The 57671-nt window shown below is 70.8% G+C and carries 50 protein-coding genes and 1 pseudogene (1 of these 51 running past the window's edge); 5 read left to right on the plus strand and 46 right to left on the minus strand.

What is annotated here, in order from left to right:
- Positions 1-354: 354 nt before the first annotated feature.
- The 16 genes from tyrS to ABWV20_RS14105 form a co-directional block, all read right to left on the minus strand.
- Complete coding sequence (tyrS, locus tag ABWV20_RS14030) at positions 355-1614, minus strand: tyrosine--tRNA ligase (RefSeq protein WP_353356084.1); 1260 nt, start codon at positions 1612-1614, stop codon at positions 355-357.
- Between the two features lie 155 nt (positions 1615-1769).
- Positions 1770-2423 (minus strand): DNA-3-methyladenine glycosylase, encoded by a 654-nt coding sequence (locus tag ABWV20_RS14035; protein WP_353356086.1) that lies wholly within the window; start codon positions 2421-2423, stop codon positions 1770-1772.
- The gene (gene argH / locus ABWV20_RS14040; protein WP_353356088.1) at positions 2420-3865 is read right to left on the minus strand and encodes an argininosuccinate lyase; all 1446 of its coding nucleotides are present in this window, start codon (positions 3863-3865) and stop codon (positions 2420-2422) included. Before argH ends, ABWV20_RS14035 begins: the two co-directional genes overlap by 4 nt.
- A gap of 27 nt (positions 3866-3892) precedes the next feature.
- Complete coding sequence (gene argR, locus ABWV20_RS14045; protein WP_353356090.1) at positions 3893-4378, minus strand: arginine repressor; 486 nt, start codon at positions 4376-4378, stop codon at positions 3893-3895.
- Entirely contained in the window at positions 4375-5556 is a 1182-nt protein-coding gene (locus ABWV20_RS14050) for an acetylornithine transaminase (protein ID WP_353356092.1), read from the minus strand. Before ABWV20_RS14050 ends, argR begins: the two co-directional genes overlap by 4 nt.
- Positions 5553-6494 carry an acetylglutamate kinase gene (gene argB / locus ABWV20_RS14055; RefSeq protein ID WP_353356094.1) on the minus strand — a complete coding sequence of 314 codons (942 nt, stop codon included), beginning with the start codon at positions 6492-6494 and terminating at the stop codon, positions 5553-5555. The genes ABWV20_RS14050 and argB overlap by 4 nt, the downstream gene beginning before the upstream one ends.
- Positions 6491-7645, minus strand: a complete 1155-nt coding sequence (argJ, locus tag ABWV20_RS14060; protein ID WP_353356724.1) for a bifunctional glutamate N-acetyltransferase/amino-acid acetyltransferase ArgJ — start codon at positions 7643-7645, stop codon at positions 6491-6493. Before argJ ends, argB begins: the two co-directional genes overlap by 4 nt.
- A gap of 2 nt (positions 7646-7647) precedes the next feature.
- Entirely contained in the window at positions 7648-8700 is a 1053-nt protein-coding gene (argC, locus tag ABWV20_RS14065) for an N-acetyl-gamma-glutamyl-phosphate reductase (RefSeq protein ID WP_353356096.1), read from the minus strand.
- Positions 8701-8862: 162 nt separating this feature from the next.
- Positions 8863-11469: a phenylalanine--tRNA ligase subunit beta gene (pheT, locus tag ABWV20_RS14070; protein ID WP_353356098.1), complete on the minus strand. Its 2607-nt coding sequence runs from the start codon at positions 11467-11469 to the stop codon at positions 8863-8865.
- Position 11470: 1 nt separating this feature from the next.
- Complete coding sequence (pheS, locus tag ABWV20_RS14075) at positions 11471-12580, minus strand: phenylalanine--tRNA ligase subunit alpha (protein ID WP_353356100.1); 1110 nt, start codon at positions 12578-12580, stop codon at positions 11471-11473.
- Between the two features lie 121 nt (positions 12581-12701).
- The gene (locus ABWV20_RS14080; RefSeq protein WP_353356102.1) at positions 12702-13823 is read right to left on the minus strand and encodes a sensor histidine kinase; all 1122 of its coding nucleotides are present in this window, start codon (positions 13821-13823) and stop codon (positions 12702-12704) included.
- Between the two features lie 74 nt (positions 13824-13897).
- Positions 13898-14701, minus strand: a complete 804-nt coding sequence (locus ABWV20_RS14085; protein WP_353356104.1) for a TrmH family RNA methyltransferase — start codon at positions 14699-14701, stop codon at positions 13898-13900.
- A 32-nt stretch (positions 14702-14733) separates the two neighbouring features.
- Positions 14734-15120 carry a 50S ribosomal protein L20 gene (gene rplT, locus ABWV20_RS14090; RefSeq protein WP_353356106.1) on the minus strand — a complete coding sequence of 129 codons (387 nt, stop codon included), beginning with the start codon at positions 15118-15120 and terminating at the stop codon, positions 14734-14736.
- Between the two features lie 104 nt (positions 15121-15224).
- A complete protein-coding gene (gene rpmI, locus ABWV20_RS14095; RefSeq protein WP_034719222.1) occupies positions 15225-15419 on the minus strand; it encodes a 50S ribosomal protein L35 in 195 nt (64 codons plus the stop codon).
- Between the two features lie 109 nt (positions 15420-15528).
- Positions 15529-16113, minus strand: a complete 585-nt coding sequence (infC, locus tag ABWV20_RS14100; protein WP_502901790.1) for a translation initiation factor IF-3 — start codon at positions 16111-16113, stop codon at positions 15529-15531.
- 306 nt (positions 16114-16419) lie between these two features.
- Positions 16420-17706, minus strand: a complete 1287-nt coding sequence (locus tag ABWV20_RS14105) for an MFS transporter (protein WP_353356108.1) — start codon at positions 17704-17706, stop codon at positions 16420-16422.
- 152 nt (positions 17707-17858) lie between these two features.
- On the opposite strand from ABWV20_RS14105, the gene ABWV20_RS14110 reads away from it, so the two are divergent.
- Positions 17859-19925, plus strand: coding sequence for an elongation factor G-like protein EF-G2 (locus ABWV20_RS14110; protein ID WP_353356110.1), 2067 nt, complete (start codon positions 17859-17861; stop codon positions 19923-19925).
- A gap of 82 nt (positions 19926-20007) precedes the next feature.
- Here the strand turns inward: ABWV20_RS14110 and ABWV20_RS14115 are convergent, their stop codons facing one another.
- From ABWV20_RS14115 to ABWV20_RS14155, 9 genes are all read right to left on the minus strand, one after another.
- On the minus strand, positions 20008-21273 hold the full coding sequence (locus ABWV20_RS14115; RefSeq protein WP_353356112.1) for a DUF445 domain-containing protein: 1266 nt from the start codon (positions 21271-21273) through the stop codon (positions 20008-20010).
- 31 nt (positions 21274-21304) lie between these two features.
- Positions 21305-22123, minus strand: a complete 819-nt coding sequence (locus ABWV20_RS14120) for an SseB family protein (protein WP_353356114.1) — start codon at positions 22121-22123, stop codon at positions 21305-21307.
- Positions 22120-22863 (minus strand): bifunctional 1-(5-phosphoribosyl)-5-((5-phosphoribosylamino)methylideneamino)imidazole-4-carboxamide isomerase/phosphoribosylanthranilate isomerase PriA, encoded by a 744-nt coding sequence (priA, locus tag ABWV20_RS14125; RefSeq protein WP_353356116.1) that lies wholly within the window; start codon positions 22861-22863, stop codon positions 22120-22122. Before priA ends, ABWV20_RS14120 begins: the two co-directional genes overlap by 4 nt.
- Entirely contained in the window at positions 22856-23326 is a 471-nt protein-coding gene (locus ABWV20_RS14130; RefSeq protein WP_353356118.1) for a hypothetical protein, read from the minus strand. Before ABWV20_RS14130 ends, priA begins: the two co-directional genes overlap by 8 nt.
- The gene (hisH, locus tag ABWV20_RS14135) at positions 23323-23967 is read right to left on the minus strand and encodes an imidazole glycerol phosphate synthase subunit HisH (RefSeq protein WP_353356120.1); all 645 of its coding nucleotides are present in this window, start codon (positions 23965-23967) and stop codon (positions 23323-23325) included. Before hisH ends, ABWV20_RS14130 begins: the two co-directional genes overlap by 4 nt.
- 2 nt (positions 23968-23969) lie before the next feature.
- The gene (gene hisB / locus ABWV20_RS14140; protein ID WP_353356122.1) at positions 23970-24578 is read right to left on the minus strand and encodes an imidazoleglycerol-phosphate dehydratase HisB; all 609 of its coding nucleotides are present in this window, start codon (positions 24576-24578) and stop codon (positions 23970-23972) included.
- Positions 24575-25738, minus strand: coding sequence for a histidinol-phosphate transaminase (locus ABWV20_RS14145; protein WP_353356124.1), 1164 nt, complete (start codon positions 25736-25738; stop codon positions 24575-24577). Before ABWV20_RS14145 ends, hisB begins: the two co-directional genes overlap by 4 nt.
- Positions 25735-27093, minus strand: a complete 1359-nt coding sequence (hisD, locus tag ABWV20_RS14150) for a histidinol dehydrogenase (RefSeq protein ID WP_353356126.1) — start codon at positions 27091-27093, stop codon at positions 25735-25737. Before hisD ends, ABWV20_RS14145 begins: the two co-directional genes overlap by 4 nt.
- 181 nt (positions 27094-27274) lie before the next feature.
- Complete coding sequence (locus tag ABWV20_RS14155; protein WP_353356128.1) at positions 27275-29371, minus strand: S9 family peptidase; 2097 nt, start codon at positions 29369-29371, stop codon at positions 27275-27277.
- A gap of 220 nt (positions 29372-29591) precedes the next feature.
- On the opposite strand from ABWV20_RS14155, the pseudogene ABWV20_RS14160 reads away from it, so the two are divergent.
- From ABWV20_RS14160 to ABWV20_RS14170, 3 genes and pseudogenes are all read left to right on the plus strand, one after another.
- A pseudogene (locus tag ABWV20_RS14160) lies at positions 29592-30080 on the plus strand (GntP family permease); the annotation flags it as partial.
- Between the two features lie 314 nt (positions 30081-30394).
- On the plus strand, positions 30395-30916 hold the full coding sequence (locus ABWV20_RS14165) for a GntP family permease (RefSeq protein ID WP_353356728.1): 522 nt from the start codon (positions 30395-30397) through the stop codon (positions 30914-30916).
- Entirely contained in the window at positions 30917-31432 is a 516-nt protein-coding gene (locus tag ABWV20_RS14170) for a gluconokinase (RefSeq protein WP_353356130.1), read from the plus strand. It begins immediately after the preceding gene.
- Positions 31433-31548: 116 nt separating this feature from the next.
- On the opposite strand, the gene ABWV20_RS14175 is transcribed toward ABWV20_RS14170, so the two are convergent.
- The 7 genes from ABWV20_RS14175 to ABWV20_RS14205 all read right to left on the minus strand — a co-directional run bounded on the left by ABWV20_RS14175 (position 31549) and on the right by ABWV20_RS14205 (position 42102).
- On the minus strand, positions 31549-33957 hold the full coding sequence (locus ABWV20_RS14175) for an ExeM/NucH family extracellular endonuclease (RefSeq protein WP_353356133.1): 2409 nt from the start codon (positions 33955-33957) through the stop codon (positions 31549-31551).
- A gap of 213 nt (positions 33958-34170) precedes the next feature.
- Positions 34171-35091: a pseudouridine synthase gene (locus ABWV20_RS14180; RefSeq protein WP_353356135.1), complete on the minus strand. Its 921-nt coding sequence runs from the start codon at positions 35089-35091 to the stop codon at positions 34171-34173.
- Positions 35092-36195 (minus strand): winged helix DNA-binding domain-containing protein, encoded by a 1104-nt coding sequence (locus ABWV20_RS14185; RefSeq protein WP_353356137.1) that lies wholly within the window; start codon positions 36193-36195, stop codon positions 35092-35094.
- Between the two features lie 34 nt (positions 36196-36229).
- Entirely contained in the window at positions 36230-39823 is a 3594-nt protein-coding gene (dnaE, locus tag ABWV20_RS14190; RefSeq protein ID WP_353356139.1) for a DNA polymerase III subunit alpha, read from the minus strand.
- Positions 39824-39972: 149 nt separating this feature from the next.
- Positions 39973-40905 (minus strand): RluA family pseudouridine synthase, encoded by a 933-nt coding sequence (locus tag ABWV20_RS14195; protein ID WP_353356141.1) that lies wholly within the window; start codon positions 40903-40905, stop codon positions 39973-39975.
- Positions 40898-41467: a signal peptidase II gene (gene lspA, locus ABWV20_RS14200; protein WP_353356143.1), complete on the minus strand. Its 570-nt coding sequence runs from the start codon at positions 41465-41467 to the stop codon at positions 40898-40900. The genes ABWV20_RS14195 and lspA overlap by 8 nt, the downstream gene beginning before the upstream one ends.
- Positions 41468-41634: 167 nt before the next feature.
- Complete coding sequence (locus tag ABWV20_RS14205) at positions 41635-42102, minus strand: TraR/DksA family transcriptional regulator (protein ID WP_353356145.1); 468 nt, start codon at positions 42100-42102, stop codon at positions 41635-41637.
- A gap of 22 nt (positions 42103-42124) precedes the next feature.
- Here ABWV20_RS14205 and ABWV20_RS14210 point away from each other — a divergent pair, with 22 nt between their 5' ends.
- Positions 42125-42772 (plus strand): hypothetical protein, encoded by a 648-nt coding sequence (locus ABWV20_RS14210; RefSeq protein ID WP_353356147.1) that lies wholly within the window; start codon positions 42125-42127, stop codon positions 42770-42772.
- A gap of 174 nt (positions 42773-42946) precedes the next feature.
- Here ABWV20_RS14210 and ABWV20_RS14215 read toward each other — a convergent pair whose 3' ends face one another.
- From ABWV20_RS14215 to ABWV20_RS14280, 14 genes are all read right to left on the minus strand, one after another.
- On the minus strand, positions 42947-44098 hold the full coding sequence (locus ABWV20_RS14215) for a DivIVA domain-containing protein (RefSeq protein ID WP_353356149.1): 1152 nt from the start codon (positions 44096-44098) through the stop codon (positions 42947-42949).
- Positions 44099-44283: 185 nt separating this feature from the next.
- Complete coding sequence (locus tag ABWV20_RS14220; protein ID WP_353356151.1) at positions 44284-44568, minus strand: YggT family protein; 285 nt, start codon at positions 44566-44568, stop codon at positions 44284-44286.
- A gap of 99 nt (positions 44569-44667) precedes the next feature.
- Positions 44668-45150 carry a cell division protein SepF gene (locus ABWV20_RS14225; RefSeq protein ID WP_353356153.1) on the minus strand — a complete coding sequence of 161 codons (483 nt, stop codon included), beginning with the start codon at positions 45148-45150 and terminating at the stop codon, positions 44668-44670.
- Between the two features lie 38 nt (positions 45151-45188).
- Positions 45189-45914 (minus strand): YggS family pyridoxal phosphate-dependent enzyme, encoded by a 726-nt coding sequence (locus tag ABWV20_RS14230; protein ID WP_353356155.1) that lies wholly within the window; start codon positions 45912-45914, stop codon positions 45189-45191.
- Positions 45911-46657 carry a peptidoglycan editing factor PgeF gene (pgeF, locus tag ABWV20_RS14235; protein ID WP_353356157.1) on the minus strand — a complete coding sequence of 249 codons (747 nt, stop codon included), beginning with the start codon at positions 46655-46657 and terminating at the stop codon, positions 45911-45913. Before pgeF ends, ABWV20_RS14230 begins: the two co-directional genes overlap by 4 nt.
- 120 nt (positions 46658-46777) lie before the next feature.
- Positions 46778-48112: a cell division protein FtsZ gene (gene ftsZ, locus ABWV20_RS14240; RefSeq protein WP_353356159.1), complete on the minus strand. Its 1335-nt coding sequence runs from the start codon at positions 48110-48112 to the stop codon at positions 46778-46780.
- Between the two features lie 370 nt (positions 48113-48482).
- Positions 48483-49256: a cell division protein FtsQ/DivIB gene (locus ABWV20_RS14245; RefSeq protein WP_353356161.1), complete on the minus strand. Its 774-nt coding sequence runs from the start codon at positions 49254-49256 to the stop codon at positions 48483-48485.
- Positions 49253-50599: a UDP-N-acetylmuramate--L-alanine ligase gene (gene murC, locus ABWV20_RS14250; protein ID WP_353356163.1), complete on the minus strand. Its 1347-nt coding sequence runs from the start codon at positions 50597-50599 to the stop codon at positions 49253-49255. The genes ABWV20_RS14245 and murC overlap by 4 nt, the downstream gene beginning before the upstream one ends.
- A gap of 116 nt (positions 50600-50715) precedes the next feature.
- Positions 50716-51822 (minus strand): undecaprenyldiphospho-muramoylpentapeptide beta-N-acetylglucosaminyltransferase, encoded by a 1107-nt coding sequence (gene murG, locus ABWV20_RS14255; RefSeq protein ID WP_353356165.1) that lies wholly within the window; start codon positions 51820-51822, stop codon positions 50716-50718.
- Positions 51819-53183, minus strand: a complete 1365-nt coding sequence (gene ftsW / locus ABWV20_RS14260; RefSeq protein ID WP_353356167.1) for a putative lipid II flippase FtsW — start codon at positions 53181-53183, stop codon at positions 51819-51821. The genes murG and ftsW overlap by 4 nt, the downstream gene beginning before the upstream one ends.
- Positions 53180-54670, minus strand: a complete 1491-nt coding sequence (murD, locus tag ABWV20_RS14265) for a UDP-N-acetylmuramoyl-L-alanine--D-glutamate ligase (RefSeq protein WP_353356169.1) — start codon at positions 54668-54670, stop codon at positions 53180-53182. Before murD ends, ftsW begins: the two co-directional genes overlap by 4 nt.
- Positions 54667-55749 (minus strand): phospho-N-acetylmuramoyl-pentapeptide-transferase, encoded by a 1083-nt coding sequence (gene mraY / locus ABWV20_RS14270; protein WP_353356171.1) that lies wholly within the window; start codon positions 55747-55749, stop codon positions 54667-54669. Before mraY ends, murD begins: the two co-directional genes overlap by 4 nt.
- Positions 55746-57161: a UDP-N-acetylmuramoyl-tripeptide--D-alanyl-D-alanine ligase gene (locus tag ABWV20_RS14275; RefSeq protein ID WP_353356173.1), complete on the minus strand. Its 1416-nt coding sequence runs from the start codon at positions 57159-57161 to the stop codon at positions 55746-55748. Before ABWV20_RS14275 ends, mraY begins: the two co-directional genes overlap by 4 nt.
- Positions 57158-57671: the 3' end of a UDP-N-acetylmuramoyl-L-alanyl-D-glutamate--2,6-diaminopimelate ligase gene (locus ABWV20_RS14280; protein WP_353356175.1), read on the minus strand. It continues 1163 nt past the right edge of the window; the window shows 514 of its 1677 coding nt (coding positions 1164-1677); its start codon lies beyond the right edge, outside the window; the stop codon is at positions 57158-57160. The genes ABWV20_RS14275 and ABWV20_RS14280 overlap by 4 nt, the downstream gene beginning before the upstream one ends.

The raw sequence follows: 57671 nt of genomic DNA on the forward strand, positions 1-57671 counted from the left end.
ACCAGCCCAACCAGGCCAACCTCCGGGGCAACCCTTCAAATTTACCCGCCTCAAGCTTGGGAGTCAAACTCGTGACCCGCCTTGAGAGGCGACCGAGTTGACCCGCTTGGTATCCGCGGGACCCTACTTCCAAGTGCATCAGTCAGATGACTCGTTCGGGATCATCAGCCCCGGGACCGGCCTACTTCGCTGGGCGATACTCGCCGCGCTGTGGCGTCCGTTCCTCCCTGTCGGGCTGACGAAGAGAACATTAGCCCGACGCTCCCGCGATTGCCAAATCGCCTCCGGAAGGCACGCAAAAGGGGGCGATCCCGGCCTCTGCAGGCCGCGGACCGCCCCCGTGGATGTGTGCGGTCACGCTCTTCGGGCAGCCGCCAGGCTCTTGCGACCCCGCTTGAGGACAGCGACCTTGCCGTGGAGGAACGCCTCCTCGCCGAGCACCAGATCTGGATCGGTCACCTTCGCGTTGTTCAGTGCGGCTCCCCCATCGCTGATGGCCCTCCTGGCGGCGTTGCGGGAGTCGACGAGCCCCGAGGCGACCATGGCGTCCACGAACATGGTGCCGACCTCCACGTCCGCGCCGGGTAGCTCCGTGGTCGCGTCGACGAGCGTGCCCACGTCGAGCGCCTCCAGCTCCCCCTTGCCGAAGAGCGCTTCACTCGCTGCCTGCACCGACGCGGTCGCCTGTGGGCCGTGGACCAACGTCGTGACATCGGCCGCCAGGGCCTTCTGCGCCGCCCTGCGGAACGGCTCCTCCTTCACCCGCCGCTCCAGCTCCGCGATCTCGTCCCTGGTGCGATCGGTGAAGACCTTGAGCATCTGCACGACCGAGGCGTCCTCGATGTTGAGGAAGTACTGGTAGAAGGCGTACGGACTGGTCATGTCCGCGGACAGCCAGACGGCGTTCCCCTCCGACTTCCCGAACTTGGTGCCTCCCGAGTCGACGAGGAGCGGTGTCGTGAAGCAGTGGACCGACACCCCCTCGGATCGGTGGATGAGGTCCACGCCGGCGGTCAGGTTGCCCCACTGGTCGCTACCGCCCGTCTGGAGGGTGCAGCCGTACGTGCGGTAGAGGTGCCGGTAGTCGAGCGCCTGGAGCAGCTGGTAGCTGAACTCGGTGTACGAGATGCCCTCCTGGCTCTCGAGGCGGGCGGCGACGGCCTCCTTCCTCACCATCTGGTTGACCCGGAAGTGCTTGCCCACGTCACGGAGGAAGTCGAGCGCGGTGAGCGACGCGGTCCAGTCGAGGTTGTCCACGAGCAGCGCGGCGTTGTCTCCCTCGAAGTCGAGGAAGGGCTGGACGAGCGTCTTGATCCGCGCCACGTTGGCGGCCGTCTGCTCCTTCGTCTTGAGCACCCGTTCGGACGTCGGCCTCGGATCCCCGATCAGCCCCGTGGAGCCGCCGACGAGGCAGATCACCCGGTGCCCGGCGCGCTGGAAGCGCCGGAGGACGACGAGCTGGACGAGGTTGCCGAAGTGCAGTGACGGGGCGGTCGGGTCGAAGCCGCAATACAGCGTGACGGGCCTCTCTGCGAGTGCTTCGCGCAGCGCCGCCTCGTCGGTGGTCTGTGCCACCAGGCCGCGCCACTGCAGCTCGTCGACGATGTCCGTCACGGGTATCGGTCCTCTCGTTGTCCGTTCGCGGCACGGTCCGCTCGGTCACAGAGTGCCCTACCGGTCGCTCGACGGGCCAATGGGCCGGGTCTGGCGCCCACATCGCGGCCACTGTCGTATGCCGCTGGGCTGGGTGCGGACGCGGGTGACCAGGGCTAGGGCGGGCTTCGACGTCTGCGCAGCACGCCCGGGCGATACGCAGAAACCGTGGGATCACCCTCGATCCAGTAGCGCCAGGGGTAGACCGCACCGTCACCTCCGGGTCCCGTCACTCCGACCCGCGGGCCGGCGAGCACCGGAGCACCGGGCTCACCCAGGCGAGCGGTGACGCGGACCGGGCAGTCCGCGGCGACGGTGTCGAGGCCGTTGTGCGGTCGGGACAGGGCGAGGGTGACCGCGAGGCGCGCCGGCCCGCGGGCGAGGTCCCGCCACGGGACGGGCGGCCGTCCGGGGGTGTCGCGGCGGTCCCGAGCGAGGTCCTCCCCCTCGACGACCTCCCCTGCTCGCAGCAGGACCGCCGCCCCCTGACCGTGCGGGCCGGCCACGAGGTTGGAGCAGAAGTGCATGCCGTAGGTGAAGTAGACGTAGAGGGAACCGGGCCGGTCGAACAGCACGGCGTTGCGTGGCGTCTTCCCGCGGAACGCGTGCGCTCCCGGGTCACCGATGCCTCCGTAGGCCTCGACCTCGGTGAGTCGCACGGTCACTCCGAGGTGGGAGACGTGGGCGCCGAGCAGGTCGCGAGCCACCTCATGGACGTCGCGGTCGAAGAAGGCGCGAGAGAGCCTCGGTCTGCCGTGGGCGGTGGTCACGACTCGACGGTAACCGCTTGCGTCCAGAGCCGGGCGGTCGCCAACCGGTCGCGGGCGGCGACGAGCTGTTCGGCGACCCGCACAGGAGCGGTCCCACCCACCGCGTCGCGCGAGGCGAGAGATCCCTCGACGGACAGCACCGTGCGTACCTCGGGGGTGAGGTTCACGTCGATTCGGGTGAAGTCGTCGTCGCTGAGGTCCCACAGCTCGATGCCGCGCGCCTCGCACTCGCGGACGCAGGCCCCGGCCACCTCGTGCGCGGTGCGGAACGGCACCCCCTGGCGAACGAGCCACTCCGCGATGTCGGTCGCGAGGGCGAAGCCCTGCGGTGCCAGCGACTGCAGCCGCTCCGTGTTGAAGGCCATCGTGGCCAGCATTCCCGAGAAGGCCGGCAGGAGGACCTCGAGCGTGTCGACGGCGTCGAAGACCGGCTCCTTGTCCTCCTGCAGATCGCGGTTGTAGGCGAGCGGCAGCGCCTTGAGCGTGGTCAGCAGGCCCGCGAGGTCACCGACGAGGCGACCCGCCTTGCCACGGGCGAGCTCGGCGACGTCGGGGTTCTTTTTCTGCGGCATGATGCTCGAGCCGGTGGAGTACGCGTCGTCGAGCGTGATGAAGGAGAACTCCTTGGTGGCCCAGAGGACGACCTCCTCGGCGATCCTCGAGACGTCGACGGCCGTCATGGCGCAGACGAACGCGAACTCCGCGGCGAAGTCCCGCGACGCGGTGCCGTCGATCGAGTTGTCGACGGCCCTGGCGAAGCCGAGCTCCTTCGCGACGACCTGCGGGTCCAGCCCCAGCGAGGACCCGGCCAGGGCGCCGGAGCCGTAGGGGGACGCGTCGGTCCGCGCGTCCCAGTCCCGGAGTCGGTCGACATCTCGGAGCAGGGCCCAGGCGTGGGCGAGCAGGTGGTGCGAGAGCAGCACCGGCTGCGCGTGCTGAAGGTGCGTCCGCCCCGGCATCGCGACACCGAGGTGGGCGTCGGCCTGGCCGACGAGGGAGTCCACGACGTCGAGGACGAGGCCGCCGACGACACGTGCGTGCTCGCGAAGGTACATGCGGAAGAGCGTCGCCACCTGGTCGTTGCGGGACCGCCCGGCACGAAGTCGCCCCCCGAGGTCCGCCCCCACCCGGTCGATCAGCCCTCGCTCGAGCGCCGTGTGGACGTCCTCGTCGTCGTGCTCCGCCACGAAGACACCCGAGCGCACATCGTGCTCGAGGCGGTCCAACCCAGCCAGCATCCCGGCGAGGTCTGCATCGGAGAGGAGCCCAGCGGCATACAGCACTCGGGCATGGGCGCGGGAGCCGGCGATGTCCTGGGGAGCCAGCCGCCAGTCGAAGTGGGTGCTCTTCGACAGCGCGGCGAGCGCCTGGTCGGGTCCGCTCGCGAAGCGGCCGCCCCAGAGGCTCAGCCGCTCGGCGGGCTGCGGCGGTTCAGTGGTCATCGGGGTCTCCTTGCGATGCGTTGGCGGTCAGTCACGGGAGCCGACGAGGGCGTGGAGGCGGCTGGCGATCGCTGCAGCCGCGGCCGGTGAGGCGGCGACGAGCATGATCGTGTCATCGCCGGCGAGGGTCCCGACGACGGCGGGGTCCCGAGTCTGGTCGATCGCCGACGCCAGGTAGTTCGCCGCTCCAGGAGGGGTGCGGAGGACGACGAGGTTCTGGGCCGGCGTCGCGGAGACGAGCAGCTCCTCGCACGTCCGGCGCAGGCGCGCACTCGCGCTGTCGCCGATCGAGCCCGTCGCCGCCACCTCGCTGCCGTCGCCCGGCACGGAGTAGACGAGGGAGCGGCCGCGCCGCACCTTGACGGCACCGACCTCGACGAGGTCCCGGGACAAGGTCGCCTGGGTCACCTCGATGCCTTCGGCGACGAGGAGGTCCGACAGCTCGCCCTGGCTCCTCACCTCGTGCTCCTCGAGCAGCTCGAGGATGCGCGCTTGGCGCTGGGTGCGACTCACGGTGCGGTCCCGGCCGTGGCGAGGATCGCGGGGAGCGCGTCGATGAAGCCCTCCAGCTCGGCGTCGCTGAGGACCAGCGGCGGAGCCAGTCGCAGGGCAGTCGGCGTCACGGCGTTGACGATGAACCCGGCGTCCCTCGCGGCGGCCATCGCCGCAGGCGCAGGTATGCCGCTGAGCTCGATCGCGCGGAGCAGGCCCCGCCCGCGCGTGGCTGAGACTCCCGGGACGCCCAGGTCGTCGAGCAACGACCCGACCCTGCGGGCGTTCCCGAGCAGGTCCTCACGCTCGATGGTGTCGAGCACAGCGAGCCCCGCTGCACAGGCCAGGGGATTGCCGCCGAAGGTCGTGCCGTGCTGGCCCGCGGCGAGCAGACCGGTGACGTCGCCGCCGAAGGTGACCAGCGCGCCGATGGGGACTCCCCCTGCCAGCCCCTTGGCCAGGGTCATTGCATCGGGGACGATGTCGGCGATCTGGTGCGCGAACCAGTGCCCCGTGCGGCCGACACCGGTCTGGATCTCGTCGAGGACGAGGAGGGAGCCGTGCCGGGAGGTCAGCTCGCGAGCGAGGCGCAGGTAGTCCGCGGAGAGCTCGCGAACACCGGCTTCTCCCTGGATCGGCTCGACGAACAGGGCCGCGGTGGTGTCGTCGATCGCGGCACGCAGGGCCGCCTCGTCACCGGGGGGCACGAAGGTGACCTCAGGGATGAGTGGTTGGAACGGCTCGCGGTAGGCCGCCTTGTGGGTCAGCGCCAGGGCGCCCGTCGTCCGGCCGTGGAACGACCCCTCGAGGGCCACGAGGCGAGTCCTGCCCGTGCGCCGGGAGAGCTTGATCGCGGCCTCGATGGCCTCGGCGCCGGAGTTGGCGAAGAAGACCCCGGACCCGGCCGGCGCCATCGAGAGGGTGAGGAGCCGCTCGGCGAGGAGGATGGCCGGCTCCGACGTGAAGAAGTTGCTGATGTGGATGGCCTGCTCGGCCTGCTTGGCCACGGCCTGGACCAGCGCGGGGTGTCCGTGGCCCAAGGCGTTGACGGCGATCCCCGAGAGGAGGTCGAGGTAGCGCTTCCCGTCGACATCGGTGACCCAGCAACCGTGACCCGAGGCGAGGACGAGCTGGGGCTGGCCGAAGACCTGGACCATCGCCCCGGCGTACCGGTGCAGCAGCTCGCCGCCCGTGGTCACCCGGCACCTCCGCTGTCCGGCAGCACCATGGTGCCGATGCCCTCGTCGGTGAAGACCTCGAGGAGGATCGAATGTGGCTGGCGCCCGTCGACGACGTGACTCTGTGGCACCCCGCCCTCGACCGCACGGATGCAGGCCTCCAGCTTGGGCACCATGCCCTCGTCGACCCGGCCGAGCAGCTCCCTGGCGGCCGAGGCCTCGATGGACGACAGGAGCGAGGACCGGTCCGGCCAGTCGGCGTAGATGCCCTCGACATCGGTCAGCACGACGAGCTTCTCTGCCTCGAGGGCCACGGCAAGGGCCGCGGCAGCGGTGTCCGCGTTGACGTTGAGGACCTGACCGTCGACGTCGAGGTCCGGCGCGACCGTCGAGACGACCGGCACCCGCCCGGCATCGAGGATGTCGAGCACTGCCGACGGGTTGACGCTCTCGACGTCGCCGACGAGACCGATGTCGACAAGCTCGCCGTCGACCTCGGTGCCGCGACGACGCGCTCCGAGCAGCGCCGCGTCCTCGCCCGAGAGCCCGACGGCAATCGGTCCGTGCTGGTTGAGCAGTCCCACGAGCTCGCGGCCGACCTGGCCGGTGAGGACCATCCGGACGACGTCCATCACCTCGGGCGTCGTCACGCGCAGGCCCCCCTTGAACTCGCTCCGCAGGCCGAGGCGCCCGAGCATCGCCTTGATCTGGGGGCCGCCGCCATGGACGACGACGGGCCGCAGCCCCGCGTAGCGCAGGAACGCGATGTCCTGGGCGAACGCCTGCTTCAGGGCGTCGTCGACCATGGCGTTGCCGCCGTACTTGACGACGACGAGCGCCCCGCGGAAGCGCTCGAGCCAGGGCAGCGCCTCGACGAGCGTGGTCGCCTTGCCGGCGGCGACCCGGATCGCCGCGGCGTCGATGAGGCCCCTGAGGCTCTGGTGAGTGCCTGGTGTCATGTGCTGTAGGCCGAGTTCTCGTGGACGTAGTCGTGGGTCAGGTCGTTGGTCCAGATCGTGGCGGCCGCGTCCCCGGCGTGGAGGTCGACGAGGACGTGGACCTCCCGCGGAGCGAGGTCGACGAGGGACCGGTCCTCCCCCACCCCTCCCGCCCGGCACACCTGGACGCCGTTCATGGCGACGTCGAGCCGCGCCGGGTCGAAGATGGCGCGGGTCGTGCCCACCGCGGCGAGGACGCGTCCCCAGTTGGGGTCGTTGCCGAAGATCGCGCACTTGAAGAGGTTGTTGCGGGCCACGGCCCGGGCGACCTCCAGCGCGTCCTCGACCGACGCGGCCCCCCGGACCTCGATGGCGATGTCGTGCGCCGCGCCCTCGGCGTCGGCGATGAGCTGGCGGGCCAGGCTCGTGCAGACGTCGGTCAGCGCCGTGGTGAGAGCCGCCCGGCCCACGGGGACGCCCGAGGCGCCCGAGGCGAGGACGACGACCGTGTCGTTCGTCGACATGCAGGCGTCGGAGTCGATCCGGTCGAAGGACACGGCGGTGGCGGACCGGAGGGCGGCGTCGAGGTCGGCGCGGCTGACCACCGCATCCGTGGTCAGGACGACGAGCATCGTCGCCAGGGCCGGGGCGAGCATGCCGGCTCCCTTGGCCATGCCGGTCAGCGACCAGCCGTCCCCGCTGTGCGCGGCGACCTTGTGCACCGTGTCGGTGGTCATGATGGCCACGGCCGCCGCTTCGAGCCCGTCCGGCGAGAGGGCGTCGGCCGCGGCATCGACCCCGGGAAGGAGCCGGTCCATCGGAAGGAGCTCGCCGATCAGGCCGGTGGAGCACACGACGACGTCCCCGGGTGAGACCCCGAGCACCTCCGCGACGTGCTCGGCGGTGTGGTGGGTGTCCACGAAACCCTGCGGCCCCGTGCAGGCGTTCGCGCCGCCGGAGTTGAGCACCACCGCGTCGACCCGTCCGTCGGTGACCACCTGACGGGACCAGGTCACGGGGGCGGCCTCGACCCGGTTGGTGGTGAAGACAGCGGCGCCGACGTGGTCGGGGCCGTCGTTGACGAGGAGCGCGACGTCGGGCCGCCCGCTCGCCTTGAGGCCGGCAGTCACACCCGCAGCTCGGAAGCCACCCGGCAGCCGGATCGCCGACATGCTCACGGTGCGACCCCCGCCACCGGCAGACCCGTGCTCTCGTCGAGGCCGAGCGCGAGGTTCGCACACTGGAGCGCGGCCCCCGCGGTGCCCTTGGTGAGGTTGTCGACCGCGGAGACGACAACGACGCGGCCGACCCGCTCGTCGACGGCGAGCTGGAGGTGGACGTTGTTGCTGCCGACCACGTCCGCGGTCCGCGGCCACTGGCCCTCGGGAAGGAGGTGGACGAAGGGCTCGTCAGCGTAGGCCCGCTCCCACACGGCCCGGACGGCGGCCGCCTCGGTCCCCGGCACGAGCCGTGCCGTGCACGTCGCGAGGATCCCGCGGGCCATCGGTGCGAGGGTCGGGGTGAACGAGATCGTCACGGGGCCGTCTGCCGCGCGCGACAGGTTCTGCTCGATCTCCGGCGTGTGGCGGTGCACTCCTCCGACACCGTAGGGCGACATCGAGCCCATCACCTCGCTGCCGAGCAGGTGCGGCTTGAGGGCCTTGCCCGCGCCGGACGTGCCCGAGGCGGCGACGACGACGATGTCGTCAGGGAGGAGCACGCCCGCGCCGAGTCCGGGAGCGAGGGCCAGCGAGACCGCGGTGGGGTAGCACCCAGGCACCGCGATGCGGCGGGCGCCGCGGAGCGCTCCCCGTTGCTTCCCCCCCGGTTCGGTGCGGCCCGTCGTGAGCTCGGGCATCCCGTAGGGCCATGCTCCGGCGTGGGAGGTGTCGTAGAACTCCGTCCACGCGTCCGCGGACTCGAGCCGGAAGTCCGCCCCGCAGTCGATGACGGCGACGTCTGCCGGGAGCTGCTCGGCAAGCGCCGCCGAGTGCCCGTGCGGCAGCGCGAGGAAGACGAGGTCGTGCCCGGAGAGGACCTCGACCGTCGTGTCCTCGAGCCGGCGGTCGGCCAGGGGAGTCAGATGAGGATGGATCGCCCCGAGCAGCTCACCCGCGTTGCCCCCGGCGGTGACGGCGCCGATCTCGATCTGTGGGTGGGCGAGCAGGAGCCGGAGGATCTCCCCTCCGGCGTACCCGCTCGCACCCGCAACTGCTGCCCTGATCACGATGCATGACTATACACGCTCATGCATACATCTGCAGGACCCCCGACAACCGAAGGAGCGGTTCGCGACCGGACCGCGTCGCGAACTGCTCTTTCGATGTCGAGGCGCGTCGCGAACTGCTCTTTCGATGTCGAGGCGTGTCGCGAACTGCTCTTTCGATGGTCAGCGTTGGATCGCGCCCACGGCCTGCGCGGCCGAGGCGACCGCCGCATCCCGGAAGCCGTTGACCTCGTCGGTCGTCAGGGTCCGGTCGGCCGCCCGGAAGGTGAGCCGATAGGCCAGCGACCGGTGCCCGGCCTCGATCGGGTCGCCCGCATAGACGTCGAACAACGTCACGGACTCGAGCGACTCCCCCGCGCCGCGCCGGAGCGCTGCCTCGACGTCCCCGGCGGGCACGTCGGTCCGCACCAGCAGGGCGATGTCGGTCAGGGCCGGGGGGAACGTCGAGAACGGAGTGGCCTGGACGGCCCGGTCACTCGCCGAGGTCAGCACGTCGACATCGATCTCGGCCGCGACCGTCCTCGGCGGCAGGTCGAGCGCGGCGAGCACCTTGGGGTGCAGCTCTCCGGCGTGTCCGACCACCGTGCCGTCGCCCAGGGTGATCCGCGCACAGCGTCCCGGGTGCCACGGTGCGTGGCCCGGGTCGGCGGCAACCTCGACCGGCACCACCAGCGCGGCTGCGACCGCCTGGACGGCTGCAACCATGTCACTCCACTCGGCCGGCCGGCCGCCGCCCCACCAGCCCGCCTGCTCCGCCGACCCGGTCGCGAGGATGCCGACACGTCGCGGCTGCGCGGGCACGGCCGAGTAGAGCTCCGCCAGCTCCTGATCGGACGGACGGGCCGACACGCTGGGGATCGGGGCCCGGTGCAGCGCGCCCCCGGGGCGGAAGACGAGGCCCATCTCGAAGAGCGCGACGTCCCGGTGCCCGCGGGAGACGTTGCGGCGGAGCGTGTCCACGAGGCTGCTGAGGACGGACGTGCGCAGCAGCGGTCGCTCCTCGGAGAGCGGGTTGGCGAGGCGGACCGCGCGCCGGCGGTCGTCGTCAGCAGGCAGCATCAGCTGGTCGGCGAGGTCCTCGGCCACGAAGGGATAGCTCAGCACCTCGGTGAAGCCGGCGCCGGCGAGGACGTCGGCCACGACCCGACGGGTCTTCTGTCCGTGGGTGAGTCCGCGGCCCTCACTCGGGGTCGGCGTGATCGACGGGATGTTGTTGTAGCCGTCGATGCGGGCGATCTCCTCCGCGTAGTCCGGTGCCGGAGAGTCGTTGACAAGGTCGGGGCGCCAGGAGGGCGGCGTCACGTCCACGTAGCCGTCATCGCCGGTCTCGACCACCTCGGCCCCGAGGTCCCTCAGGATCTGGAGGACGCGCTCACGGGGATAGTCGACACCGACGATCCGAGACGGCTCGTCCACGTCGAGACGGTAGGCAGGCGGGGGTGACGTGTGGTCGATGTCCGTCACGCCTGCATCGATCCGTCCACCGCCATGCTCGGCGAGCAGCCGCGCCGCCAGCTCGGCCGCGGCCGCCGGAACGGCCGGGTCGACCCCGCGCTCGAACCGCTTCGAGGCCTCGCTGACGAGCCGGTGCCGACGCGCGGTCCGGGCGACGCTGGTCGGGTCGAAGTGCGCCGCCTCGATGAGGACGTTCGTCGTCGTGCCAGTGACCTCGGAGGAGGCCCCACCCATGACCCCGGCCAGCCCCAGGACGGTGTCGCCACTGCCGTCGCCACTGCCGTCGCCACTGCCGTCGCCACGGCCGTCGCCTCCGTCGGTGATGAGCAGGTCCTCGGGGTGGAGCTCTCGCGTGACGTCGTCGAGCGTCGTGAGGGTCTCGCCCGGCCTCGCGCGCCGCACGACGATCGACCCGCCCAGCGAGTCGAGGTCGTAGGCGTGCAGCGGCTGGCCGAGAGCCATCATGACGTAGTTCGTCACGTCGACGGCGAGCGAGATGGGCCGCATGCCCATCTGGGCGATCCGCTTCTGCATCCAGGCCGGCGACGGCGCTGCGGCATCGACACCTCGCACGATCCGGGCCACGAACCGGTCGCACCCTGCAGCACCCTCGAGCGGCGCCTGGTCATCGAGGACGACGGGATGGCCGGAGGCGTTGGGCGCGGGAGTCTCGATGAGCGCGGGGTCCCGGAAGCCCCCGGACGGGCTGCCCTGACTGTGCCAGTACTCCCGGGCAAGACCGCGGACCGAGAAGCAGTAGCCCCGGTCGGGCGTGACGTTGGCCTCGATCGTCTCCTCACCGAGGCCGAGGAGGGCGATGGCGTCGTCGCCCGGCTGGACCCCGGCCACGTGCTCCTCGCCCAGGAGCCTCGGCAGGACGATGATGCCGCTGTGGTCGTGACCGAGGCCGATCTCGTCCTCGGCGCAGATCATGCCGTTGGACAGGCGGCCGTAGGTCTTGCGGGCGGTGATGTGGAAGCCACCCGGGAGCGTCGCGCCGGGCAGGACGACGACCACGAGGTCACCCACCTCGAAGTTCGTCGCGCCACAGACGATCTCCTGGTGCTTGCCCTCGGTGACCATCTGGCCGTTCTGTCCGACGTCGACGACACAGAACCGGATGGGCTTGCCGTTCTTCTGGATCGTCTCCTCGACGTCGAGGACGCGACCCACGACGAGCGGCCCGCTGATGTCACCGCCGTGGAGGTCCTCCTCCTCGAGACCGACGGAGACGAGGGAGGCAGCGACGTCGACGCCCGTCGCGCCGGGGGCGAGGTCGGTGTACTCGGCGAGCCAGGTCAAGGGGGCGCGCATCTCAGACCTCCATCCCGAACTGACGCGAGAAGCGCACGTCGCCCTCGACCATCTCGTGCATGCCCCGGACCCCGTGGCGGAGCATCAGCGCCCTCTCGATCCCGAGCCCGAAGGCGAAGCCTGAGTAGACGTCCGGGTCGATGCCGCAGGCACGCAGGACCTTCCGGTTGACCATGCCCGACCCGCCGAGCTCGATCCATCCTGAGCCACCACAGCTGCGACACTGGGCGCCGGCGTCGTCCGAACCGGTGCCGTGGCAGGCGAAACAGACGAAGTCGGTCTCCATCGACGGCTCGGTGAAGGGGAAGTACGACGCGCGGACCCGGGTCCGGGTGCCCTCGCCGAACATGATCTTGACGAAGGCGTCGATGGCCCCGCGCAGGTGCGCCATCGTCAGGCCCTTGTCGACGGCAAGGCACTCGATCTGGTGGAAGACCGGGGTGTGGGTCGCGTCGAGGTCGTCGGTGCGGTAGACCTTGCCCGGCGCCACGATGTAGATCGGCGGCTCCTGCCGGAGCATGGTGCGGATCTGCACCGGCGACGTGTGGGTGCGCAGGACGAGGCCCGAGTCGACGGGGTCGAGGAAGAAGGTGTCCTGCATCTGTCGCGCGGGGTGGTCGGGCCCGAGGTTGAGGGCATCGAAGTTGAGCCACTCGGACTCGAGCTCGGGGCCTTCAGCCACCTCCCAGCCCATCCCGACGAAGGCGTCGACGAGGCGCTGGGACACCAGCTCGATCGGGTGCCTCGCCCCGAAGGGGCGGCGGACCACCGGCAGGGTCACGTCCACGCGCTCCTCGACGAGGATCCGCTCGTCGCGCTCCGCCTCGAGCTCGGCCTGCCGCGCCGCGAGAGCGGCGCCGACCATGCCCCGGGCCTGGCCGACCCGCTTGCCGGCCTCCGCCTTGGCGCTGGGGGGCAGCGCGCCGATCTCCCGGTTCGCCAGCGCGAGGGGGCTCTTCTCGCCCTGGTGCGCGATGCGCACCGACTTGAGATCGTCGAGCGTGGCGGCCGCCGCGATGGCTGCGTGTGCCTGCTCGACCGCAGCGGCGATGTTCTCCGGGTCGAGGGCGGACACCTCGACGGGGTCGTAGTTGGTGTTGGGTCCGGACATGTCTCGGCGTTCGCTGCTCTCGTTCGGCGCTGCTCTGGTCATCGAGGGGCCGCCTCACACGGACGGCGGGGCGGCGGCGTGGTCCAGTCTAGGGGCGACCACCCGAGTCGAGCCGCAGCACTCAGGGCAGGGCGACGGCGTCCGGCACACCGCCGGGCAACCGCACGGCGAACCGAGCGCCGCCGGCCGGGCTGGACTCCACCGCGACGGTGCCCCCGTGGGCCTCGACGAGTCCGCGGACGACGTAGAGGCCAAGACCCGTGGTCGATCCGTCGGACCCCCTCCAGAACCGTCCGAACACCTTGTCCCGGTCCTCCTCGGCGATTCCCCCTCCCTCGTCGTCGACGAGCACGAGGACCCAGTCGCCGGTGGGTCCGTCGAGGTCGAGGGTCACCGTGACCGGGGCCTCTCCGTGACGCAGGGCGTTCTCGATGAGGTTGAAGAACACCTGCTGGAGGCGGTCTGCGTCGGCCCAGACCTCGGGCAGGCCCCGCTCCTGCGCGAGCGGTCCGAGGGACAGCACCACCTGGCCCGCGGTGCGGCTCAGCTCGTGCCGGCTGACGTGCGTGGCGAGCACGTCATGGAGGTCGACGGGCGCCAGGCGCAGGGTGAGGCTGTCGGAGTCGAGGCGCGAGATGTCGAGCAGCTCCGTGATGAGCCGGGTCAGTCGACTGGCGTCCGACTCGATCGTCTCGATCATGAGGCGCTTCTGCTCATCCGTGAAGCGGTCCCAGCGCCGCAGCAGGCTGCTCGTGAAGCCGGTCACCGAGGTGAGCGGGGCGCGCAGCTCATGGGCCACGGTCGACAGGACGGTGGCCTGGTCCCGCTCGGCGCGCAGCCGGGCCTCGGCATCACGAAGGCCGACGAGAACCCGCTCGAGATGCCCCGTCGGGGAGCGGATGTACCGCGCGGTGACCAGCACGTCCCGGCCGTCCGGACCCACGAGCAGCTTCTCCCGGCGACGCGTCCGAGTGCTCGGGGCGTTCCAGGGAGTCGGCTCCTCCCACCAGTCCCGGCCGTCCCGGTCCGTGAGCGGCAGCACCTCGGTGACCGTCCCACCGAGGAGGTCCTCGACCTCGCAGTCGAGGATGCGGCAGGCTTCCTGGTTGACGAAACGGACGGCCCCGTCACCGCTCACGACAACCAGTCCGTCCGGCAGCAGCTCCCCCAGCGAGGCTGCGGTCGCCGTCGAGGCGGGCGAGGCAGGTAGGGCTGTCACCTGACCGTCGTCACCGGAGCCCATGCTGCGAAGGATAACCACGCACCGGGGCCCGACGGGAGGTCAGGCGGGTCGGGCGCGCTCTGACGAGCCGGCACTCACCGGCGCGCGTCGCGAGCCGCGGCCGAGGCGTAGAGGCACAGGGTGGCGGCCATCGCGAGGTTGAGCGACTCGGCACGGCCGTGGATCGGCACCCGGACCACCTCGTCGCACGCGTCCCGCACCTCCGGCTCGAGGCCCCACGCCTCGTTGCCCAGGACCCACGCGTGCGGCCGGGCCAGATCGGCCTCCGGGAGCACCGTGGCGCCCGATCCGTCTGCCGCGAGCAGTCGGATCCCACGCGCCCGCAGCGCGTCCAGGATCACCGGGATGGGCACCCCCGTGACGATCGGCAGGTGCCAGAGCGAGCCGACGGACGACCGGACCACCTTCGGGCTGCGCACGTCGACGCTGGAGTCACTGAGGACGACCAGGTCGGCGCCGGCAGCGTCGGCGCCCCGGATCACCGTGCCCGCGTTCCCGGGGTCACGAACGTTCGTGAGGACGCAGACCACCGCGTCGGGCGGTAGGGCACCGAGGGCGACGTCGAGCGCCGGCTCAGCCCAGCGGCATACGGCGACGACCCCCTGTGGGTGGTCGGCATCGCACATGGCCTCGAGCACCTCGGGGCTCACCTCGTGGAGGAACAGGCCGCCCGCCTCGGCGGCGGCGACGATCTCAGGGTGGCGTTCGGCGGCCTCGGCGGTGACGTACACGTCAGGGACCTGGTCGGGGGCGAAGCGCACCGCCTCCCGAACGGCCTGCGGGCCCTCGGCGAGGAACAGCCCCGTCCGCGAACGCACCGAGCGCCGGGACAGCGCCCGCACTGCCTTGACGCGATCAGATCGCGGGTTGGTCAGCACGGGGCGTCCCGGTGCTCGAACGGGGGGGCCGGTCAGGCAGCGCCCTCGGCGGCCTTCTCGACCACCGGGACGTTCGCGCGGGAGACCTCGACGAGCGCGGCGAAGGCCGGCGCGTCGTTGACGGCGAGGTCGGCGAGGATCTTGCGGTCGACCTCGACGCCAGCAGCCTTGAGGCCCTGCATGAACCGGTTGTAGGTCATGCCGTTGGCCCGGGCGGCGGCGTTGATCCGCTGGATCCACAGGCGACGGAAGTCACCCTTCTTCGCGCGTCGGTCGCGGTAGGCGTAGCCGAGCGAGTGGGTGACCTGCTCCTTCGCCTTGCGATACAGACGGGACCGCTGACCGCGGTAGCCGCTCGCCCGTTCGAGGACGACGCGACGCTTCTTCTGGGCGTTGACCGCCCGCTTCACGCGTGCCACGTGAACACTCCTTCGTTACTTGAACACACTTCGGTGCTGCTGGCTTGACCGAGTCCCAGAGGGGTCGGCCGCTCAGCGCGATGCTGGTGGGGTGGCGTCTCGGCTCACTTGCCGAGGAGCTTCTTGACCTTCTTGGCGTCCGCGGGGGCGACCTCGACGTCGTTCGCGATCCGGCGGGTGTACCGCGAGGACTTGCGCTCGAGCAGGTGGCGACCGCCGGCCTGCTCACGCATGACCTTGCCCTTGCCCGTCAGGCGGAAGCGCTTCTTCGCACCGCTGTGCGTCTTCATCTTCGGCATGGTCGCCGATCTCCTTCGTGTCGTGCCAGGCGTACGCGGGCGTACGTGGACTCTCGGGGTGGCACCGCGTGGGCGGCCCACCGGGGGTGGAACGTCTGTGGGGCGCCGTTCACTCGGCGGCTGAAGCCGCCGACTCCTCGGTCGCTGCTGGTGCCTCGTCCTCGCTCGCCACGCGTGGACCCTCGGCCGCACTGCGGTCGCGGGCCCGGCGCTGCTCGGCCTTGGCCTCGGCCTTCTTCTTCGTCGGGCCGATCACCATGATCATGTTTCGCCCGTCCTGCTTGGGGGCGGACTCGACGTAGCCGAGCTCCGCGATGTCGTCCGCGAGGCGCTCGAGCAGTCGGCGACCGAGCTCGGGTCGGGACTGCTCCCGCCCGCGGAACATGATCGTCACCTTGACCTTGTCACCGGCCTTGAGGAACCGCTCGACGTGGCCGCGCTTGGTGCCGTAGTCGTGCGGGTCGATCTTGGGTCGGAGCTTGATCTCCTTGATGACGGTGTTGACCTGGTTCTTGCGCGCTTCCCGTGCCTTCATGGCGGCTTCGTACTTGAACTTTCCGAAGTCCATGAGCTTGGCGACCGGAGGCTTGGCCATGGGGGCCACCTCGACGAGGTCGAGATTGGCCTCCTCAGCCAGACGCAGCGCGTCCTCGACGCGCACGATGCCGACCTGCTCACCATTGGGGCCAACCAAGCGCACTTCCGGGACCCGGATGCGCTCGTTGATGCGAGGCTCGCTGATGTGGTGCTCCTAAGCTCGAGTGACTGGCTGACCGTGCTGACCGACCGACCGCAACGGAAAAAGGCTCCTCGCGAGTGCACGAGGAGCCCTAGGTGTCGTATGCCGCTGAGTTGCCTGCGCGACATACGGCGCGGTGCCGCACCTCCCGAAGGAGGGCGCCTGCCGCGCGGACCTGGACCCGGCGACCTGGTGGTCGACGCGGGTGGAAGCGAGCTTCTCTTGCACGTCACCCACCCGCTGGCGCGAGGGGATGTCTGGTCAGTGCTCAAGATTAGCAGCCGGGACGGTCACAACCGAATCGGCGTCACCGCCGCCGGCCGAGGCGGGCAGCGCCCGGCCTCGCGGCCGCGTGGTCGACGCGCCGGCCAGGGCAACGGCGAGGCCGATCGCGGACACCGTCAGGAAGCCCCACTGCCAGCCGCCGTGGTCGATCGCGAACCCGGCGAGCGGCGCGCCGAGGGCGGACCCGGCGGTCATCGCTGACCCGTGCCAGCCCATCATCTCCCCGCGGGAGCTCTCCGGAACGAGTCGGCTCAGCTGCTCGACCGTCGCGGTGATGGTCGGCGCGCAGAGGACACCGCAGATGGTGATGAGGACGGCGAAGCTGGGCACCCCGGCCGCCAGCGCCACCGGAGCCGTCGTGACGGCGAGGCCGCCGAGGAGCCAGAAGACCGAGAAGGACCGGTGCCAGGCACCGTAGACGAGCCCACCGAGCAGTGACCCGGCCCCCCAGAGCGCGAGGACCCAGCCGATCGACTCGGGTCGCTGGAAATCGCGCAGCGCGGCGACCACGCCGACGTCGGTGCCCGTCAGCACGGTCGTCGTCGCGGCCGCGGCGAGGTAGACGACGGCGACCGGCAGCGTGATGAAGCCGCGGATGGCCCGGCGGGTCGGAGCCGCCGCGTCCGCCCCCGGGTCCGCGCCGGCCTGAGCCGAGGCCTCCCCCGCCCCGGCAGTGGGAGCGGCCGAGGTCAGCGCGGGGTTGACGACCCAGATGGCGAGACTTGCTGCCGCCGACGCCATCTGACAGGCGAACAGGGCCCAGCCGGTGTCCCACGTGGTGGCCAGCCACACCCCGAGAGCGGGCCCGGCCATGAAGGACAGCTCGGTCGCAGCGGAGTCGAGCGAGAGTGCCGTGCGTCGCTGCGCGACGGGAGCGGAGCGCAGGATCACCTGGCGCAGGATCGAGAACGTCGGGACGACGAACAGGCCGGCGAGGGCCGCCAGGGCGATGAGGGGCGCGTAGTCCACCCACGGCGCGATGGACCAGCAGACGACCTGGACGACGATCGAGGGGCCGACCGTGCGCCGCAGCCCGATGCGGTCGAGGAGCCGGCCGCGCCAGGGCCCTGAGACGGCGACCGCCACGGTCGAGGCGGCGGTCACGAGTCCCGCCTGGCCATACGTGCGTCCGAGGGACGTGACGACGTGGAGGGTGAGCAGGACCATGCCGGCGAAGAGCGGCACACGCACGAGGAGGCCGAGCAGCAGCATCCGCCTGGTGTCGCGGATCGCCAGCACGTCTCGGTAGCCGCCTACGTTCACGACACCAGCGAAGCACCCCCACCCCCTCCCCGCAGCCGGATTTCGACATCGAAGATCCTCGTCGGATCCTGCTGAGGCGGGTGACTCCTAGATCACAGCAGATCACCGGCCTGGCTCTTGTGAGCGGCGATGAACAGGAGTTGGGTGGGGACATGGCGAGACAAACCGGCAGATCAGACCTCCCTGCGGCACCCAACCCCGCCTCGCCGCAGGACATCCGCAATGTCGTGCTCGTCGGACCCGGCGGGGCCGGCAAGACGGCACTCTTCGAGGCTCTCGTGGCCGCCCGCATCCCCGGGCAGCGCGTGTCGACGAATGGTCACGTACGCACGTCGACCCTCACGGCTGCATCGTTCGACTCGAACGGCACGTCCCTGAACCTCCTCGACACCCCCGGCTACCCCGACTTCGTCGGTGAGCTCCGAGCGGGTCTGCGCGCCGCCGACGCGGCGATCTTCGTCGTCTCGGGTGCCGACGAGATCGACCGGCCCGTCTCGCTGCTCTGGCGCGAGTGCGCTGCCGTGGGGATGCCCAGGGCCGTCGTCGTGACCCACCTCGACCAGCCCCGCGCCGACTTCGGCAGCACCGTCGAGACGTGTCGGCGCACCTTCGGCGACGCCCGCGCCACGCACTGGCCCGTGCTCGAGGCCGGCGAGCTGTCCGCGGTGGTCGGCCTCATCACCGGATCCGACGAGGACCTGTCCACGGACGAGCACCAGGACGCCCGCCACGCACTCATCGAGTCGGTCATCGAGGAGTCCGAGGACGCGTCGCTGCTCGACCGATACCTCGAGGGCGAGGCCATGGACACGGCAGCGATCCTCGAGGACCTGCGCACCGCCATCGTCCGCGGCACCTTCTTCCCGATCCTTCCCGTGTCGCCCCTGACCGGAGCCGGTGTCGAGGAGCTGCTCAACCTCATCGAGCGAGCCTTCCCGGACCCCACGGTCCACCCGCTGCCACAGGTCACCACCCCGGCCGGCGGTGCGATCAACGAGGTCCGGTGCGACCCGGACGCCCCGCTCGTCGCCGAGGTGGTCCGAACGACGACCGACCCCTACGTCGGGCGGCTGTCGCTCGTCCGGGTCTTCTCGGGCACGTTGCGCGTCGACGACACCGTCCACGTCTCGGGCCACATGGGCGACTTCGTCGGCCACGAGGTCGCCGGCCACCCGTCACACGACGACGACGAGAGAGTGGGTCCTCTCGCGGCCCCGTTCCTCGACTCCCACCGACCGCGCGGCACGGCGATAGCCGGGGACCTCGCCCTCGTCTCGAAGCTCACCCGCGCCGAGACGTCGGACACCCTCTCATCGACGGACCGCCCCGCTGTCGTCGCCCCCTGGCTGCTCCCAGAGCCACAGCTGCCCGTCGCCATCAAGGCCGTGACGAAGTCCGACGAGGACAAGCTCGCCGGCGCGTTGCAACGGCTCGTCGCCGAAGACGTCACCGTGCGCATGGAGCACGCTGCCGAGACCGACCAAGTGGTGCTGTGGACGATGGGCCAGGCGCACGTGGACGACCTCATCGCGCAGCTGTCCGAGCGCTACGGCGTCAGTGTCGAGGCGGAGCCCTACCGGACGGCGCTGCGCGAGACCTTCATCCGCAAGGTCGCCGCCCAGGGCCGCCACGTCAAGCAGTCCGGTGGCCACGGGCAGTACGCCGTGTGCCAGATCGAGATCGAGCCACTGCCCCGGGGCAGCGGCTTCGAGTTCGTCGACAAGGTCGTGGGCGGTTCGGTGCCCCGACAGTTCATCCCCTCGGTGGAGAAGGGCGCCCGCGCACAGCTCGAGAAGGGCCTGCTCACGGGCCATCCCGTCGTCGATGTCCGGGTCACGCTGGTCGACGGCAAGGCCCACTCGGTGGACTCGTCCGACGTCGCCTTCCAGACGGCCGCTGCACTGGCCTTGAAGGAGGCCGCGAACGAGTCCACGGTCGCCCTGCTCGAGCCGATCGACAAGGTGGACATCACCATCGCCGACGAGTACCTCGGCGCCGTGATGGCCGACCTGCGCGGCAGGCGTGGACAGGTCGTGGGCACCGAGCCGGCTGACGAGCAGGGGTGGACGACCGTCCACGCCGAGGTCCCCGCGTCGGAGCTGTCGCGCTACGCCATCGACCTGCGGTCGGTCTCCCACGGCACCGGCTCCTTCGTGCGCGAGCCCGTGCGCCACGACCTGATCCCCCCGGACAAGGCCAAGGAGCTGCTCAAGGCCTGAGCCCGAGCGTTCGCTGGGCCCGGGCGCGCGACCGGGCCCAGCGGCATACGACCCGGTCGTGCGCGCCGGCCGACGCGCCCGGTCAGGGAATCGCGATCGACACGGCGTGGATCAGCACACCGATGAGGCCGCCGACGAGCGTGCCGTTGATGCGGATGAACTGGAGGTCCCGGCCCACCTGCAGCTCCACGCGCTCGGCGGTCTCGCGCCCGTCCCACCGGTCAACCGTGTGGCTGATGACGCGGGTCAGCTCGGTGCCGTAGCGCTGCACGCCGTAGACGACAGCGTCGGAGATCCTGCCGTCGATGCGGTCGCGCAGCGCCTGGTCGTCGAGGAGCCGCTGCGCGAGCCGGGTGACCTCCTCGATGCCGCGCGCCCGCACCGGTCCGTCGACGTCCTCGAGGGCCGCGATCGCGACGCCCCGGAACGACTGCCACAGCGACATCGCCGTCACGGACACCTGCGGATGGGACAGCCAGCGCTCCTTGAGCCGCTCGGCCCGCTCCTGGGTCACCGGGTCGTGCTGGAGGTTGTCGGCCAGGTCGGTGAGGAGCTTGTCGAGCGCGATGCGCACGTCGTGCCTGGGGTCGCGTCGGATGTCGGCCAGCCACTTGAGCGCCTCCGTGTGGATCCGCCGGGCGACGAGGTCGTTGAGGGCGTCCGGCACCCATGACGGGGCGCGCTGGGTGATCAGCGACTCGAAGAGGTCCTCGTTGGCGACGAGCCAGACGGACCCCTCGTCGAGCGCGAGGTCGACGAGACCGGCGTGCGAGTCGTCGCGGACGACCTGCTCGAGGAGGCCGCCTGCGAGCGAGCTGATCGGCTCCCCCATGAGCCGGGGCAGAACCGCCTGCTCGATGACGGCCTGCACGTCGCTGTCCGGGATGCGGTGCAGGGCGTGGGCGCCGACGGTCGCGACCTCGTTGACCAGACGTCTGGCATGGTGGTCCGTGAGGACCCACTCCGCGGCGCGCCGGGTGGGCTCGGCATCGAGAACGCGCTCGCGGATGATCTCCTCGTGGAGGAAGTTCTCGCCGACGAACTCCTCGAGGCTCCGGCCGATCATCTCCTTCTTGCGTGGGATGAGCGCCGTGTGCGGGATGGGCAGGCCGAGCGGGTGCCGGAAGAGCGCGGTCACGGCGAACCAGTCGGCGCACGCCCCGACCATCGAGGCCTCCGCGCCGGCGTTGACGAAACCGAGGAGACCGTCCTCGTGCCCGCGGGTGAGCACGTAGACGATGGCTGCGACGACGAGCAGCCCCGTCGCCACCATCCGCATCTGGCGCAGGTCACGACGCCGCTGGGCGTCGACGACCGGGTCGACGACGAAGCCGAGAGTCCCGCTCACGGTGGCCTCCTCGCGAGGGTCGGGCCGCCCGTCAGGTGGCGGCTTCGAGGGCGAACGTCAGGGCATCGATCCTCGCACGCGCCTCACCGTCCGTCGCGATCCGCTCCCCGACGCGTGTCGCCAGCGCGCTGACGGCGGGCTCGTCGAGCCCGCTCGGCAGCTCCAGAACCACGCGGAGCACGCCGGCACCCAACGGCTCGCCCGCCTCGACGCGGTGGGCGGCGACGAACGGCTCGTCCGCGACCGCTGCCCGGATCGCTCGGGCGACGTGGTCGTCGAGGTGCGCGGGCAGCCACGGTCGATCTTGGGCCAGCGCCCACAGCATGCTGGCCCGGAGCACCACGGCGTGGGGTGACGAGACGTCCACGAGGAGAGCGTCGCAGGACTCGGTGATGGCGGACTGCGCAGCGGAGGAGGCGGGCACGGGCACCGGACGCGCCTCGGGGTCCCACGCCGCGAGCGACTCGAGCGAGGTGAACATCGGGAGGGCACGCCGACCGTCGGGTGCGGTCAGGACCACCGCCGCCATCTCACTCCGCGTGTCGGTGACCAGGCCCCCGGTCTCGTCGACCTCGGTCGGGACCGCGACGACCGGGACGAGCCAGCGCGCCACGGCCACCCGGGCCATGAGCTCGACCTCCGCGTCCGGCGTCGGATGCCCAGCGCACGACCGCAGCGCCGTGATGACCCCGGGGTCGGCGTCGCCGCGGTCGTCGGCGAATCCTTGGACGGGGATCGTCTTGCCCGCCCAGGCCTGGCCGACGGAGTCGGACGGCCTGCCCTCGTCGTCGACGTGGCCGTGCTGCCGGGCGCGCTGCAGCCCGGCGGTCCCGTCGTGCGGGAGGGTCACCGCGGGGGCCGTCCCGCCACGTCGAGAGCGTCGGGGAGCGTGAAGGCGCCGCGGTACAGCGCCGAGCCGATGATCGCTCCCTCCACGCCCACAGGCACGAGCCCGCGGATGACCCTGATGTCATCGAGGGTCGAGACTCCGCCCGAGGCGACGACCGGCCGCTCGGTCCGCTCGCACACCTGGCGGAGCAGGTCGACGTTGGGCCCCTGGAGCATCCCGTCCTTGTTGACGTCCGTGACGACGTAGCGCGTGCAGCCCTCCCCGTCGAGCCGCTGGATCGTCTCCCAGAGGTCGCCGCCCTCGCGGGTCCAGCCACGGGCCGCCAGGGTCGTGCCACGCACGTCGAGGCCGATGGCGATGCGGTCGCCGTGCTCGGCGATGATCTGCGCCGTCCACTCCGGGTCCTCGAGGGCGGCCGTGCCGATGTTGACCCGGCGGCAGCCGGTCGCGAGCGCCGCCGCGAGGGAGTCGGAGTCGCGGATGCCGCCGGAGAGCTCGACGTCGATGTCGAGCCGTCCGACGATCGAGTCGATGAGCTCGCGGTTGCTGCCGCGTCCGAAGGCCGCATCGAGGTCGACGAGGTGGATCCACTCCGCGCCCTGGTCCTGCCAGGCCTTCGCGGCGTCCCACGGGTCGCCGAACTGCCCGCCGCTGCCGGCGACGCCCTGGACGAGCTGAACGGCCTGTCCCCCGGCGATGTCGACGGCCGGAAGGAGCTCGAGTCGGGCCAGGTCAATCATCGGTCGGGTCTCCTTGGGGGTCAGTCGGATTGGGATTGTATGCCGCCGGGCCGGCTTCGCGGGTCACCCCGCCGTCCGTGGTGGCCGGCTTCGCGGCGTCGGGCTGCGCCCTCCGGGACTCGATCTCGGGCTGCGCCCTCCGGGACTCGATCTCGGGCTGCGCCCTCCGGGACTGCCAGAGCAGCACCCCCAGGCCGACGACGAGGACCACTGCGAGAAGGCCGAGGCGGACCGGCCACGACGTGTCGAGGACCAGGGTGACGAGCAGGGCTCCCAAGGCCGCGCCGAAGGTGGCCGGCAGCGTCGGCCGGCGTCGCCGTCTCGGGCGGCTCGTGGTCGCCCGTCGCCGGCGCGTCGTGCGACCGCGGGTCGCACGGTTGCGCGTCCCCGCGGCCGGCCCCCTGGCCGGACCGCTCGGTGACGCGGGACGTCGTCGCGGGGACTTGCGGGTCGCGGCGCTCACAGGGTGCGGACCCAGTTCTCGAGCAGGTGCAGGCCGGCCTCCCCGGACTTCTCGGGGTGGAACTGGGTCGCGCTGAGCGGGCCGTTCTCGACCGCCGCAACGAACCTCGCCCCGTGCTCGGCCCAGGTGACGGTCGGGGCCACGACCGCGAAGGCGCCCGTCGCCTCGAGCTGCCACTGCTGCACTGCGTAGGAGTGGACGAAGTAGAAGCGCTCGTGCTCGACGCCGGCGAACAGACGGGATTGCTCCCCCACCTCGACCGGCGACCAGCCCATGTGCGGCACGATCGCCGCGGGGAGCCGCTCGACGGTTCCGGGCCACTCGGAGAGGCCGGGTTCGGGCCGGTCGGACGGCTCGGTGGAGCCGTCGAACATGACCTGCATGCCGACACAGACGCCGAGCACGGGCCGGCCCCCGCTCAGGCGGCGACCGATCACCCGGGGGCCGTGGGCGGCCCGCAGGCCGGCCATGCACGCGTGGAAGTTGCCGACGCCGGGCACGAAGAGACCGTCACACTCCAGCGCGGTCACGGGATCGGCGGTCAGCTCGACCTCGGCCCCGACGCGCTCGAGGGCCCGCACGGCGGAGCGGACGTTGCCGCTGCCGTAGTCGAGGACGACGACGCGGGGTGAGGGCGCCATGCTCAGAGAGCCCCCTTGGCACTCGGGATGCCGTGGACGCGGGCGTCGCGGGCGACGGCAGCACGCAGGGCGCGGGCGACGGCCTTGAACTGCGCCTCGACGATGTGGTGCGGGTCGCGGCCGGCGAGCACCCGGACGTGCAGGCACAGCCCCGCCTGGTGGGCCAGGGACTCGAAGACGTGCCGGGTCATCGAACCGGTGAAGTGGCCGCCGATGAGGACGTACTGCTGCCCGTCCGGCTCGCCCTCGTGGACGACGTAGGGCCGGCCGGCCACGTCGACGACGGCCTGGACGAGGGCCTCGTCCAGCGGCACGGTGGCGTCACCGAAACGGGAGATCCCCGACTTGTCACCGAGCGCCTCTCGCAACGCCTGGCCGAGGACGATCGCGGTGTCCTCGACGGTGTGGTGGACGTCGACGTCGATGTCCCCCGTCGCCTTGACCGTGAGGTCGATCAGGGAGTGCTTGGCGAACGAGGCCAGCATGTGGTCGAAGAAGGGAACGCCGGTCGAGACGTCGGCGTCGCCGGTCCCGTCGAGGTCGAGGGTCAGCTCGATCGACGACTCCTTCGTCGTCCGGCTGATCGTGGCCGTGCGGCTGGCAGCTGTCATGCGTCGTCTTCTCCGGTCTCGAAGGTCGTCGGCGCGACCGTGCTCGGGGTGGTCAGTGCTCCGACGTGCGTCGGGGCGAGGTCGGCCATCGCGTCGAGGAAGCGCGTCGTCTCCTCGAGGGTGCCCGCCGTCACACGCAGGTGGTGCCGGATGCCGACGTCGCGCACGAGGATCCCGCCGTCGAGCAGCGCCTGCCAGGTCGCCTTCTCGTCGAGCAGGCCCCCGAAGAGGACGAAGTTGGCGTCGCTGTCCACCGGGGTCGCCCCGAGCTGCCGGAGCCCGCTGACGATGCGGTCGCGCTCCGCCTTGATCGCCTCGACCGCCGAGAGCATCAGGTCGGCGTGCTCGAGCGCGACCCGCGCGATCGTCTGCGTCTGCGTGGACAGGTGGTAGGGCAGGCGGACGAGGCGGAGGGCGTCGACGAGCTCGGCGGACGCGACCAGGTAGCCGAGGCGCCCTCCGGCGAAGGCGAACGCCTTGCTCATCGTGCGGGTCACGACGAGCCGTGGGTGGTCCCCGAGCAGCGTCAGGGCGCTCGGCGTGCCCGGTCGGGCGAACTCGGCGTAGGCCTCGTCGACGACGACCACGGCGTTCGGGGCCGCGTCGAGCACCGCGCCGATGACGTCGAACGGCAGCGCCGTGCCGGTCGGGTTGTTCGGTGAGCAGAGGAAGACGACCGAGGGGTCGTGCGCACTCGCCTGGGTCGCTGCGGACTCGACCGTCAGCTCGAAGGTCTCGGACTCCCGCAGCCCGTCGACCCACGTCGTACCGAGGGTCTCGGTGATGATCGGGTGCATCGAGTAGCTCGGCGTGAAGCCGAGCGCGGTGCGGCCCGGGCCACCGAAGGCCTGGACGACGTGGGAGAGCACCTCGTTGGAGCCGTTGCCCGCCCAGACCTGCTCGGGTGTCACCGACACGCCGGCCTGCTTCTCGAGGTAGGCGCTGAGGGCCTTGCGCAGGTCGGTGAACTCGCGGTCGGGATAGCGGTTGAGCCCGGCCAGGTCGCCTTCGAGCGCCTCGAGGGCCGCGTGCACGACGACGGGAGGCACGGGGTAGGAGCTCTCGTTCGTGTTGAGGCACACCGGCACGTCGAGCTGGGGGGCACCGTAGGCGGTGCGCCCGCGCAGGTCCGGTCGGAGCAGCCGATCGACCTCGCTCATCCGGGCACCTCGTCGCCGAAGCGCGCCGTCACCGCTTGGGCGTGCGCCGGCAGGTCCTCGGCCTGGGCCAGCGTGACGACGTGGCCGGCCACCTCCCGCAGGGCAGGCTCGTCGTACTCGACGACGTGGATGCCGCGGAGGAAGGACTGGACGGACAACCCGCTCGAGTGGGTGGCACACCCGGCGGTCGGCAGCACGTGGTTGGACCCGGCGGCGTAGTCACCCAGGCTCACGGGAGAGAACGGCCCGACGAAGACCGCGCCGGCGTTGCGGACGCCTGCCGCCACGGCCGCCGCCTCACGGGTCTGGATCTCGAGGTGCTCGGCTGCGTAGGCGTTGACGACGGCCAGCCCGGCGTCGAGGTCGTCGACGAGGACGATGCGCGACTGGGTGCCGCTCAGCGCCGTCGCGACCCGCTCGGCGTGCTTCGTCGCCGGCACCCGGCGGGCGAGCGACTCCGCGACAGCTGCCGCCAGCTGCTCGCTGTCGGTGACGAGCACCGAGGCGGCGAGCGGGTCGTGCTCGGCCTGGCTGATCAGGTCGGCGGCGACGTGCTCGGCGTCGGCCGTCTCGTCGGCGAGGACGGCGATCTCCGTCGGCCCTGCCTCGGCGTCGATGCCGATGAGGCCCTTGAGCAGGCGCTTGGCCGCGACGACCCAGATGTTGCCGGGGCCCGTCACCATCGACACGGGCTCGCACACGACAGGCGCCCCGTCGCGGACGTCGTCCTCGTCGACGAAGCCGTAGGCGAACATCGCGACCGCCTGCGCACCGCCGACTGCGTAGACCTCGTCGACGCCCAGGAGGGCGCAGGTGGCCAGGATCGTGGGGTTGGGGTAGCCGGCGAAGGCACCCGTGTTCTCCCGCTGGGGCGGCGACGTGACCGCGATTGAGCCGACTCCCGCGAGCTGGGCGGGCACGACGTTCATCACCACGCTGCTCGGGTACACGGCGAGACCACCGGGCACGTACAGCCCGACCCGGTCGACCGGCACCCAGCGCTCGGTGACCCTCCCACCCGGGACGACCTGGGTGGTCGTGTCGGAGCGACGCTGGTCGGCGTGGACGAGTCGCGCCCGGCGGATCGACTCCTCGAGCGCGGCGCGCAGCTCGGGCGCCAGCTGGTCGAGGACGGCCCGCAGGACCTCTCCCGGGACGCGCAGCTGCGCCGGCCGCACGCCGTCGAACCGCTCCCCCAGATCGCGCAACGCCTCGGCGCCGCGATGCTCGACGTCCGCACAGATCGGCCGCACCTGCTCGAGGGCGGCCGTGACGTCGAACTCGGCTCGGGGCAGCGCCCCGCGCAGGAAGCGCACGTCGAGCGTGCGTCCGCGCAGGTCGAGGGTGGACATCATGGGCCCAAGTCTAGGAGGCGTCCAGGGGGCGGGACGCCGCGTCTCAGGCTGCGGCCCGCCCGGATGCGGGCTGAGCATCCCCCGCCGCGCGCCGAGGCCACCCAACCGCGGGTGCGAGCCCAGCGGCATACGGCTGCCGTTTGCCGCTCAGCCCGCTCGCGTGCGATCCCTGCCCACCCGCTCAGGTGAGGTCGATGAGCACCGCGGTCTCCCAGGCCCACTGGCGCCACGTGTCGTAGCGACCGGACTGGCCGCCGTGCCCGGCCGCCATCTCGGTGCGGAAGAGGACCGGCCTCGCCCCCGGCACGTCGCGCGTCGCCTCGCGCAGGGCGGCCACCCACTTCGCCGGCTCCGTCACGTAGACCCTCGTGTCGTTGAGGGACGTCGTGACGAGCAGGGCGGGGTAGCGCTGCGGACGGACGTTCTCGTAGGGAGAGTACGAGCGCATCAACGCGTAGGCGTCGGCATCGTCCAGCGGGTTGCCCCACTCCTCCCACTCGATCACCGTGAGCGGCAGGGACGGGTCGAGGACCGTCGTCAGCGCGTCGACGAACGGCACCGACGCGTGGATGAAGCCGAACCGGTCGGGTGCCTCGTTGGCCACCACGCCCATCAACAAGCCCCCTGCGGAACCTCCTTCCGCCGCAAGGCGGTCCGGGTCGACGACCCGTGACTCTCGCAGGTGGTCGGCGCAGGCGACGAAGTCCTCGAAGGTGTGGCGCTTGCGCTCGAGCTTGCCGTCGTCGTACCAGGACCGGCCCATCTCGGAGCCGCCCCGGACGTGGGCGATGGCGAAGACCCAACCGCGCTGGAGCAGCGACAGGCGGAGCACGGAGAACCAGGGGTCACTGGGGATGCCGTAGGCGCCGTAGCCGTGGAGCAGTCCCGGCGCCGAACCGTCCAGGGGCGTGTCCCGGTGGTGGACCACCGAGATCGGCACCCGGGTCCCGTCGGGCGCGGTCGCCCACTCACGCCGCTGCACGTAGTCGGCCGGGTCGTGCCCACCGCGGACCTCCTGCTGCTTCAACACCGTCGCGGTGTGGCTCACGACGTCGTAGTCCACGACGGTGCGGGGAGTCACGAGCGACTCCCACACGAGCTGGATCGTCCGCGTCGAGGTCTCCGGGTTGGCGCCGACCCGGATCGTGGGCAACGACTCCCCCACCTCGACGTCGTGGGCCGGCCCGAACCCCAGCTCGCCCGACGGGTCGCGGAGGACGATGCGCACCGCCGTCCCGCCCTCGCGCCGCAGGGAGATGGCGATGAACTCGTCGAACCCGTCGACGCCGGTGACGTACTCCTCCTCGGTGGTCACCGCGAGCGGCCGCCACTCGTCATGGCTCGTGCACGTCAGCGGGGCGACCGCGACCTCGAAGTTGGTGCGGCGCTCGTTGTGCACGATGAGCAGCTCGTCGCCGATCGGCTCCACGTCGTACTCGACACCCTGCCGTCTGGTGGCGACGACCCGCGGCGTCCCCAGCGGGTCGGCGGCGTCGAGCAGGCGGTACTCGTTGGTCGTCTTCGACCCGATGCCGATGACGATCACCCGGTCATCGCGCGACGCGCTCACCCCGACGAAGAAGCGCTCGTCCGGCTCGTCATGGACGAGCACGTCGTCAGCGGCCGGCGTGCCGAGCTCGTGCCGCCACACCTGGTGCGGACGCCAGGCCTCGTCCACGCGCGTGTAGAACAGGTGCCGGCCATCGAGGGACCAGGCCAGGGAGCCCCCTGTCCGGCGGACTGCGTCGTCGACGACCTCGCCGGTCGCGATGCGGCGCACCCGCACGTCATACCGTTCGTCACCGGCGAGGTCGACGCCGTAGGCGAGCAGGTCCCCCGCAGGGGAGACCTCACTGGCGCCGACGGCGAAGAAGTCGTGGCCACGGGCCTCGGCGTTCCCATCCAGGAGCAGCTCCTCCCCGTCGGGGACCGTCTCGCCCCCCAGGGTGGGGCGTTCGGGTGTGGCTGCCAGGAGGACGCGACCCTCGACGGGGTACTGCTCACCGGCAACGGTCCTCGAGTAGTACCACCACCGGTCGTGTCGGACCGGGACCGACAGGTCGGTCTCGTGGATGCGGGCGCGGAACTCCTCGTAGATCGTCTCGGCCAGCGGGCGCAGGTGATCCGTCGCAGCGGCGGCGTAGGCGTTCTCGCCCGCCAGGTACTCGAGGAGCGCCGGGTCCTCGCGGTCCGCCATCCAGGCGTAGGGGTCCTCGAAGCGGTCACCATGGTGCTCGCGGAGCGCGGGGTCACGACGTGCCGACGGCGGGTTCTGCATTTGAGGATCGTAGGCGCTCGCCGGTTCGTGCCCCCTCCCCCTTGGCCCCGTCCCATTCGTCCGTGTCGTCCCGTGATGCCCACGCCCCCGCGGGTACGGTGAGCGACATCACACCCCACCGTGAGACGGAGCCCCGATGGACCCGATCCAACCGGCCTACGGCGTCGGCGTTCTCCTGCTGATCGCCGCCGCGGCCGTCGCAGCCCTGCTCTTCCTCATCATGAAGGTCAAGCTGCACGCGTTCGTGTCGCTCGTCCTCATCAGCGTCCTCACCGCCATCGCCGCCGGGATCCCGGTCGCCGACATCCCCCAGGCGTTGCTCAGCGGTTTCAGCAGCACGCTGGGGTCGGTGGCGCTGCTCGTCGCCTTCGGCGTCATGCTCGGACGCCTCCTCGAGATCACCGGCGGCGCCCAGGTCCTCGCCGACACCCTGATCTCGAGGTTCGGGGAGAAGCGGGCACCCTTCGCGCTCGGCGTCGCAGCGCTCGCCTTCGGCTTCCCGATCTTCTTCGACGCCGGCCTCGTCGTCTTCCTGCCCATCATCTTCACGGTGGCCCGCCGCTTCGGCGGCTCCATCCTGCTCTACGGCCTGCCGACCGCCGGTGCCTTCGCGGCCATGCACGCCGTCGTGCCGCCTCACCCCGGCCCGGTCGCCGCGGCCGACCTCATGGGCGGCGACATCGGCATCACGCTGCTCATCGGGGTCCCCGTCGCGGTGGTGGCCTGGTACGTCGGCGCCTACCTCGTGAGCCGGCAGCTGGCCCGGCGGTTCCTCGTCGAGATCCCGACCCTGCTCTTCGGCGAGCTGAACGGCGGCGCGAAGGGTCCCGTCGGACCTCTTGCGCCGGACGCCCGGGTGGAGCCGGCCGAGCTCGACGGCCCAGCAGTCACCGGCGGCGCGGCACCGGTCGACGAGGCGGCTCCCCCGAGGAGCACGACGACGAGCGCGACACCGGCATTCTGGAGGACGCGACGTGGGCGAACGTCCTCAAGCTCATCGGTCAGACCCCCATCGCTCTGCTCATCACGGTGGTGGTCGCGCTGCTCGTGCTCTCGCGAGGCAGGTTCGGCATCTCCGAGGGGAGCCGGATCCTCGATGAGGCGCTGGGCCCGATCGCGGCGGTCGTGCTCATCACCGGCGCAGGTGGCATGTTCGGTGGTGTCCTCCGCGCCTCCGGCATCGGCCAGGCGCTCACCGAGTCCCTCTCCGACCTGGGGCTCTCGCTCATCGTCCAGGCGTTCCTCATCGCCACAGCGCTGCGCGTCGCGCAGGGCTCGGCGACGGTGGCCCTGACGACCACGGCCGGGCTGATCTCCGCCCAGGTGGCGGCCGAGGGGCTGACCGATGTGCAGATCGCGCTGCTCGTCTTCGCCACGGCTGCCGGTGCGACGGTGCTGTCGCACGTCAACGACTCCGGGTTCTGGCTGGTCAGTCGGTTCTTCGGGATGGACGAGAAGACCACGCTCAAGACGTGGACGGTCATGGAGACGACGCTGGGCCTGGCCATCTTCGCGCTGGCCGCCCTGCTCTGGCTGGTGGTCTAGGTGGAGCTGCCGCGTCACGTCGTGCTCATGGGCGTGTCCGGGAACGGCAAGACGACGACCGGGACGTGGCTCGCCTCCGAGCTGGGTCGCGTCTTCATCGAGGGTGACGACTTCCACCCACCGGATAACATCGCCAAGATGAGCTCCGGCGTCCCGCTCGACGACGACGACCGACGGCCGTGGCTCGCCGCCCTCGCCGCCGAGGTCGCCCGGCTCGAGGCCGCCGGGCAGCAGTCGGTGATGGCCTGCTCTGCACTCCGGCGCCGCTACCGTGACTGGCTGCGCGAGGGCTACCCCCAGCTCTTCTTCGTCCTCCTCGACGCGCGGTACGAGACGCTCCTCGAGCGGATGCAGCGGCGAGAGCACTTCATGCCACCCTCGCTGCTCCAGTCGCAGTTCGACACCCTGGAGCCCCTCGAGGACGACGAGGCAGGGGTCGTCGTATCCGTCGAGGCGCCGCCGGACCAGGTCGTCTCCACCGTCATGGCGATGCTCGAGGCGGCTGGGACGGCCTGAACGTCCTACGCCGCCGACCTGACCGGGCCGCCGACCTGACCGGGCCGCCGGCACGAATGGGCCCCGGGACCGATTCGGTCCCGGGGCCCAGCCGTACATCGGTCGGTGTCCGCGGGTCAGCGCCGACCCTTGCCCTTCTGCCCAGGGGTCAGGTCGAGCCCGACGATGACCGGGTCGTGGTCCGAGTTGCGGAACTGGTCCGGCGCGTAGAGGTCGGCGACCTGCGCCGCGGACTTGAAGTTGGTGTTGTAGTCCAGCACCGACGGCTCGTCCGCGTTGACGTGCCACTCGGCGACACCGGTGACCTGCGTGGCCATGCTGGCGGTGCCCAGCGCATGGTCGAGGTAGCCCCACTGTCCGTCGAAGACGTACGAGTACGGGTGGTGCCCGCCGTCCGCCGAGCGTCGGATGAGGTCGGTGTAGCCCGCCTCCTCGAGGACGGCGACCGGGTCCTCCATCGCATAGGAGTTCAGGTCACCGAGGATGAGGACGTCCTTCTCGCTCGTGCCCGTCGGGTCGGAGGCCAGCCAGTCGGTCAGCAGACCTGCCGCCGCGACGCGGACGTCGTTGCAGTTGCCCTGGCCGTCGTTCGCGGCCGGTGCATCACACGCGCTGCCCTTGGACTTGAGGTGGTTGACCACCGCGACGAAGCTGCCGCCGGTGCTCTTCTCGACGAAGGCCTGGGCCAGGGCAGGACGGTTGCGCTCCGCCGTGTCACCACCGTTGACGAACGCCGTGGTGTTGAGGACCGCGGTGTCACCCATGGGCACCACCAGGTCACGCTGGTAGAGCGCGCCGACCTTGATCGCGTCAGTGCCGAGGGCATTGAGCTGGCCCGTCCGCTCGTCGACGTCGACGTAGGCCCACGTGCCGGGCCCGGCTTCGGCGTTGAGGCGGTTGACCAGGTCGGCGAGCGCACTGTCCGGCCCGTAGCCGTCGTTCTCGATCTCGATCACCCCGACGACCGCGGCGTCCATGCCGAGGATCGCCTTGACCGTCTTGGCGGCCTGGCGCTCGAACTCGCCGGCGTCGTCGGCACCCCGGCAGTCCATCGGCGCCCCGCCGACGCCGCCGGTGCAGTTGTCGACCCGGTCGGGCAGACCGTCGAACGTGTTGAAGTAGTTCAGCACGTTCATCCCGGCGACCTGGATCCGGCCACCCACCTCAGGAGCCGAGACCGGGCGTTCGTTGACCGACTCGAACTGTGCCCAGCCGCCGAGCGCGTTGAGCGGACGAAGCCGGTACGCGTTGGGGCTCGCCGAGTTGCCGGCCCACGTGTACGCCAGGACGCCGACGGCCCCGGTGACGGTGTCACCGCCCCGGAGGGTGTTCTCGGCGGTCAGCGGCTTGCCGTCGCGCCCCCAGACGATCGGGTCCGGGTTCTGCGACTGCAGCGAGTCGTCGATGATGAGCCGACGGTTGTTGTTCGCCGCCTGCAGAACGAGCGCCTCGGCGCCGGGCTCCACGACGTTGGTCGGCTGGTCGAGACGGCCCTCGGACGAGACGACGACCTGACCGAAGCGGCCGAGCTGGAAGTGCTCAGTGACGGTCATGGTCTCGGGGACCGACACGAGCATCCCTTCGTACCGTTCGAGGAAGGTCGGGCTCTCGACGGGGAAGCTGATCTCCGTCGGGGCGACCGTGGCATCGGTGGCGCAGATGGCGACCGTCGTCGTGTCGCTGATCTGGGTCTGGCCCTGGAACTCGCCCGCGTTGCCGACGACGCGGACCCGGTCACCGAGCGCGACGTCGTTGTCCGGGCCGTTGAAGACGAAGATGCCGTCCGAGGTTGCCTCGTCGCCGTCGCCGGCCGGGTCCTGGAGGTAGAAGCCGCGCAGTGCCGGGATCGGGCCTTCGTCGTCCGAGACGACAACGCCCTCCGTGGCCACGGTCCCCGTCACGGCTGCAGTCGCGCCGCTGCCCTGAATCGCGGGAATGGCCGTGAAGGGGTCACCGCACGTCGAAGAGGTCGGCGGCGGGGGCACCGGGAGCCCAGGGTGGGCACCGAGGCCGTCAGAGGTGTTTGCCGCGAAGCCGTCCCATTCCAGCGACGGGTCGAACACGTCGGCCGGGTTCGTGTCGCCGGCGTTGACCGCCTCCTTGCGGCGCAGCGTGTTGTCGGCGGTCGACGTGAGGCCGCTGCCCCACTCGGAGCCGGGGTCGAACCCGGTCTGGCCGACGCTGTCGATGACGGCCGTGCCCCTGCGCAGGACCAGGGCGTCGTCGCCGTTGTACCAACCGGCTCCGTTCGTCTGGTCCGCCTGGGCGAGAATCGCCGGGTCCGCAGACGCGTGGGCAAGAACGAAGACGTCCCCGGCGGCCACCGTTCCCGTGAGGGTGATGGTCAATCCCGGGGTGGTGGAGCCGTTGAAGAACATCTGGACGGTGTAGCCACCCGTTGCGAGGTTGATCGGCGCGCCGGTGCCGTTGTAGATCTCCAGCGCCTTGTTGTTGCTGGAGCCCTCGATGTACTCGCTGATGAACAGCTCGGTGGGTGCTGCGGCCTGCGCGTTCGGCGCGGCCACGAACGGCACCAGTCCGACTCCGAGACCGACCGCACACGCGGCGGCGACTCGGCGTCGGAGATGACCTGACACGTGCATGTCTGTCCCCTCTCGACGGGCAGGGTCCTGCCCGGATGGCTGCGACCTTAGTCCCGCGATCCCACACGAGCGAGGGGAAGGGTGGGGAAACTTCGGTGGCGCTGGAGGTGTCCTGCGGAGGAAGGTCGCGCCGGCTCAGGTCCAGGCCGCGAGCGTCCGGCTCGTCTCGAACCGACGCCTCGTCCCGTCCACCGGGTCATCGAACTCCAGCACCGCAGAGAGCAGCTGGAGCGGCTCGGAGAAGTCGTCCGGCGGCACGTCGTGCTCCACCGGGTAGAGCGGGTCGCCGACGATGGGGATCCCCAGTCCCCACAGCTGGCAGCGGAGCTGATGCGTCCGGCCGGTGCGGGGCCTCAGCCGGTAGAGACCGAGCTCGCCCCGCCGGGCGGTGAGCTCGACCAGGGTCTCGGCGTTCGGCTCCCGTCCTGTCACCTCGCGGGCCTGGTGGGCGCCGTGCTCCTTGAGGACGTGGGTTCGCCGCACCAGCGGCAGCTCCAGATCGTCGCGCACGGCCGCCACGGCGAGGTACTCCTTGTGGACCCTGCCCTCCGCGAAGACCGTCTGGTAGGCGCCCCGCCACCGCGGCTCCGTCGTGAACATGAGCACGCCGGCCGTCGGCCGGTCGAGCCGGTGCGCCGGGGTGAGCCGGTCGAGGCCGGTGAGGACTCGGGTGCGGGCGAGCGCCGACTGGACGACGTGCCGCCCGCGCGGCATCGTGGCCAGGAAGTGCGGCTTGTCGATCACGACGAGACGCTCGTCCCGGTGCAGCACGTCGATCTCGAACGGCACCTCGACCTCGTCGGGCAGGTCGCGATGCGTCCAGCAGACCGAGCGGGGCACGAACGGCGCGTCCACGGGCAGCGGCCTGCCCGCCGCGTCGACGAACTCTCCGGCCACGAGCTTGCGGTCGACCTCCGCGGCGGTGATCCCCCGGAGCCTCTCGACGAGGTGGTCGCGCAGGGTCTCCCACGGCCCTTCCTGCGGCATCCGGATGCGCTGGGCGTCGACCCCGTGCCGCGCCGTCAGCGGGGACGGGGGGATGCCGCCGCGCGCCACTCAGGCCTCCCTGACGCGCAGGTCCACGTCGCATCCGAGGAAGGCGCCGTATGCCGCTGAGCTCGCTTCCAGCCCACGGTGGGCTGTGCCGGTGAGCGGGCGGAACGGCGCCACCTCGAGGTGCACCGTGCCCTTGCGTTCCTGTCGCTTCCACGTGCCGGCGACCTCGCCGTCGATGACCAGCGTCGGCTGGAAGGCCATGTTGCGTCCGGGGATGACGGTCGCCACGTGCTCCTCGGGGAGCGTCACGTCACGCGACTTGTAGCCGAGGAGGAACTCGTCCCACTGCGGCAGCAGGTGCACCCCGGCGGGTCCGGCCGGGCCCACCCTGGCTTCGGCGTGGGTCAGCCAGGTCTGGCCATCGGCCTCCTGCCGAACCACCCGGTCCCCGAGCAGCGACAGCGCCTCGCGCGCGAAGCCCAGGGTGCCCGCGACCCACCCGGCGAGGTCCTTCTCCGTGACCGGCCCGTGGCTGCGGACGTAGCGCTCGGCGACCGTCGCCATCGCCTCGTCCCGGGACGGCTGCCGCGAGGTCGGCACCCACGTGTCGATGAGGACGAAGCTCGGCTGCCTGCCGATCATCGGTCCCTGGCAGAGCAGTCCCGTCATGCAGTGGTGTCCGACCAGGTGGTAGGCCCGCTGTCCCGTCGGGTCGATGCCAGCCGCCTCCAGGAGCTCGATGACGTCAGGCCGGCGCACCGGCTCACGCAGGTGCTCCGCGAAGACGGCCGCAGCGCAGTCGATCTCGTCCGGGGTGATCGAGAGCTGCCGATAACGCGCTTGGAGGGAGTCGAGCACCCGCCCAGCGAGCAGGCGGCTCATCCACCGCGCGTCCTCCGCGGGGACGAAGTGGATGGTGCCGCGCATCGGCCAGGTCCGGACCACCTCCCGGTCGCGGACCGCCTGCTCCACCTGCTCCCGGGTCAGCCCGGAGCGGACCCCGAGCGACCACACGCCACTGGCATAGTCCTGCGCCTGGAGAGCACCGAGCTCGCGGGCGACCGAGAGCGCCGTCACCGGTGCCGCCGCGGTGCCGAGAGCAGGCGCGAGGCCCAGCGCGGCCATCCGGGCGCGACGCAACCGTCGCCGGTCCGCCAGCTTCACAACGCCACCGAGCCCAGCGGCATACGGCCACTCCTCACCCCAGGACCGCCGCCCCGAACTGTGCCTTGAGGTCACCGAACAGCGCGGACGTCGCGGTGACGCGAAGGGAGTCGTCGAGCGTCATGAGCACCGAACGACCGGGCTGGGTCAGCTTGACCTGCACCTCCGTCGCGCCCGGGTGCTCCCGGAGGATCTCCCTGAGCCGCTCAGCCCGCGCCGCGGTCACCTGCCCCAGCGGGAGGGTGAGGACGACCGGCCCGCGCGGCCCCTCCTTGATGTCGGGAATCGTCAGCTCCTGGGCGAAGATCGAGATCGAGTCGTCCCGCGCGCTGATCCGCCCCTTCACCGCGCACACGGTGTCCTGCGCCAGCATCGTGGAGTAGGTCAGGTAGGCAGACGGGAAGAACAGGCACTCGATCGCCCCATCGAGGTCCTCCACCGTCGCGATGGCCCAGAGGTCGCCCTTCTTCGTGCGCTTGAGCTGGAGGCTGGTGATGAGCCCCGCGACGGTGACCGGGGTGCCGTCCGGCTTCGGGTCGTCGCCCGTGAGCGAGGCGATCGACGTGTCGGCGTGGGACTGGAGGATGTGCTCGATGCCGAAGAGCGGGTGGTCGGACACGTAGAGCCCGAGCATCTCGCGCTCGAACGAGAGCAGCGTCGCCTTGTCCCACTCGAGGTGGGGGACGGCCGGCAGCCCGTCGAAGGCCCCGGCTCCCCCGGACCCCGCGGGCTGGTCGTCCGTGCCGAAGGCGGCGAAGAGGCTGTCCTGACCGATGGCCTCCTGCTTCTTGACCTCGATGAGCGCGTCGATGTAGCGCTCGTGGACCTCGACCATGCCGCGGCGGCTCTCCCCCAGCGAGTCGAACGCACCGCTCTTGATCAGCGACTCGATCGTCCGCTTGTTGCACACGACGGCGGGCACCTTGGACAGGAAGTCCTTGAAGGAGGCGAAGGCGCCCTTCTCCTCGCGGGCCTTGGTGACCGCCTCGACCACGGGCAGCCCGACGTTGCGGACGGCGGCGAGCCCGAAACGGATGTCGGTGCCGACGGCCGCGAAGTTGGCCACCGACTCGTTGACGTCGGGCGGCAGCACCTTGATGCCCATGTGCCGGCACTCGTTGAGGTAGAGCGCGGACTTGTCCTTGTCGTCGCGGACGCTCGTCAGCAGGGCGGCCATGTACTCGGCCGGGTAGTTGGCCTTGAGGTAGCCGGTCCAGTAGGAGACCAGCCCGTAGGCCGCCGTGTGCGCCTTGTTGAAGGCATAGTCCGAGAACGGGACGAGGACCTCCCAGAGCGCCTTGACGGACGCCTCGTTGAAGCCCTTCTGCTTCATCCCGTCCGAGAAGGGGACGTACTCGGCGTCGAGCACCTCCTTCTTCTTCTTGCCCATGGCCCGCCGGAGCAGGTCGGCGTTGCCGAGGGTGTAGCCGGCGAGCTTCTGCGCGATCTCCATGACCTGCTCCTGGTAGATCACCAGGCCGTAGGTCGTGCCGAGGATCGGCTCGAGGGCAGCGATCATCTCGGGCTGCAGCTTGCCCTCCAGCTTCGGGTCGAGCGGCGTCAGGGCCTGCTTGCCGTTCTTGCGCAGCGCGAAGTTCGTGTGGGCGTTGACGCCCATCGGTCCGGGTCGGTAGAGCGCCAGGGCCGCCGAGATGTCCTCGAAGTTGTCCGGCTGCATGAGGCGCAGCAGGGCCCGCATGCCGCTGCCGTCGAGCTGGAAGACGCCCAGCGTGTCCCCGCGGCCGAGCAGCGCGTAGGTCGCCGGGTCGGACATGTCCTTCGAGAGGGCGTCGAGGTCGATGTCCTCGTCGCGGTTGGCCTTGATGTTGGCGATCGCGTCGTCGAGGATCGTCAGGTTGCGGAGCCCGAGGAAGTCCATCTTGACCAGCCCGAGCGACTCGCAGCTCGGGTAGTCGAACTGCGTGATGACCTGCCCGTCCTGCAGGCGCTTCATGATCGGGATGACGTCGATCAGCGGCTCGCTCGACATGATGACGCCGGCGGCGTGGACGCCCCACTGCCGCTTCAGGCCCTCGAGTCCCTTGGCCGTGTCGACGACCTCCTCGAAGTGGCGCTCGGTCTGCACGAGGGCCCGGAACTCGGCGCCCTCGTTGTAGCGCTTGTGCTCCGGGTTGTAGATCTCGGCGAGGGGCACGCCCTTGCCCATCACGTCCGGCGGCATCGCCTTGGTCAGCTGCTCGCCGACGCTGAAGGGGTGCCCCATGACGCGGGCGGCGTCCTTGACGGCCTGCTTGGCCTTGATGGTGCCGTAGGTGACGATCTGCGCGACGCGCTCCTCGCCGTACTTCTCCGTGACGTACTTGATCACCTCACCGCGCCGGCGCTCGTCGAAGTCGACGTCGAAGTCCGGCATCGACATGCGCTCAGGGTTGAGGAACCGCTCGAAGATCAGGCCGTGCGGGATCGGGTCGAGGTCGGTGATGCCCATGGCGTAGGCACACATCGACCCGGCCCCGGACCCGCGGCCGGGACCCACGCGGATGCCGTTGCGCTTGGCCCAGTTGATGAAGTCGGCGACCACCAGGAAGTAACCGGCGTACCCCTTGGAGACGATGACGTCCTCCTCGAAGGCCGCCTGCGTGCGGGCGTAGTCGGGGACGCCATCGGGGAAGCGACGCTGCAGACCGGACTCGACCTCCTTGATGAACCAGGAGGTCTCGTCCTCGCCCTCCGGACAGGGGAAGCGCGGCATGTAGCGGCCCTCGCCCTCGGTGAACGACACCTCGCAGCGCTCGGCGATGAGCAGCGTGTTGTCGCACGCCTCGGGCAGCTCGCGCCAGACGTGGCGCATCTCCTGAGCCGACTTGAGGTAGAAGTCCTCCGCGTCGAACTTGAACCGGTTGGGGTCCATCATGGTCGAGCCCGACTGGACGCAGAGCAGCGCCGCGTGGGCCTTCGCGTCCTCGGCCTTGGTGTAGTGCAGGTCGTTGGTGGCGACCAACGGCAGCTTGAGGTCCCGGGCCAGCTTGATCAGGTCCTTCTGGACCCGCCGCTCGATCTCGAGGCCGTGGTCCATCAGCTCGACATAGACGTTGTCGGCGCCGAAGAGGTCACGCAGCTCGCCGGCGACCTCCCTCGCCTCGTCGTACTTCCCGAAGCGCAGCTTGGTCTGGATCTCGCTCGAGGGGCAGCCGGTGGTGACGATCAGGCCCTTGCCGTAGGTGGACAGGAGCTCGCGGTCGATGCGCGGCCACTTCGTGTACACCTGGTCGAGCGAGGCGATCGAGGTCATCCGGAACAGGTTGTGCATGCCCTCGTTGTTCTCGGCGAGCATCGTCATGTGGGTGTAGGCGCCACCACCCGAGATGTCGTCGCGGCCCCCGTCACCCCAGCTGACCTTGGTCCGGTCGCTCCGGTGCGTGCCGGGGGTGAGGTAGGCCTCGACGCCGATGATCGGCTTGACCCCCGTGCCTCTGGACTTCTTCCAGAACTCGTAGGCGCCGAAGACGTACCCGTGATCGGTCGTCGCGAGGGCCGGCATGCCCATCCGCGCCGCCTCCGAGAAGAGGTCGCCGATCCGGGCCGCCCCGTCGAGCATCGAGTACTCCGTGTGCACGTGCAGGTGCACGAAGTTCTGGTCTGGTCTCGGAGCGGATTGGGTCGACATCGGGGTCGAGTCTAGGCCTCGCCGACGACACCCCTCGGCGTGTCGCAACGGGTGTCGCGCCAGATGTCACCGACGGTCGGGACCCGGCCCAGCGGCATACGGGATCGTCTCGCTCGAAAGGTTCACCTTCACGTGGAAGGTCACCCCGGTCAGAGGGTCGCGACGACGTCGAGCGCGTGCTGGAGATCGGCTGGGTACTCGCTCTCGAAGTGGACGTACTTGCCGGTGCCTGGATGCTCGAAGCCGAGGCCCACGGCGTGCAGCCACTGTCGGTCCAGACCGAGCTTCTTGGCCAGCGTCGGGTCGGCGCCATAGAGCGGGTCACCACAGCACGGATGCTTGATGGCCGCCATGTGAACCCGGATCTGGTGCGTCCGACCCGTCTCGAGATGGATGTCGAGCAGGCTGGCGTGGCGGAAGGCCTCACGCACCTCGTAGTGCGTCACCGATGGCTTGCCGCTGCGCATCACGGCGAACTTGTAGTCATGCCCGGGGTGCCGACCGATCGGGGCGTCGATCGTCCCGACGAGCGGGTCCGGGAGGCCCTGGACGAGCGCGTGGTAGTTCTTGTCGACCGCCCGCGTCCGGAAGGCCTGCTTCAGCCTCGAGTAGGCGTACTCGCTCTTGGCGACGACCATCAGGCCACTGGTCCCGACGTCGAGGCGGCTGACGATCCCCTGGCGCTCCGGCGCCCCGGAGGTGGAGACCCGGAAGCCGGCGGCAGCGAGCCCGCCGACGACGTCCGGGCCGACCCAGCCGACACTCGGATGCGCTGCCACCCCGACAGGCTTGTCGACGACGATGATGTCGTCGTCGTCGTGGATGATCCGCATCCCGGGCACCGGCTCTGCCACCACCGTGACGCTCGGCCCCTCGTCCGGCGCCGGCAACGACACCTCGAGCATGGTCCCGGGCGCGAGTCGATCGGACTTCGCCACCGCCTTGCCGTCGACGACGACGAGCCCCGCCCCGGCGAGGCCTGCCGCCTTGGTGCGGGAGAGACCGAAGAGTCGCGCCACCCCGGCATCGACCCGCTCTCCGGCCAGGCCGTCGGGAACGAGGACGGTGCGCAGCTCAGCCATCCGGCTGCCCCCCTGACTTCTCGGTCGAGGCCTGCTGCTTCTTGTCGCGGCGGCCATCGACCCCGATCCCGAGCAGGGCCAGGACGACGATGAGGGCTGCGGCGCCCACGATCCAGATGTCAGCCACGTTCCCGATGAACCAGCCGTTGTAGTCGATGAAGTCGACGACGTGGCCCTCGCCACCGCCCGGCGGTCGGGCGAACCGGTCGGTCAAGTTGCCCAGGGCGCTCCCCAGGAGGAGGCCGAGAGCCAGCGCCCACGCCCTGGAGCCGAGGTCCTTGGCGACGTAGACGATGGCGATGAGCACCACCACGGCGATGAGCGTCATGACCCAGGTGTTGCCCGCCCCCAGCGACAACGCCGCGCCCGGGTTGCCGATCAACCGGAGCTGGATGAGCTCGCCGATGAAAGGCCGCGGTTGCCCGTCGGCGAGCAGCTCGAGTGCGACCAGCTTGGTCAGCTGGTCGCTCGCGTACGCCAGCACGGCAACGACGACGAGGAGAGCGAACAACCGCCTGCGGCGCGCCCCAGGCGGATGGTCACGGCGGTCGGCGTCGTCCATGGGTGCTGCGGGTGGTCCTCGTCGGTCGTCCGGATCCGGCCCCGACGGTCCGCGAGCCGGAACCGCCGGCACGCCGGCAGGCTCCGGTCGGGTCCGACCGACGGGATGGGGTGGCTCGGACACGGCATCGACGCCCGCTCGGGGCGTCGATGGTGTCTCGCTGGGGGTCAGTGGCGGTCCTGCTTCTCCTGGCATGTCATGCACAGGGTCGCACGAGGACGGGCCTGAAGTCGAAGTTTGCCGATCGGGCTGCCGCAGTTCTCGCAGATCCCATAGGTCCCCGCCTCGAGCTGCTCGAGAGCATGCTCGGCCTGGGCCAGTCCAGCGCGAGCGTTGGCCGCCAAGGCGATCTCATGGACCCGCTCGGCGGTCTTTGCGCCTGCGTCGGCCTGGTCGTCGCCGGCGCCGTCACTCGAGGCCCGCAGCAGATCGTCGAGCTCGCGTTCGGCGACCTCCAGCTCCTGCCGATGGACCTCGATCTCCTCCTCCAGGATGCCGCGAACCTCCTTGATCTCGGCCTCGCTCCAGGGGCTCTCGTCGTCCTTGACGCGAAGCCGTTCGGCCAGCTTGCGTGCGCGCGTAGCGGTGGTGGTCTTCGCCGCGGACGTCGCCTCGGCGCTGGTGGTGCTCTTCACGGATGCTGCTTTCCTGGTTGATGTGGACGTGCCGGTAGTGGCTCTGGCCGAGCCCGCCCTCGCCGAGGACTTCGCAGCCGGGGCCTTCTTCGTGGTCGGGGCCGTCTTCGTCGCGGGGGCCTTGTTCGTGGCGGGGGCCTTCGTGGCCGCGGCCTTCTTCGTGGCTGGGGACTTCTTCGTCGCTGGGGACTTCTTCGTGGCTGGGGCAGCCACGGTCTTTGCAGCGGTCCTGGGAGCGGTCGTCCTGGCGACCACGTTCCTCGACGAGGTGGTCTTGCCCGCGCCCCGGGCCGCGCCAGTCTTCCTCGCGGCTGTCTTCTGCGCGGCTGGCTTCTGGGTTGGCGGCTTCTTCGTACCCGCAGCCGTCTTCTTGGCCGCCGTCTTCGTGGCAGCCGTCTTCTTGGGCGCCGTCTTGGTCGCCGTGGTCTTCTTCGCCGCTGTCGTCGGGGTGCGCTTGGCGGTCGCCGCTGCACTCGACTTCCGTGTCGCCGCGGTCGCCGCGGTCGCCGCCGCCCGAGCAGCCGACGGCTTGGTGCGTGTCGCCGTCGCCGCCGCGCTCTTGGGGGCTGCGGCTGCTTTCGTCGTGGGAGCCTTGGCCGCCCGGGTCCGTGCCGAGGGCGTCTTCGGTGCTGCCATGTGGTCCTCCGTCGCTGGGGCCCGTCCACCTTGACAAGTGCCGCCGACAATAGGCGTCTCAGCGCCTGCAGACAAACGTGAAACGCCGAACCGGGCGGCTTGGTTCGTCTCCTGAGACGGTGAGTGCCGCCGGGGACACACCGACGGCCGCCCGGATCAACCGGGCGGCCGTTGGTGTGTCGAGGTGCTGGTGTGGCGCTGCGGCTGGTCAGCCCTGGGCGCTGCCGCTCCTGGCCGCGTCCTGGACGCTGCCATCGAGGTCGTGGAGCTGACCCTCGATGTAGGACTTGAGATTGGTGCGGTAGTTCCGCTCGAAGCCGCGCAGCTCCTCGATCTTGCGATCGAGCAGGCTCTTCTGGCGCTCGAGGTCCTCGAGAACCGCAGCCTTCTTCTGCTGCGCCTCCGCGACCATGCCGGTGGACCGTTCACGTGCCTCGGTGAGCAGCTCATCCCGCTTGGCGGTGGCCTCGGCCAGCATCTGGTCGCGCTGGGCCGTTGCCTCCGCGAGCAGCCGGTCTCGCTGGGCGGTCGCGGTTGCGGTCATCTCGGCAGCCTTCCGGGCGGCCTCTTCATGCTTGGCCTGACCGGTGGAGAGCAGCTCGTCGTACTTGCTCTGTCCCGTGGTGAGCAGCTCCCGGTGACGGGCCTCCGCCTCGCCGATGAGCTGGTTGCGTCGAGCCTCGCCGGCCGCGACGTGCTCGTCGTGCAGCCGCTGCGCCAGCGCAATGACGCCGGCGGCGTCCGCGCCCGCGGTGTTTGCCGGGGCGCTCTGGGGCTCGGCACGCACCATGGTGGCCTTCTGCTCCGCGGCGCGCGCAGCCTCCTCGGCGACCCGCGCCTGCTCGCGCGCCTTGGTCAGCTTGGCCTCGGCGTCAGCCACCTGCGTGTTGAGCGAGTTCAGCTTGGCCTGAGCGTCGTTGAGAGCCTTCTCGTCGACGGCTGCGCGGGCAGCTGCCTCCGCTCGGTCCGCGTCGGCCTTCGCGCGCTCGATGCGCTCCCGGGCCGCGCGCTCGGCGGCGTCCGCCTCGGCCTTCGCCTTGGCGGCTCGGTCCGTCGCGGCCTTGAAGGCCCGCTCGGCGTCCTGGATCTTCGCCGTGAGCGCCCCGAGCTTGGCGTCGTCACCCGGACGTGCCACGGGAGGCATGGCCTGGGTCGGACCGTCGCTGCGCACCGCCGGCTGGTTCTTGCTCGCGCGGCAGTCGTTGAGCTGCTTCAGGTAGTCGTCACGCTGCTCGATGAGCGAACGCATCTCCGCCACGATCTCGTCGAGGAAGTCGTCGACGTCCCGCTCCTCATAACCACGTCGGAACTGCGTGGTTTGGAAATGCTTGTTCAGCACCTGCTCCGGCGTAAGCGCCATGTGTCACCTCGATACAGACGTAATGGTCAGGGCCCAACTTATCTAACGAACAGGTCACAGCCCAAAGCCACATGATGCCATTGACACATGTGGACCCGCTGCACCCGCCCATCCCTCGGTGCCGAAGCAGCCGGTTCATGGAGCGTGAGGGTCGCGTTGCCCCCCTTCGTCCTCGTCGCCATGGCTCAGAACCAGGCGGGCAAGTTGAGCGCGAAGGAGGTCAGGAGCATCAGCACCAGGAAGCTGAGGTCGAGTCGCACACCCCCGAGCGTCGGCGACGGGATCACCTTGCGCAGCGCCTTGAGCGGCGGGTCGGTCACGGTGTAGACGGCCTCGGCGAGGACGAGAACAAGACCGCTCGGCCGCCACGAACGCGACAGGACCTGGACCCACTCCAGCACGAAACGGGCAATGAGTGCGATGAAGAAGGTGAAGACCACCACTCCATAGATGGTCCAGATCACGTTCATGGTGCCCAGTGTCCCTGATGAAGTGGCAGCGTCAGAAATCGGGCCCGCGACCTGTGGCAGCGGAGCCCGATCCTGACGCGTGGTCGAGTGAGTGGCAGGTCAGCTCTGGTTGAAGAAGCCGCGGGTGGCCGGCGAGGTCGCCTCGGGCTCGTCCGCCGAGATCTCGACATGCGCCGGGGACAGGAGGAAGACCTTCGAGGTCACTCGCTCGATGGTGCCGTGCAGGCCGAAGACCAGCCCGGCGGCGAAGTCGACGAGCCGTTTGGCATCCGCATCGTCCATGTCGCTGAGGTTCATGATGACCGGCACCTGGTCTCGGAACCACTCGCCGATGTTCTTCGCCTCGTTGTACGTCCGCGGGTGGATCGTCGTGATCCGGTTGAGGGAGTGCACCTCCGGGTCGCGCACGACGGCGGCGACCGGCCGCTTCGTCGGCAGTGGCGTCACGGCGGCCGTGTGCTCCGAGCCGTCGTCGAAACGCTCCTGCTCGTCGTAGGCGTCGTAGTCGTCGTACCGATCGTGACGCGGGTCCTCTTCGCTGAGTCCCAGGTACACCATCGTCTTGCGCAGTGCCCCTGCCATGCCAACTCCCAAACGTTCGGATGCGGTTGGCTTCGACGTTACAGAAGGGGCGGGCGTGATCCGAGGATTGCGGTTCCGACACGCAGGTGTGTCGCGCCATGCCGGATCGCGGCCTCGAGGTCTCCGCTCATCCCGGCAGACACCCAGTCCGCGCCGGGGTGCCCCTCCCGGAGACTGCGCGCGAGCTCCACGAGGGCCGCGAAGGCGATGTCTGGATCGGCACCGAGGGGAGCCACCGCCATGACGCCCTTGAGGACGAGGCCGGCGTGCTCGGAGACGACGGAGGCCAGGCCCGGGACGTCATCAGGCAGCGCTCCTCCACGAGAGGTGTCGCCGTCGAGGCTGACCTGGATCAGCACCGACAAGGGGCGACCGCGCTCGAGCGCCCCGGCAGCGAGTCCCGTCAGGAGCTTCGTGCGGTCGACGGAGTGCACCACGTCGGCGTAGGCCGCGACGTGGCGTGCCTTGTTGGACTGGAGGCGCCCGACGAAGTGGAGCTCCAGCTCCGATCCGGCGGGCAACTCCTGGCGGACCGACGCGATCTTCGGGCCCGCTTCCTGGTCCTTGTTCTCCCCGATGGCGCGGACCCCGAGCTCGTGCAGCAGCAGGACGTCGCTGGGGGGGAAGTGCTTCGTGACGACCACGAGCGTGACCCCGGCCGGGTCCCGACCGGCTTCCGCGCAGGCCGCATCGATGCGCTCACGGACGAGCTGCAGGCCGTGCGCCAGCTCGCGTCGGCGCGACGACAACGGTGGGGTGCTCACCGGTCCCCCCGGCCGTGGAGAACGATGACACCGGCGAACCGGCCGGTGGTCTGGTGACGCCGGTATGAGTAGAGGTCCTCGTCCTCGCGCGTGCAGCCGCCCACGCGTTCGACCATGACGTCCAGGTGGGTGAGCTGCTCGGCCACTCCCGCAGCGACGTCGATCGCGGGGGTCCCGGACCATGAGGTGGCCACGGAGCTGGGTGCCACGGACCGGGCGCGCTCCACGAGCTCGGCCGGCACCTCGTAGCAGCGCCCGCACACCGACGGGCCCACGATGGCGGCCACCCGCTCGGCGCCGAGTGCTCGCATCGCCTCGACAGCCCGGGGAACCACCCCTCGGAGCAGGCCCGGGCGACCGGCGTGCACCGCCCCGACAACGCCGCGCTGGACGTCATGGAGCAGCACGGGCACGCAGTCGGCAACCAGGACGGCGAGCCCGAGCTCGGTCGCGGTCGAGACGACCCCATCAGCCTCCGGCACCGGGCGCTGCCACGGACCACTGACCTCGACCACCTCCGAACCGTGCACCTGGTTGAGGAAGACGAGGCGCTCCGGAGGCAGACCGAGCGAGGCCGCCACGAGCTCGCGATTCTGCTGGACGAGCTCGGCGTCGTCACCGACGTGGCCGCCGAGGTTGAGGCCGACGTAGGGGCCGGCGCCTCGACCGGGCGCACGGCTGGTGAACCCCGCCTCCACCCAGCGGCCGTCGATGGGGGGAATCCTCGATCGCCAGTAGAACACCGACCAAACCTATCCCGGCGTTCCGCGCTCAGTGGGTCGGCACCGACGCAGTCGGTTCGCCGTCACCGGCGCGCCTGCGCTGCGGGGCCCGGCGTGCTCGCCGGGCCCCGCATCACGAGGTCACTTGAGGAAGTCGGGCACGTCGAGGTCGTCGCTCTCCTCGAAGGTCACCTGGCGCGGCGGTTGCGTGGACCGAGGCGGCTGCTGGGTCGGCAGCTGCTGTGAGGGGGCCGGCCCCGACGTCGCGTGCTGGGGAGCACTGTGGTTGACCGGCTGGTGGTCCTGCTGCCCCGGGGGTTGAGCCGTGCTCTGCGCGTGCCCTCCAGCCGAGGCGTGAACGGGGACCTGGCCCGCATGCGGTGCAGCCTCCGCCGACGCCGGGATGGGGTGCGACTGTGGGGCAGACACGACCGTGGCCGGAGCATGGTTGTTGTGTGTGGACGCCGCCGCGGTCCGCGGGCTCATGACCTGGCCGAGCGCGCGGTCGTCCTGACGCTTCGTCGGTCCGCCGCCATCGAAACCCGCCGCGATGACCGTGACGCGAACCTCGTCGCCGAGGGCGTCGTCGATGACCGCGCCGAAGATGATGTTGGCCTCGGGGTGGGCAGCCTCCTGAACGAGCCGGGCAGCCTCGTTGATCTCGAAGAGCCCGAGGTCGCTGCCACCTTGAACCGAGAGAAGCACGCCGTGGGCACCGTCGATGGAGGCCTCGAGCAGGGGCGAGCTGATGGCGAGCTCCGCCGCCTGCACGGCTCGGTCCTCACCGCGCGCGGACCCGATGCCCATCAGGGCCGAGCCCGCCCCCTGCATGACCGACTTGACGTCGGCGAAGTCAAGGTTGATGAGACCTGGCGTCGTGATGAGATCAGTGATGCCCTGGACGCCGGAGAGGAGCACCTGGTCGGCGGACCGGAAGGCATCCATCATCGAGACGTTGCGGTCACTGATCGACAGGAGCCGGTCATTGGGAATGACGATCAGCGTGTCGACCTCCTCGCGGAGCGAACCGATCCCGGCCTCGGCCTGGTTGGCCCGGCGACGCCCCTCGAAGGTGAACGGTCGCGTGACGACTCCGATGGTCAGCGCGCCGAGACCGCGGGCGATCCGGGCCACGACGGGCGCACCGCCGGTGCCGGTGCCGCCACCCTCACCGGCGGTCACGAACACCATGTCGGCGCCCTTGATGACCTCCTCGATCTCCTCGGCGTGGTCCTCTGCGGCCTTCTTGCCGACCTCCGGATCGGCTCCTGCGCCGAGACCCCGGGTCAGCTCACGCCCGACGTCGAGCTTCACGTCGGCATCGCTCATGAGCAGCGCCTGGGCGTCGGTGTTGATCGCAATGAACTCGACACCCTTGAGGCCGACCTCGATCATGCGGTTGATGGCATTGACCCCACCGCCGCCGATGCCGACGACCTTGATGACGGCCAAGTAGTTCTGCGGTGCTGCTGCCACGAGAGTGGGCCTTCCTGGATGGTGTTGCAGGGTGCTGCGGTGTGCTGGGCGGTAGTTCTGTGGTTGGCGGGTGTGTGTTGGTCTGGGGTGGTGGAGCCGGTGGGCCGCCGCTGCGGCGCCGACGCCGTGCCGAGCCGGCCGTCCCGAACCTTCAGCCCGCCAACCTTAAACGTCGACCTCAAGGTTACGGTTTGGTCACGAACCCGTGCCCCGACGGTATGCCGTGGGAGGAGGCGGTTCAACCCACGGCGCGGCGTGTCGCCAGGTCGATTGTCATAGCCGTCGACGGACGGGCGTGGCCCGAGACACCGGGACCATGCCAGTCAGCGCAGGTCGGCCCGAGCGTCGCGGCCGACCGGGCAACCCCGGGTCACCGGGTCACCGGCGCCTCCGGAACAGTCACGTCGATCGTCTGGCCCGGCTGCTTCACGAGGAGGGCGACGAGCTTCGCCTTGACGGCGGCGTCACCCGGCCCACCCCACCGCACGGTGCGAACGCCACCGGGCGCGGCCACCGTGAAGGTGACCCGATCTCCTCCCGAGATGGTCACATCGTCCACGGCCCGGCGCAGGTCCGGGTCGAGGACGGCCAGTGCCTGGAGGACCGCCTTGACCCCGTCCTCGCTCGCGCTGCCGCCGGTCGAGGAGACCACCGGCAGCGACGTGGGTGCCGTGTCGACGGTCCGGAAGGCAACGCCCTCGAGGTCGTAGAGGTCCACTGCTCCGGACGGGAGACGAACCCCCAGGACGGCGACGCGGGGGGTCACCTCGATGACGACGCTGTGCGGAAGGCTGCGCGAGACGGAGACGTGGACCCAGCGGCGGTCCTGCTCCAGACGGGCAGATGCGGCGGCCGTGTCGACTCGCATGACGGGCCCCCCCAACGGGACGGCGGCGACGTCACGGACCGCCCGCGCCTGCCACGTCGAGACGCCTCTGACCTCCACGCGCTCCGCCAGCAGGAGTGAGCTGAAGTAGCCCAGCCACACGACCCCGCCGACGACCGCGGTGACGAGAGTGAGCACCAGCGCGATGAGCAGCGGTCGGCGGCGGGCGCGCGCCGCCCGTCGCTCGAATCGCGCCCTGGCCGAAGGCAGCCCGCGGCCCGGCTCTTCGCCCGCTCGGGCTCGGGTCAGGAGTCTCATCCCGACTCTCCTCCGAGGAGCCGCAGCACCTCCGGTCCGATCATGGTGACGTCGCCGGCTCCGACCGTGAGGACGAGGTCACCACGTCGCGCCAGCTGCACGACGACCTCGGGCACCTCGGCCCAGGATGGGACGTAGTGGACCTCCGTCCGGTGGCTGGCGGCTGCGACCGAGTCCGCGACGAGCTGGCCGGAGACGCCGGGCACCGGATCCTCACGTGCTGCATAGACGTCCATGACCACGACGACGTCGGCCGGGGCGAGACCGCGCCCGAGTTCCGTCGCGAAGTCGCGAGTGCGGCTGTAGAGGTGGGGCTGGAAGACGACGATGAGCCGGCCAGGTGGCTCGACGAGCTGAGCCGCGGTCTCGACGACCGCCGCCACCTTGCCTGCATTGTGGGCGTAGTCATCGACCACGACGACGCCGGACGCCTCCCCCTTCGGCTCGAAGCGCCGGCGCGTGCCGGTGAACGACGCCAACCCGGCCAGGACCCGACCCGGGTCCTGGCCCAGGCCATGGACGGCGGCTGCGTAGGCGGCCGCGGCGTTCAGGGCATTGTGACGCCCGGGGATGCCCAGCGTCAGCGTGTGCTCCACGCCTGCGTCGACCAGCGTTGCGCCACTGGTCAGCCCGTCCTGCCGGTGGTGACGGAGGACGACGTCGGCATCGGCGCTGAAGCCGTAGGTGAGTACTCGAGTGCCCGCGGCGCCGGCGGATGCGGCGAGCGCTCTCGCCCCGGCGTCATCCGCACAGGTGACGAGCAGGCCTCCTGCTCGGACCGTCCGGACGAACGCGTCGTACGCGGCCTGGACGACGGGGAAGTCGCCGTAGAAGTCGAGGTGGTCCGGCTGGACGTTCGTGACGATGGCGACCTCGGGGCGGTAGACGATGAAGGAGCCGTCGCTCTCGTCGGCCTCGACGACGAAGACGTCGTCAGTCCCCTGATGCGCGTTGGTGCCGTGCCGGGCCAGCTCCCCGCCCACGGCGAAGGAGGGGTCGAGCCCGCATCCCTGCAGTGCGACCGTCAGGAGGGATGTCGTCGTGGTCTTGCCGTTCGCGCCGGCCACAGCGACGGGACGCTGACCGTGCATCAGGCTCGCCAGGCCCTGGGCCCGGTGGAGCACTCGCGCACCTCGGCGGCGCGCGGCGCGCAGCTCGACGTTGTCGTCGCGGATCGACGATGACACCACGATCGTCCCTGCGCCCTCCTGGTGCTTCTCGTCGAAACCGACCCAGACGGTGGCGCCCTCACTGGCCAGTGCCTTGAGAACGGGGACGTCCTTGGCGTCGCTGCCGGTGACGGAGATGCCACGCGCCAGCATGATCCGCGCGACCCCGGACATCCCAGCACCGCCGATCGCGAGGAAATGCACGGAGCCGAGGTCCTCAGCACGTGGGACTGGTGACAAGAAGTCGAATCGCGCCGCCGCAAAGGGGTGTTCGACTGTGGGCCACGCGCTCACCGGCGGGACCTCCAGGCTTCCTCGACGAGGTCGGCCAGGGCCTCGTCGGCTGTCCGCTCACCCAGCTCGGCTGCGGCTCGGGCCATGGCGGTAAGGCGGTCGTTGTCGCGCGCCAAGGGAATCAGGTTGGCCTGCAACCAGCCCGGCGTCAGGGCCGCGTCCTCGACGATCACACCACCTCCTGCCGACACGACGTCAGCGGCATTGAGTCGCTGCTCGCCGTTGCCGATCGGCAGGGGCACGTAGACGGCGGGGAGACCCACGGCAGCCAGCTCACAGACGGTGTTGGCGCCGGCTCGGCACACGACCAGATCCGCTGCGGCGTAGGCGAGCTCCATGCGGTCCGCGTAGGGCACGACGACGTACGGTGCCCCTCCTTCGGGTCGGTCGGGGGTGAAGTCCTTGTCGAGACCGGTGACGTGCAGCACCTGGACACCGGCGCGGCTGAGCTCCCGGGAGGAGGCCCCGAAGGCGTCGTTGATTCGCTTGGCACCAAGCGAACCACCGGTGGCCAGGACAGTCGTCCGGTCGGGGTCGAGCCCGAAGTAGGCGCGCGCCTCGGCCCGCAGCGCGGCCCGGTCGAGCTGGGTGATCTCACGACGCAGCGGCATGCCGATCCGTCGGGCGCCGGGCAGCCGGGTGGCGGAGAACGTGGTGGCGACGAAGGGGGTCCACCGGGCTCCCAGTCGGTTCGCCAGTCCGGCGCGAGCGTTCTGCTCGTGAATGACGATCGGCACGTGCCGCCTGCGGGCGGCAAGGTAGGCCGGGGTGCTCACATAGCCGCCGAACCCGACGACGACCTCTGCACTGGTCTCGTCCATGGCGCGGCCCGCGGCAGCCACCGCGTCCTTCAGCCGGCCCGGGAGCCGCAACAGGTCGACGCCGGGTCGGCGCGGGAGCGGCACCTTCGGGACGAATCTCAGGTCGAAGCCCCGGGATGGAACCAGTCGGGCCTCGAGCCCGACACGAGTGCCGAGGGCAGTGACGACGATGTCGCCGTGACGGCGCACAAGAGCGTCCGCGAGAGCCAGCAGCGGCGACACGTGGCCCGCGCTGCCTCCCCCGGCGAGCAGGACGGAGGTGGGCGAGGACACGGGGATCACCGGCTTCTGAAACGGGCTGGACGAGAGGGCAGGCGGGAGGGCAGCACGCTGAGCGTCCGCTTGATGACGCCGGGGCGCGCCTCGAGCAGCGCGCGACAGCCGGGCTCGTTGCGCGCGAAGGCGAGGAGCATGCCGAGGGCCAGCAGGGTCGTCACCAGCGAGGACCCCCCGGCCGAGACGAGCGGCAGCGGCACGCCGACGACGGGCAGCAGCCCGATGACCGAGCCGATGTTGATGATCGCCTGGCCGATGAGCCACGCCATCACTCCGGCGGAGGCGACCCGGACGAACCGATCCTGGGTCCGGGTGACGAGTCGGTAGCAGGCCCAGGCCAGCAGGCCGAAGAGGACGAGGACGAGGAGGGTCCCGGGCAGGCCGAGCTCCTCCCCGATGATGGCGAAGATGAAGTCGTTGTGCGCCTCCGACAACCATCTCCACTTCTCCTTGGAGCCACCCAACCCGACACCCCACCAACCACCGTCGGCGAGCGCGTACATGCCGTGAACCGACTGCCCGCACCAGCTGTCCGGGTCGGACTGGCACTCGGGGTCAAGCCAGTTGCTGATCCGGCTCATCCGGTTGCTGCTCGTCGCGACGAGATAGGCGACGCCCGAGACCACGGCGAGACCACCGAGCACGAAGAGTCGTTTGGGGGCGCCCGCCACGAAGAGGACTCCCGTGACGATGACTCCCATGACCAGGCCCGTCCCCAGGTCCTGCCCCGCGAGGACGAGGGCGAGGACGATGGCTGAGATGGGCAGGACGTAAGGGAGGATCGCGTGGAGCCAGTGGCCGACGAGGCTGCCCTTGTTGGCGAAGATGGCTCCCCCGGTCAGGACGAGGGCGAGCTTGGCGAACTCGGAGGGCTGGACCTGGACCGGCCCCAGAGCCAGCCAGTTGAGGTTGCCGCCGGACCTGACGCCGAGGCCGGGCACGAAGATGGCCGCCTGGAGGACGAGAGCCCCGACGAGGGACAGGCCCGCGAGCCTGCGCCACCACCGGACCGGCCACCGGGACGCCCAGGTCGCCACCCCGGCACCGATGGCGGCGAAGAGCAGCTGCTTCGCGAAGACCGTGTAGGAAGCCTCGTCCGCGAGGAGGGACTCGACGCTGGACGCCGAGAACACCATGATCAGGCCGAAGACGACGAGCGTGGTCGTGACCCCGAGGAGCAGGTAGTAGGTCGTCAGCGGCGACTCGAGCTTGCCGAAGTGCAGGATCGGCGGGCCTGCGGCAGCGTCCTTGGACGGGGGGCGCGATGCGGGGCGCCTGGTCGTCGAGGTGGCCGTCGGCCCCTGACTCGGCGCGGCGGCAGGTCGGGCGCGCGAGACGGATCGGCGCCGGGCCGACACCGAGCTCACAGGTCGCCCCCGCTCGCCTCCATGTGCCGCCGGACCGCCTCCTCGAAGGCGTCGCCGCGGGCGCCGTAGTTGGTGAACATGTCCATGGAGGCAGCAGCGGGTGCGAGCAGGACGACGTCTCCCGGGTGCGCGAGGCGCGCCGCGTGGGAGACGACCAGGTCCATGACTCCAGTCTCCGTGTCGGGCAGGTCCACGACCGGGACATCGGGCGCGTGTCGGGCGAGAGCCTCGGCGATCCTCGCCCGGTCGGCCCCGATGAGCACGACCCCGCGCAGCCGGGACGCCACCTCCTCGACCAGGCTGTCGACGTCTGCCCCCTTGAGCAGGCCCCCGGCGATCCAGATGACGCTGTCGAAGGAGGTCAGGGCCGCAGCGGCCGCGTGCGTGTTGGTCGCCTTGGAGTCGTTGACCCACCGGACCCCTCGCACCGTGGCCACTTCGGCGATCCGATGACGGTCGGGCCGGAACGACCTGAGCCCGTCGCGCACGGCGATCGGGCCGACGCCGTAGGCCCGAGCCAGGGCGGCAGCGGCGAGGGCGTTGGCCAGGTAGTGCGGCGCCACGGAGGGCGCGTCGCCGCGTAGGTCGTCGAGGGTGCACAGCTCTGCGGCAGACCGTTGCCGCTGCTCCACGAAGGCGCGGTCGGCCAGGACGTCGTCGACGACACCGATCATCGACGGTGCCGGGATTCCGGTGGTGAAGCCGATGGCGCGGCAGCCCTCGACGACGTCGGCGTCCATGACCAGCTGCTCGGTCTGGATGTCGGCGACGTTGTAGATGCAGGCCAGGTGGGTGCGGTCGTAGATCTTTCCCTTGGCACGCAGGTACTCGGCATAGGAGCCGTGCCAGTCCAGGTGGTCCGGAGCCACGTTCAGCACCGCCGACGCCACCGCCGAGATCGACCGTTGCCAGTGCAGCTGGAAGCTCGAGAGCTCGACCGCGAGGACGTCGTACGGCTGGGGGTGCAGGACTGCCTCCAGGATCGGCGTGCCGACATTGCCCGCGGAGGTGGCCCGAAGACCCGAGGCCCGCAGGATCGAGGCAAGCATGTTGACCGTCGTCGTCTTGCCGTTGGTGCCCGTCACGGTCAGCCATGGCGCCGCCCCCTCGAGCGGTCGCATCCGCCAGGCGAGCTCGACCTCCCCCCAGATGGGCAGGCCACGCGTCGTCGCAGCCAGCATCAGCGGATCGTGGGGCGGGACCCCGGGTGAGGTCACGACGAGCTCGGTGTCCTGGGGCGGCTCGTGGAGGTGCTGCGGACCCAGCCGGACGTCGACGCCGAGGATGTCGAGGATCGTGGCCCGCTCGGTGATGACGTCGGTGATGTCGCGCGAGACAGCCGTGACCCGGGCTCCACGTTCGGCGAGGGCGTCGGCGGCTGCGAAGCCCGAGATGCCGAGCCCGACGACGAGCACTCGGAGGCCGGACCAGTCTGCGTCTCGATGGGTCAGACCGGGACGTGGCTCGAAGGCGGGATCGAAGGTCATTGCGTGCCCACCACCCACTCGGCGTAGAAGATGCCCAACCCGAACGCGACGAAGAGACCGGCGATGATCCAGAACCGCACGACGACGGTCACCTCGTGCCAGCCCACCATCTCAAAATGATGGTGCAGCGGGGCCATCCGCAGCACCCGTTTGCTGGTCGTCTTGAACGAGATGACCTGGGCCATGACCGACAGCGTCTCGAGCACGAAGAGGCCGCCGAGGATGACGATGAGCAGCTGGGTGCGCGTCGTGATGGCGAGGCCGGCGAGGGCCCCGCCGAGAGCGAGGGACCCGGTGTCGCCCATGAAGATCTTCGCGGGGGTGGCGTTCCACCAGAGGAAGCCGAAGCAGGCTCCCATGCCGGCCGCCGCGACGAGGGCCAGGTCGTGGGAGTCGCGCACCTCGTAGCACTTGATCCCCGGGTTGATCTGGCAGTTCTGGTTGAAGGTCCAGAGACTGATCAGGACGTAGGCGCCGAAGACCATCGTCGAGACCCCCGTCGCCAGCCCGTCGAGGCCGTCGGTGAGGTTCACGCCGTTGGACGTCCCCGCGATCATGAGGTTGGCCCAGATGACGAAGAGGATCATCCCCACGAGCGTCCCGGCGAAGGCCAGGTTGAGGTTGGTGTCGCGGACGAACGAGATGAACGGCGACGCCGGCGTCCGGTACTGCTCGTTGGGGAACTGGAGGACGAGCACGGCGAAGATCACGCCGACCAGGGTCTGCCCGAAGAGCTTCTCGCGGGAGCGCAGACCGAGGCTGCGCTGCTTGGAGATCTTGATGAAGTCGTCGAGGAACCCGACGAGCCCGAGTCCTGCCATCAGGAAGAGAACCAGCACGCCACTGGCCGTCACCGGGGTCAGCGTGACGACGTGCGCCACCGCGTAGGCCCCGAGGGTCGAGGCGAGGATGACCGCGCCGCCCATCGTCGGGGTGCCGCGCTTGGTGTGGTGGGTCGTCGGACCATCGTCGCGGACGAACTGGCCGTAGCCACGCCGGACCAGGAACTTGATGAAGAGCGGAGTGCCGAGGAGGGAGAAGAGCAGTGAGAACGCGGCGGCCGCGAGGACACCCTTCACTGCTCCACCGTCCTTTCGTGTCGGGCCTGGGGATCGTCGGCGGCGGACGCCGCCCATTCGCCGGTGCCGGCGAGCCGGTCACCGAGCCACCGTAGCCCGCTGTCCCGACTCGACTTCAGAAGCACCACGTCGCCGGGTCGCACGCGCTCCTGGAGGTAGTCGTGTGCAGCGTCGACGTCCGCCACCCGCACGGCAGCGCCGTACGCGGCTGCCCCCGCGCCGACCGCCACCACGTGGTCGACACCCAGCCCAGCGGCATACGACCCGATGGCGGCGTGCTCGCTGTCACTGTCGGGCCCGAGCTCGAGCATCTCGCCGAGCACGGCCCACCGCTCCCCCGTCGTCACGATGGCCGCGAGGGCGTCGAGCGCCGCCCGCATCGAGTCCGGGTTGGCGTTGTAGGCGTCGTTGACGACGACCACGCCGTCCGGCCGCTCGGTGATCTCCATCCGCCAGCGGCTCATCGACGTGGCTCGCGAGAGCGCCGCGGCCACCCCGGCGAGCGGCAGGCCCAGCTCCAGCGCCGCAGCAGCGACGGCCAGGGAGTTGCCCACGTGGTGGGCTCCGCTCAGCTGCAAGGTGACCCGAGCACGTCCCTGGGGCGCGACGAGGTCGTATGCCGCTCTGCCCAGCTCGTCGACGACCACGTCCTCCGCGCGCACCTCCGCCTCGGGCGAGAGCCCGACGAGCTGGACGCGGGACGCCAGGCCGTGCGCCATGGCGGCCACGAGCGGGTCGTCGGCGTTGAGGATGGACAAGCCCTCGGATGGCACCGCCTTCGGCAGCTCGGACTTCGCGGCGGCGATGTTGGCACGCGAGCCGAACTCCCCGACGTGTGCGGTGCCGACGTTGAGGACGATGGCCACGGTGGGTGGCGCGATCTGCGTGAGGTAGTCGATGTGGCCGATCCCCCTGGCGCCCATCTCGGCGACGAGGAAACGAGTGCTGGGAGTGATCCGGCACACGGTGAGCGGCACCCCGATCTCGCCGTTGAGCGAGTTGACCGGGGCGACGGTCTCACCGGCCGTGGCCAGCACCGAGGCGAGCAGGTCCTTGGTCGTCGTCTTGCCGGAGGAGCCCGTGATGCCGACGATGCGCAGGTCATTCGCCCGGTCGACGACACCGCGGGCCAGTCTTCCGAAGGCGGTCTGCACGTCGTCGACGACCACGGTGGGCACGCCCTCGACGGGGCGTGATCCGAGCACGGCAACTGCTCCAGCGGTCACCGCCGCGGGTGCGTAGTCGTGGCCGTCGGCGACCTCTCCGACACGCGCGACATAGAGGCTGCCGGGCCCGCACTCCCGCGAGTCGGTCGACACCACGCCGTCGACGACCACCGCTCCGGGGTCGTCGCAACCGTGGACCTCACCGCTCGTGAGATCTCGGATGTCGCTGAGCGTCAGTGGGATCAACGGTCTCCTCCCAGCGCGGCGCTGAGGGCAGCCCGGACTGCCTCCCGGTCGTCGAACGGGTGCATCACGCCCCTGACCTCCTGCCCCTTCTCATGTCCCTTGCCCAGCACCACGACAGTGTCACCTTCGCCCCCGGTGCGGCCGCCGGCGCCGAGGACGGCCATCGCGATGGCCTCACCGATCGCCTGGGCGCGCCCTCCCCCGTCGATGACGTCGATGGCCACGCCGGCTCCTTCGGTGACGGCGCTCCTCGCGCCGGTGAGGACGGCGCGCCTGATCACTGCTGGATCCTCGGAGCGAGGGTTGTCGTCGGTGACGATGACGACGTCGGCGCGGCGCGCCGCGGCCCTGCCCATCGCCTCTCGCTTGCCCCGGTCGCGGTCGCCGCCCGCGCCCAGCACGGCGATGAGACGACCCCGGGTCGATGGCCGCAGCGCTGCGAGAGCCGCATCGATGGCGTCAGGCGTGTGGGCGAAGTCGACGATGCAACGGGGTTCGCCGGCAGCGCCG

Origin of the sequence: Intrasporangium sp. DVR, from assembly GCF_040365325.1 — a bacterium.
In the GTDB taxonomy this organism is placed as follows: Bacteria; Actinomycetota; Actinomycetes; order Actinomycetales; family Dermatophilaceae; genus Intrasporangium.

Coding starts and splice junctions, on each gene's coding strand:
- argH (WP_353356088.1), bottom strand. CDS start 3,865: ATGACCACTGAACCGCCGCAGCCCGCCGAGCGGCTGAGCCTCTGGGGC.
- argB (WP_353356094.1), bottom strand. CDS start 6,494: ATGACACCAGGCACTCACCAGAGCCTCAGGGGCCTCATCGACGCCGCG.
- argJ (WP_353356724.1), bottom strand. CDS start 7,645: ATGTCGGCGATCCGGCTGCCGGGTGGCTTCCGAGCTGCGGGTGTGACT.
- pheT (WP_353356098.1), bottom strand. CDS start 11,469: ATGCGCGCCCCCTTGACCTGGCTCGCCGAGTACACCGACCTCGCCCCC.
- pheS (WP_353356100.1), bottom strand. CDS start 12,580: ATGTCCGGACCCAACACCAACTACGACCCCGTCGAGGTGTCCGCCCTC.
- ABWV20_RS14080 (WP_353356102.1), bottom strand. CDS start 13,823: ATGGGCTCCGGTGACGACGGTCAGGTGACAGCCCTACCTGCCTCGCCC.
- rpmI (WP_034719222.1), bottom strand. CDS start 15,419: ATGCCGAAGATGAAGACGCACAGCGGTGCGAAGAAGCGCTTCCGCCTG.
- ABWV20_RS14110 (WP_353356110.1), top strand. CDS start 17,859: ATGGCGAGACAAACCGGCAGATCAGACCTCCCTGCGGCACCCAACCCC.
- priA (WP_353356116.1), bottom strand. CDS start 22,863: ATGATTGACCTGGCCCGACTCGAGCTCCTTCCGGCCGTCGACATCGCC.
- hisH (WP_353356120.1), bottom strand. CDS start 23,967: ATGGCGCCCTCACCCCGCGTCGTCGTCCTCGACTACGGCAGCGGCAAC.
- hisB (WP_353356122.1), bottom strand. CDS start 24,578: ATGACAGCTGCCAGCCGCACGGCCACGATCAGCCGGACGACGAAGGAG.
- ABWV20_RS14145 (WP_353356124.1), bottom strand. CDS start 25,738: ATGAGCGAGGTCGATCGGCTGCTCCGACCGGACCTGCGCGGGCGCACC.
- hisD (WP_353356126.1), bottom strand. CDS start 27,093: ATGATGTCCACCCTCGACCTGCGCGGACGCACGCTCGACGTGCGCTTC.
- ABWV20_RS14155 (WP_353356128.1), bottom strand. CDS start 29,371: ATGCAGAACCCGCCGTCGGCACGTCGTGACCCCGCGCTCCGCGAGCAC.
- dnaE (WP_353356139.1), bottom strand. CDS start 39,823: ATGTCGACCCAATCCGCTCCGAGACCAGACCAGAACTTCGTGCACCTG.
- ABWV20_RS14195 (WP_353356141.1), bottom strand. CDS start 40,905: ATGGCTGAGCTGCGCACCGTCCTCGTTCCCGACGGCCTGGCCGGAGAG.
- lspA (WP_353356143.1), bottom strand. CDS start 41,467: ATGGACGACGCCGACCGCCGTGACCATCCGCCTGGGGCGCGCCGCAGG.
- ABWV20_RS14215 (WP_353356149.1), bottom strand. CDS start 44,098: ATGGCGCTTACGCCGGAGCAGGTGCTGAACAAGCATTTCCAAACCACG.
- ABWV20_RS14220 (WP_353356151.1), bottom strand. CDS start 44,568: ATGAACGTGATCTGGACCATCTATGGAGTGGTGGTCTTCACCTTCTTC.
- ABWV20_RS14225 (WP_353356153.1), bottom strand. CDS start 45,150: ATGGCAGGGGCACTGCGCAAGACGATGGTGTACCTGGGACTCAGCGAA.
- ABWV20_RS14245 (WP_353356161.1), bottom strand. CDS start 49,256: ATGAGACTCCTGACCCGAGCCCGAGCGGGCGAAGAGCCGGGCCGCGGG.
- murC (WP_353356163.1), bottom strand. CDS start 50,599: ATGTCCGGGGTCGCGCGGATCATGCTGGCGCGTGGCATCTCCGTCACC.
- murD (WP_353356169.1), bottom strand. CDS start 54,670: ATGACCTTCGATCCCGCCTTCGAGCCACGTCCCGGTCTGACCCATCGA.